The organism is Pseudomonas sp. KH_046_2, from assembly GCF_057838985.1.
Genome location: NZ_JBYQOW010000002.1, coordinates 220406 through 275365, shown reverse-complemented (window position 1 = coordinate 275365; position 54960 = coordinate 220406). Strand labels below are relative to the sequence as shown.

60 protein-coding genes and 1 pseudogene (2 of these 61 only partly in view) are annotated in these 54960 nt (G+C 54.2%); 17 read left to right on the top strand and 44 right to left on the bottom strand.

What is annotated here, in order from left to right:
• Positions 1–515, bottom strand: the start of a protein-coding gene (locus tag AC3IX1_RS30270) for a hypothetical protein (RefSeq protein WP_102599466.1). The gene continues 613 nt to the left of window position 1, outside the view; the window shows 515 of its 1128 coding nt (coding positions 1–515); the start codon lies at positions 513–515; its stop codon lies off the left edge, out of view.
• Positions 512–934, bottom strand: a complete 423-nt coding sequence (locus AC3IX1_RS30265) for a hypothetical protein (protein ID WP_102599467.1) — start codon at positions 932–934, stop codon at positions 512–514. Before AC3IX1_RS30265 ends, AC3IX1_RS30270 begins: the two co-directional genes overlap by 4 nt.
• Before the next feature lie 99 nt (positions 935–1033).
• Here AC3IX1_RS30265 and AC3IX1_RS30260 point away from each other — a divergent pair, with 99 nt between their 5' ends.
• Positions 1034–1552 carry a hypothetical protein gene (locus AC3IX1_RS30260; RefSeq protein WP_146013510.1) on the top strand — a complete coding sequence of 173 codons (519 nt, stop codon included), beginning with the start codon at positions 1034–1036 and terminating at the stop codon, positions 1550–1552.
• Here the strand turns inward: AC3IX1_RS30260 and AC3IX1_RS30255 are convergent.
• Positions 1549–2514, bottom strand: a complete 966-nt coding sequence (locus tag AC3IX1_RS30255; protein ID WP_102599469.1) for a tetratricopeptide repeat protein — start codon at positions 2512–2514, stop codon at positions 1549–1551. The two genes, AC3IX1_RS30260 and AC3IX1_RS30255, sit on opposite strands and share 4 nt — an antisense overlap.
• A 48-nt stretch (positions 2515–2562) precedes the next feature.
• On the opposite strand from AC3IX1_RS30255, the gene AC3IX1_RS30250 reads away from it, so the two are divergent.
• From AC3IX1_RS30250 to AC3IX1_RS30240, 3 genes are all read left to right on the top strand, one after another.
• Positions 2563–2994 (top strand): lytic transglycosylase domain-containing protein, encoded by a 432-nt coding sequence (locus AC3IX1_RS30250; protein ID WP_102599470.1) that lies wholly within the window; start codon positions 2563–2565, stop codon positions 2992–2994.
• A gap of 282 nt (positions 2995–3276) precedes the next feature.
• Positions 3277–4911 (top strand): GspE/PulE family protein, encoded by a 1635-nt coding sequence (locus tag AC3IX1_RS30245; RefSeq protein ID WP_102599472.1) that lies wholly within the window; start codon positions 3277–3279, stop codon positions 4909–4911.
• Positions 4817–5440, top strand: a complete 624-nt coding sequence (locus tag AC3IX1_RS30240; protein ID WP_256580144.1) for a thiol:disulfide interchange protein DsbA/DsbL — start codon at positions 4817–4819, stop codon at positions 5438–5440. Before AC3IX1_RS30245 ends, AC3IX1_RS30240 begins: the two co-directional genes overlap by 95 nt.
• Positions 5441–5511: 71 nt before the next feature.
• On the opposite strand, the gene AC3IX1_RS30235 is transcribed toward AC3IX1_RS30240, so the two are convergent.
• The 13 genes from AC3IX1_RS30235 to AC3IX1_RS30175 all read right to left on the bottom strand — a co-directional run bounded on the left by AC3IX1_RS30235 (position 5512) and on the right by AC3IX1_RS30175 (position 19942).
• The gene (locus AC3IX1_RS30235; protein WP_102599474.1) at positions 5512–9114 is read right to left on the bottom strand and encodes a conjugal transfer protein TraG N-terminal domain-containing protein; all 3603 of its coding nucleotides are present in this window, start codon (positions 9112–9114) and stop codon (positions 5512–5514) included.
• Between the two features lie 15 nt (positions 9115–9129).
• Positions 9130–10587 carry a conjugal transfer protein TraH gene (locus AC3IX1_RS30230; RefSeq protein ID WP_102599475.1) on the bottom strand — a complete coding sequence of 486 codons (1458 nt, stop codon included), beginning with the start codon at positions 10585–10587 and terminating at the stop codon, positions 9130–9132.
• Positions 10577–11533, bottom strand: coding sequence for a conjugal transfer protein TraF (traF, locus tag AC3IX1_RS30225; RefSeq protein ID WP_102599476.1), 957 nt, complete (start codon positions 11531–11533; stop codon positions 10577–10579). The genes AC3IX1_RS30230 and traF overlap by 11 nt, the downstream gene beginning before the upstream one ends.
• A 49-nt stretch (positions 11534–11582) precedes the next feature.
• The gene (locus AC3IX1_RS30220; protein ID WP_102599477.1) at positions 11583–12146 is read right to left on the bottom strand and encodes a S26 family signal peptidase; all 564 of its coding nucleotides are present in this window, start codon (positions 12144–12146) and stop codon (positions 11583–11585) included.
• Between the two features lie 2 nt (positions 12147–12148).
• On the bottom strand, positions 12149–12613 hold the full coding sequence (locus tag AC3IX1_RS30215) for a hypothetical protein (protein WP_102616823.1): 465 nt from the start codon (positions 12611–12613) through the stop codon (positions 12149–12151).
• 169 nt (positions 12614–12782) lie between these two features.
• Complete coding sequence (gene traC, locus AC3IX1_RS30210; RefSeq protein ID WP_102599479.1) at positions 12783–15215, bottom strand: type IV secretion system protein TraC; 2433 nt, start codon at positions 15213–15215, stop codon at positions 12783–12785.
• 112 nt (positions 15216–15327) lie between these two features.
• A complete protein-coding gene (gene traA, locus AC3IX1_RS30205; RefSeq protein WP_102599480.1) occupies positions 15328–15666 on the bottom strand; it encodes a TraA family conjugative transfer protein in 339 nt (112 codons plus the stop codon).
• Positions 15667–15686: 20 nt separating this feature from the next.
• Positions 15687–16292, bottom strand: coding sequence for a type IV conjugative transfer system lipoprotein TraV (gene traV, locus AC3IX1_RS30200; protein WP_102599578.1), 606 nt, complete (start codon positions 16290–16292; stop codon positions 15687–15689).
• A gap of 14 nt (positions 16293–16306) precedes the next feature.
• On the bottom strand, positions 16307–17509 hold the full coding sequence (locus tag AC3IX1_RS30195; RefSeq protein ID WP_102599481.1) for a TraB/VirB10 family protein: 1203 nt from the start codon (positions 17507–17509) through the stop codon (positions 16307–16309).
• 2 nt (positions 17510–17511) lie between these two features.
• A complete protein-coding gene (locus AC3IX1_RS30190) occupies positions 17512–18357 on the bottom strand; it encodes a TraK domain-containing protein (RefSeq protein ID WP_102599482.1) in 846 nt (281 codons plus the stop codon).
• On the bottom strand, positions 18354–18986 hold the full coding sequence (locus AC3IX1_RS30185) for a TraE/TraK family type IV conjugative transfer system protein (RefSeq protein WP_102599483.1): 633 nt from the start codon (positions 18984–18986) through the stop codon (positions 18354–18356). Before AC3IX1_RS30185 ends, AC3IX1_RS30190 begins: the two co-directional genes overlap by 4 nt.
• Before the next feature lie 63 nt (positions 18987–19049).
• Entirely contained in the window at positions 19050–19334 is a 285-nt protein-coding gene (traL, locus tag AC3IX1_RS30180) for a type IV conjugative transfer system protein TraL (RefSeq protein WP_102599484.1), read from the bottom strand.
• Positions 19331–19942: an OmpA family protein gene (locus AC3IX1_RS30175; protein ID WP_102599485.1), complete on the bottom strand. Its 612-nt coding sequence runs from the start codon at positions 19940–19942 to the stop codon at positions 19331–19333. Before AC3IX1_RS30175 ends, traL begins: the two co-directional genes overlap by 4 nt.
• A gap of 224 nt (positions 19943–20166) precedes the next feature.
• On the opposite strand from AC3IX1_RS30175, the gene AC3IX1_RS30170 reads away from it, so the two are divergent.
• From AC3IX1_RS30170 to AC3IX1_RS30155, 4 genes are all read left to right on the top strand, one after another.
• Positions 20167–21075, top strand: coding sequence for a hypothetical protein (locus tag AC3IX1_RS30170; RefSeq protein WP_102599486.1), 909 nt, complete (start codon positions 20167–20169; stop codon positions 21073–21075).
• Positions 21076–21139: 64 nt separating this feature from the next.
• Entirely contained in the window at positions 21140–22903 is a 1764-nt protein-coding gene (locus AC3IX1_RS30165) for a type IV secretory system conjugative DNA transfer family protein (protein ID WP_102599487.1), read from the top strand.
• The gene (locus AC3IX1_RS30160) at positions 22896–24170 is read left to right on the top strand and encodes a type IV secretory system conjugative DNA transfer family protein (protein WP_102599488.1); all 1275 of its coding nucleotides are present in this window, start codon (positions 22896–22898) and stop codon (positions 24168–24170) included. Before AC3IX1_RS30165 ends, AC3IX1_RS30160 begins: the two co-directional genes overlap by 8 nt.
• A gap of 10 nt (positions 24171–24180) precedes the next feature.
• The gene (locus AC3IX1_RS30155) at positions 24181–25086 is read left to right on the top strand and encodes a hypothetical protein (protein ID WP_102599489.1); all 906 of its coding nucleotides are present in this window, start codon (positions 24181–24183) and stop codon (positions 25084–25086) included.
• A 44-nt stretch (positions 25087–25130) separates the two neighbouring features.
• Here AC3IX1_RS30155 and AC3IX1_RS30150 read toward each other — a convergent pair whose 3' ends face one another.
• The 3 genes from AC3IX1_RS30150 to ligA all read right to left on the bottom strand — a co-directional run bounded on the left by AC3IX1_RS30150 (position 25131) and on the right by ligA (position 28953).
• Positions 25131–25586, bottom strand: coding sequence for a YcbK family protein (locus tag AC3IX1_RS30150; RefSeq protein WP_256580145.1), 456 nt, complete (start codon positions 25584–25586; stop codon positions 25131–25133).
• Positions 25587–25813: 227 nt separating this feature from the next.
• Complete coding sequence (locus tag AC3IX1_RS30145; protein WP_102599491.1) at positions 25814–26884, bottom strand: toprim domain-containing protein; 1071 nt, start codon at positions 26882–26884, stop codon at positions 25814–25816.
• Positions 26885–26943: 59 nt separating this feature from the next.
• Positions 26944–28953 (bottom strand): NAD-dependent DNA ligase LigA, encoded by a 2010-nt coding sequence (gene ligA, locus AC3IX1_RS30140; RefSeq protein ID WP_102599492.1) that lies wholly within the window; start codon positions 28951–28953, stop codon positions 26944–26946.
• A 111-nt stretch (positions 28954–29064) separates the two neighbouring features.
• On the opposite strand from ligA, the gene AC3IX1_RS30135 reads away from it, so the two are divergent.
• Complete coding sequence (locus AC3IX1_RS30135; protein ID WP_102599493.1) at positions 29065–29961, top strand: recombination-associated protein RdgC; 897 nt, start codon at positions 29065–29067, stop codon at positions 29959–29961.
• 87 nt (positions 29962–30048) lie between these two features.
• The gene (locus tag AC3IX1_RS30130) at positions 30049–30429 is read left to right on the top strand and encodes a hypothetical protein (RefSeq protein WP_102599494.1); all 381 of its coding nucleotides are present in this window, start codon (positions 30049–30051) and stop codon (positions 30427–30429) included.
• On the opposite strand, the gene AC3IX1_RS30125 is transcribed toward AC3IX1_RS30130, so the two are convergent.
• From AC3IX1_RS30125 to AC3IX1_RS30070, 12 genes are all read right to left on the bottom strand, one after another.
• Positions 30426–30878 (bottom strand): hypothetical protein, encoded by a 453-nt coding sequence (locus tag AC3IX1_RS30125; protein WP_102599495.1) that lies wholly within the window; start codon positions 30876–30878, stop codon positions 30426–30428. The genes AC3IX1_RS30130 and AC3IX1_RS30125 overlap by 4 nt on opposite strands.
• Entirely contained in the window at positions 30871–31320 is a 450-nt protein-coding gene (locus AC3IX1_RS30120) for a hypothetical protein (protein WP_146013509.1), read from the bottom strand. Before AC3IX1_RS30120 ends, AC3IX1_RS30125 begins: the two co-directional genes overlap by 8 nt.
• 101 nt (positions 31321–31421) lie before the next feature.
• Positions 31422–31892: a hypothetical protein gene (locus AC3IX1_RS30115; RefSeq protein ID WP_102599497.1), complete on the bottom strand. Its 471-nt coding sequence runs from the start codon at positions 31890–31892 to the stop codon at positions 31422–31424.
• Positions 31893–31967: 75 nt separating this feature from the next.
• The gene (gene trbC / locus AC3IX1_RS30110; protein ID WP_256580146.1) at positions 31968–32699 is read right to left on the bottom strand and encodes a type-F conjugative transfer system pilin assembly protein TrbC; all 732 of its coding nucleotides are present in this window, start codon (positions 32697–32699) and stop codon (positions 31968–31970) included.
• On the bottom strand, positions 32647–33687 hold the full coding sequence (locus AC3IX1_RS30105) for a TraU family protein (protein WP_102599498.1): 1041 nt from the start codon (positions 33685–33687) through the stop codon (positions 32647–32649). The genes trbC and AC3IX1_RS30105 overlap by 53 nt, the downstream gene beginning before the upstream one ends.
• Entirely contained in the window at positions 33684–34313 is a 630-nt protein-coding gene (traW, locus tag AC3IX1_RS30100) for a type-F conjugative transfer system protein TraW (protein ID WP_102599499.1), read from the bottom strand. The genes AC3IX1_RS30105 and traW overlap by 4 nt, the downstream gene beginning before the upstream one ends.
• A gap of 110 nt (positions 34314–34423) precedes the next feature.
• Positions 34424–35278 carry a DsbC family protein gene (locus AC3IX1_RS30095; protein WP_102599500.1) on the bottom strand — a complete coding sequence of 285 codons (855 nt, stop codon included), beginning with the start codon at positions 35276–35278 and terminating at the stop codon, positions 34424–34426.
• A gap of 251 nt (positions 35279–35529) precedes the next feature.
• Positions 35530–35793 (bottom strand): hypothetical protein, encoded by a 264-nt coding sequence (locus AC3IX1_RS30090; protein ID WP_102599501.1) that lies wholly within the window; start codon positions 35791–35793, stop codon positions 35530–35532.
• 71 nt (positions 35794–35864) lie between these two features.
• A complete protein-coding gene (locus AC3IX1_RS30085; RefSeq protein WP_102599502.1) occupies positions 35865–36095 on the bottom strand; it encodes a hypothetical protein in 231 nt (76 codons plus the stop codon).
• A 149-nt stretch (positions 36096–36244) separates the two neighbouring features.
• Positions 36245–36493: a hypothetical protein gene (locus tag AC3IX1_RS30080; RefSeq protein WP_102599503.1), complete on the bottom strand. Its 249-nt coding sequence runs from the start codon at positions 36491–36493 to the stop codon at positions 36245–36247.
• A 9-nt stretch (positions 36494–36502) separates the two neighbouring features.
• A complete protein-coding gene (locus AC3IX1_RS30075) occupies positions 36503–37063 on the bottom strand; it encodes a hypothetical protein (RefSeq protein WP_102599504.1) in 561 nt (186 codons plus the stop codon).
• Positions 37064–37180: 117 nt separating this feature from the next.
• Positions 37181–37609: a hypothetical protein gene (locus AC3IX1_RS30070; RefSeq protein WP_102599505.1), complete on the bottom strand. Its 429-nt coding sequence runs from the start codon at positions 37607–37609 to the stop codon at positions 37181–37183.
• A gap of 633 nt (positions 37610–38242) precedes the next feature.
• On the opposite strand from AC3IX1_RS30070, the gene AC3IX1_RS30065 reads away from it, so the two are divergent.
• A complete protein-coding gene (locus AC3IX1_RS30065) occupies positions 38243–39115 on the top strand; it encodes a DNA/RNA non-specific endonuclease (RefSeq protein ID WP_102599506.1) in 873 nt (290 codons plus the stop codon).
• Between the two features lie 83 nt (positions 39116–39198).
• Here the strand turns inward: AC3IX1_RS30065 and AC3IX1_RS30060 are convergent, their stop codons facing one another.
• Positions 39199–40110, bottom strand: a complete 912-nt coding sequence (locus AC3IX1_RS30060) for a CAAX protease (RefSeq protein ID WP_102599507.1) — start codon at positions 40108–40110, stop codon at positions 39199–39201.
• Between the two features lie 260 nt (positions 40111–40370).
• A complete protein-coding gene (locus AC3IX1_RS30055) occupies positions 40371–41378 on the bottom strand; it encodes a tyrosine-type recombinase/integrase (protein WP_102599508.1) in 1008 nt (335 codons plus the stop codon).
• A 290-nt stretch (positions 41379–41668) separates the two neighbouring features.
• On the opposite strand from AC3IX1_RS30055, the gene AC3IX1_RS30050 reads away from it, so the two are divergent.
• Complete coding sequence (locus AC3IX1_RS30050; RefSeq protein WP_146013508.1) at positions 41669–42550, top strand: hypothetical protein; 882 nt, start codon at positions 41669–41671, stop codon at positions 42548–42550.
• Between the two features lie 93 nt (positions 42551–42643).
• Here the strand turns inward: AC3IX1_RS30050 and AC3IX1_RS30045 are convergent.
• From AC3IX1_RS30045 to AC3IX1_RS30030, 4 genes and pseudogenes are all read right to left on the bottom strand, one after another.
• A pseudogene (locus AC3IX1_RS30045) lies at positions 42644–42891 on the bottom strand (antirestriction protein ArdR).
• 66 nt (positions 42892–42957) lie between these two features.
• Positions 42958–43428 (bottom strand): hypothetical protein, encoded by a 471-nt coding sequence (locus AC3IX1_RS30040; RefSeq protein WP_173678007.1) that lies wholly within the window; start codon positions 43426–43428, stop codon positions 42958–42960.
• Positions 43429–43615: 187 nt separating this feature from the next.
• Entirely contained in the window at positions 43616–44287 is a 672-nt protein-coding gene (locus tag AC3IX1_RS30035; protein ID WP_102599510.1) for a hypothetical protein, read from the bottom strand.
• 91 nt (positions 44288–44378) lie between these two features.
• Entirely contained in the window at positions 44379–44876 is a 498-nt protein-coding gene (locus AC3IX1_RS30030) for a hypothetical protein (protein ID WP_102599511.1), read from the bottom strand.
• 139 nt (positions 44877–45015) lie between these two features.
• Here AC3IX1_RS30030 and AC3IX1_RS30025 point away from each other — a divergent pair, with 139 nt between their 5' ends.
• Both AC3IX1_RS30025 and AC3IX1_RS30020 read left to right on the top strand, forming a co-directional pair.
• Positions 45016–45591 (top strand): hypothetical protein, encoded by a 576-nt coding sequence (locus AC3IX1_RS30025; RefSeq protein WP_102599512.1) that lies wholly within the window; start codon positions 45016–45018, stop codon positions 45589–45591.
• A gap of 126 nt (positions 45592–45717) precedes the next feature.
• Positions 45718–46362 (top strand): SOS response-associated peptidase, encoded by a 645-nt coding sequence (locus AC3IX1_RS30020; RefSeq protein ID WP_102599513.1) that lies wholly within the window; start codon positions 45718–45720, stop codon positions 46360–46362.
• A 121-nt stretch (positions 46363–46483) separates the two neighbouring features.
• On the opposite strand, the gene AC3IX1_RS30015 is transcribed toward AC3IX1_RS30020, so the two are convergent.
• Positions 46484–46678, bottom strand: coding sequence for a hypothetical protein (locus AC3IX1_RS30015; RefSeq protein WP_102599514.1), 195 nt, complete (start codon positions 46676–46678; stop codon positions 46484–46486).
• A 300-nt stretch (positions 46679–46978) separates the two neighbouring features.
• Between AC3IX1_RS30015 and AC3IX1_RS30010 the strand changes: the two genes are divergently transcribed.
• The gene (locus tag AC3IX1_RS30010) at positions 46979–48313 is read left to right on the top strand and encodes an S-type pyocin domain-containing protein (protein ID WP_102599515.1); all 1335 of its coding nucleotides are present in this window, start codon (positions 46979–46981) and stop codon (positions 48311–48313) included.
• Positions 48310–48561: a bacteriocin immunity protein gene (locus tag AC3IX1_RS30005; RefSeq protein ID WP_102599516.1), complete on the top strand. Its 252-nt coding sequence runs from the start codon at positions 48310–48312 to the stop codon at positions 48559–48561. The genes AC3IX1_RS30010 and AC3IX1_RS30005 overlap by 4 nt, the downstream gene beginning before the upstream one ends.
• Positions 48562–48612: 51 nt before the next feature.
• Here AC3IX1_RS30005 and AC3IX1_RS30000 read toward each other — a convergent pair whose 3' ends face one another.
• From AC3IX1_RS30000 to AC3IX1_RS29975, 6 genes are all read right to left on the bottom strand, one after another.
• Entirely contained in the window at positions 48613–49128 is a 516-nt protein-coding gene (locus AC3IX1_RS30000) for a hypothetical protein (protein WP_102599517.1), read from the bottom strand.
• A gap of 159 nt (positions 49129–49287) precedes the next feature.
• Positions 49288–49779 carry a hypothetical protein gene (locus AC3IX1_RS29995; RefSeq protein WP_207235033.1) on the bottom strand — a complete coding sequence of 164 codons (492 nt, stop codon included), beginning with the start codon at positions 49777–49779 and terminating at the stop codon, positions 49288–49290.
• A gap of 26 nt (positions 49780–49805) precedes the next feature.
• Positions 49806–50465, bottom strand: a complete 660-nt coding sequence (locus tag AC3IX1_RS29990; protein WP_102599518.1) for an N-6 DNA methylase — start codon at positions 50463–50465, stop codon at positions 49806–49808.
• 124 nt (positions 50466–50589) lie between these two features.
• Positions 50590–51246: a hypothetical protein gene (locus AC3IX1_RS29985; RefSeq protein ID WP_102599519.1), complete on the bottom strand. Its 657-nt coding sequence runs from the start codon at positions 51244–51246 to the stop codon at positions 50590–50592.
• A gap of 549 nt (positions 51247–51795) precedes the next feature.
• Positions 51796–52095 carry a hypothetical protein gene (locus AC3IX1_RS29980; protein ID WP_102599521.1) on the bottom strand — a complete coding sequence of 100 codons (300 nt, stop codon included), beginning with the start codon at positions 52093–52095 and terminating at the stop codon, positions 51796–51798.
• Between the two features lie 14 nt (positions 52096–52109).
• Positions 52110–52496 carry a hypothetical protein gene (locus tag AC3IX1_RS29975; RefSeq protein WP_102599522.1) on the bottom strand — a complete coding sequence of 129 codons (387 nt, stop codon included), beginning with the start codon at positions 52494–52496 and terminating at the stop codon, positions 52110–52112.
• A 304-nt stretch (positions 52497–52800) separates the two neighbouring features.
• Here AC3IX1_RS29975 and AC3IX1_RS29970 point away from each other — a divergent pair, with 304 nt between their 5' ends.
• A protein-coding gene (locus AC3IX1_RS29970; RefSeq protein ID WP_102599523.1) for an autotransporter domain-containing protein crosses the window boundary here: on the top strand, positions 52801–54960 show its 5' portion. It continues 96 nt past the right edge of the window; 2160 of the gene's 2256 nt are visible here — the first part of the coding sequence; it begins with the start codon at positions 52801–52803; its stop codon lies beyond the right edge, outside the window.

Below are 54960 nucleotides of genomic sequence, written 5' to 3'. Positions count from 1 at the left end.
CCCATGGTGCAAGCCTTGGCCTCGGACAAGTTGTATTCATTGCAGACTTCGGTCGCATAAATGTCTGGGGTTGTTGTTGTTTTTGTGGTGCACTGCTGTGTGACGTTCCCACCAGTCGCATTGTTAATCGTGTTACCAATGCCCTTGACGATCGGATCATTAGGGCTAACAGGGAATTTAACTTTGTCTTCCGGGTTTTTGGCGAGGAAGTTAACAGCATCACACTCCTGGTTCGCCACTTTGTCGGATCCCGCCACAGCCGTTTTGCATGTGGTGATTCGGGTCGCACCCACGTTAAATAATGACGATGAACCAAAATTCTGTGATTGGGGAGGATTATTCGTGTAGTGCGGCATGCCTTGCGCGTTGTTGTTGTTCACTTTCGACGACAACTTGTTGAGGTTGCTTTTCCCCAGCGCCAGGCCGTCCGAGTGTGGATCAGCAGTGACCTGACCTGATGAAATCGCCATGGCCAGGAATCCTGCGAGCGAAAATATTTTCCTTGTCAGTTTCATTCGCCAGACACCTTGTTGATCTTTACCTCAGGCTGGGGAGATTTCGACCAGTCAACCGATTCCGCTGGAGGAAGTCCATCCGAGCAGAGATTCATCCCCCAGCCGACCTCGAGGGGGCCAGTGCCGCCCTCTTTCTTTGGTACCTTGGCCTGTGTCATCTTCACACCCAGTTTTGCGCAATCTGGCTGTTTAAACCGGCTGAGAACCTTGGCCTCGACCAGAATGGGTTCGTTAGACCCAGTCTTTTTTTTCCACGCTTCAGCCTGTTCGCCGGTTAGCTCGGCGGATGCATGCCCTTGTTTGATAGCGGCGAACAGAATGTCTTTTGCCTGATCAGCTTGAGCCGTACCGCACACAAAAAAGAGGGTTGCTACGAGCCCGGCAGTGGAAAGGCGAGGAAAAAAAATTGGCGAGATCATGATCGCTCCTTGGGTGCTGGAATCAATAACGCGTATGTATATTACACGTGGATCAAAAAGCAATCTATCAGAATCCTATTTCTGTTTTGGGCCTGGCCAATGACTGAATACCTGAATTCAAATTTGCTGTTCGCAAACCCGTATTGCTACCTAGCCCCTTCGGTGTTGCTTGGGGTGTTCATGGCGTTTCAACGGCGAGCCTGGACAGCCATGAAATGCCTGCAATTTACCGGCGTGCTTGTGCATGAAATGCTGCATTTCATAGTGGGACTTGTGACCATGGCTCGACCGAGCTCTATGTCTCTAGTGCCCAGGACTGATCGGGGAAGGTTGGTGCTGGGGTCTGTTGGGTTCGTAGGGCTGAACTGGATGAATGCCTGGATAACCGCCCTTGCACCCTTGCTGGCCTTGCCGATTGTTTACGGGTTGGCCAGCTGGCGTTTGGCCCAAGGACCGCAGCATTTCCAATGGGGGGACATTTTGATTTGGTTGGCGTTTGCCCCCCAATGCCTCAACTGTTGGCCATCGCGAGCAGATTGGAAGCTGGTGCTCATTTCATGGCCGCTGATTGTCCTGCTTGTAGCGTCCATTGCCGTCTGGATCTGGGGGCATGGTTAATCCGACCTGCTTGCCTGAAGAATTGTTGCTTCGTAATTCGGGCGAACCATGTTCTCGTGTGACGAAAGCCAGTTGGTAGCGAAATGGGTCGCCTCATTCTCCTCTTTGGTGGACAGTCCGAACGTCCCTAAGCCACTGGCGTTTAGGCCAACCTTGTTTCGATTAAGGCCTGCATAAATTAACCACCACGAAGCGGCCATCTTGCGGTTTTCGTCCATCCCCTGCCCGTTCTTGTACATCGCAGACAAGATCGCTGGTGAGTTCGGTTCACTTGCCTGGGCGGCTTTGGTCAGCCATCCAAAAGCCTCTGAAAATTCTTTGCGTTCGTAGAGGATGCGGCCCAGCAAGTAATAGGCGGTGACGTTGCCCCGGTTGGCACCTTCATTGGCCCATTTCCATGCAAGGTCCTTGTCCCTCTTTTTGAGGTAATACAAAGACAAGCGCACTGCCGCCAAATCCACGCCAGCAGACTTAACTGCGTCCTCAAACATCAGCATCGCTTTCGCTTCGTTTTTGGGTACCCCTCGGCCTAGTAGGGTCAGAACAGCCAAGTTATACCGGGCAAGGGGAAAGCTTTCGCTGGCGGCTGAAAAATATGCGGCTGCGCCAGCGCTGTCTTGGCGTACGCCTTCACCGCGATCGAGCAAATAGCCCACAATGTTCTGTGCCCTGCTGTTGCCGCCTTTCGCCAGTTCGAATAGCTTCGGCAGGGCCTGTTTGTCACCGCCTTTCCAAGCCGCCCATGTGCGCAACACTTCCCCTCCGCCCCGTGCATTGGACAGCAGGCCTTTCATGGCGCTTGAAATGTCTGTACCGATGTCGGATGCCGGCTGCGCGGAGTCGAATACTTCAGCGGCCGATGTCGAGCTGCCCGTATTGGCCGATTCAGCGGCAACGGCTACCGAGCAAGCAAGGGCCAGGGGGAGCGCCCAGAATACCGCGTGTCGATTCTGAGATAACATGTATTGATACACCTTGTTTATTGGTACGCGTAATGTATTCTTTGCGGCATGAAAAGACTATCCCTCTTATCACTGCTTGTAGCCTTTGTGGTCGGGCCCGGTAGCGCTGATGCGACCTGCTTCGCTGAGGCCGCTGCTCGCTACAAGGTCAGCGAAAGTCTGCTGCGCAGCATCCAGGTTACGGAAAACGTTTCTGGAAAGGCCGACATCATCAACACCTCGAACTCGGATGGCTCAAGGGACATCGGGTTAATGCAGATCAATTCCTGGTGGCTGCCGAAGCTGGCCAGTTATGGAATTGGTGAGAAGGATCTACTGAACGGCTGCGTCAGCGTTAACGTCGCTGCTTGGATAATTGCAAAAAACATCGTGACGTATGGCCACACTTGGAAAGCTGTTGGTGCGTATAACAGCCCATACGTAGAAAGTCAGCGCATATATATTCAAAAAATCATGAACAATTACGGACGCTCTTTATGAAGCAGATGTTAAGCGGTTGTTTTTCCCTGATGTTAGCCGGGTGGATCCTTTACACCATTGCCCCGGAAGCCCCGTGCGAGCGCGTTGAGCGCGGGGCTTTACCTGTGCGGGTCGCCTTTGATGGCGTTAGGTGGGCAGGGAGAAACTACCTTAGTACTGATGCCAGAATCGACCTCCTATCATGGAGTTTAGACGCTGATGCAGCAACTCAAAGTTTCATCTCGCGTTTGTTTTACGGACCAACCTTGAACTGTAAAGCCTAATTAATGGTAGGAGGTTAAAATGATTAAAGAACCCCCGTTATTTATTTACAGTGGGCCTCACGATAAGGTTGGCGCCGACTATCTGAATACGTTGTTTGAAACAGCGGCAAAGTTAAAAGCACCTGACATTCACATGCAATGGTTCAGTGATCGCGTTGTTATACAAATGCGAATCGGTGATTTCATGCAGCACGTCGAAACCATCAGTGCCAGCCTTGGCAGAATGCTCGATGACAAGATCCGCGCTCGCGCCAACATGGACCTCTCACAACGGCATGCAACCATTGATGGTCGCATGTCACTTCAGTATCCGGATCGTGCGATTGATGTCCGTGTGAACGTTCTGCCTGTTCACGGGGGGCAGAAAATCGTGTGCCGGTTGCTGGACCAGTCGAACGCCAGCATGACGTTGAACGATATTCACATGCCGGTGCTGGTGAAGCACCACTTCTTGGAAATGCTGAAAGAACCACAAGGGCTTATTTTAGTCACCGGCCCTACTGGTTCAGGGAAGACCACGACGCTGTACGCTGCACTCAACGAACTGAATGATGGGACGTTGAACATCTGCACCCTTGAGAACCCTGTTGAATATGTAATCCCACAGTTCGTTCAGGTTAACGTAACCCCTTACATCACATTTCCCCTTGGGCTTCGTGCCTTGCTGCGACAAGACCCTGATGTGATTCTGGTGGGTGAAATTCGTGACGCCGAAACTGCCGAAATCGCGATGCAAGCCGCGAATACGGGGCACCTTGTTCTGGCGACATTGCACACCAACAACGCGGCGCAAGCTATTCCTCGGCTTCTCGATTTTGGAGTCGACAAGCAGGCTCTGGCTTCAACACTTCTTGGCGTGATCGCTCAGCGCCTGGTTCAAACCCTCAACAACGACGTACAGCACCAGTGGACTGATGTAACAGACGCTGAAGCGTATTGGTTGAAGTCCAACGGTTTACCGCTGATCCAGGGGCAAGTGCCGCGTGCGACGGCTAAAGAGTCATTCTCTGGCAAACGACCGATCATTGAGATGATCAAGTCCGACAAGCACGTTCGTGCGGCAATTCTCAGCAACGGCGGTGAGATGGGGGTGCTCAATGCCGCTACACGTCAACCTCAATTCGATACCTTGGGGCAGGCCGGGATTCGAATGGTTTCCGCAGGCGCCACGACGATGGAGCTTGTTCAGCGGCTGATCAAGGACGACTCAGTAGCCCCCAGTGTCCGACGGATAGGAGATGTCCTCCTCTCGCAAGGGTTAGTCAGTTTTGCCGAAGTGAATGAGGCTGCTGAATCGCAGCTTGCCCTGTTGGTAGAAGGCAAGATCCGCAAGGTTGGGCAAATCCTGGTTGATCAAGGGTTGGTTACCCAGGAACAAGTGGCCAGGGCAATGGGCTATACCGAAGGCGCTGTTGATTTCTTAAATGAACTGGCGGCACGTAGGCTTTTGCCCTATGGCGAGGTGCAATCGGCGGTTCGGAATTGGCGCACGGAGCGTCATCAGGAATCACTTTTCGATTTGGTCATTGAGCTGAAGCTCATCACACAGGAAAAATTGGATGAAGAAGTTTATCGCTCGGATGGCCGTCGTTACGTCGCTGATGTCGCCCCTGTTCACGATGGCTCAGGAGCCGGGGCCGTCGTTGCCGTATAGAGAAGTCACCGTGCAGAACCAAGATGCCCGCAAGGTCATCGTGTTCTTCTCATTCAGTTGTCCGGTTTGTGCAAGCTACGACCAGATGCTGAGGCGCTGGTCACAAACCATGCCTGATGGGTGGAGTGTTGAGTTCATTCCCGTGGCTGTACCCGACAAGGGAAACTACATGGCTGCGCGGGCATTCTACGCAGTTCAGGATGCCGATCCCGCTCGTTTGGCGGCGTTCATGTCGGCCGCCTACGCTCAAATCCATGAGGGCGGTATGGAAATGGAAAATCCCCAGACCTGGGCAAAGGCAGTAGCCGCGGCGAAGGTACAGGGGTTTGAAAAGGCGTGGGCAAAGGTCACGCAGGCCCGCCTCGAGAGCGCATTCGCGAAGCTGCTGACGTACGGCGTTGATGCGACCCCTTCGTTGGCGATCGGTGGGCGTTACGTGATTAATCCAGATGATACCGCCGGCGGGGATAACGGGATGTTTATCCAGCTTGCCAACGGGATGGTGAGTAAGGTGATTCAAAACCGCTGATGCATTGGGGCGGGAGACGACAGCAATAAAAAAGCCCTGCTTCAGCAGGGCTTTTTTGTGCCTCGTGTTGTTTACCGGGAACCGCGGACACCTGGTCCTGAATCCTTGGTATCACCACCGCGACCGCCTGGTGCCGGCGTGGAACTGCTGGTGCCTTCATCCGGGGTTGGGTTGTGGTTCACGCGAGGTGCTGGTCGTTGACCTTCGTTGGAACCGAACGGGGAGCCCGAGTCCGCACCTGTTGCGCCCATGAGCCCATCACCAAACGTGCTTTCATTCCCACCTCCTACCGCTCGCAAATCGCCTGAATGACCGCCGAGTGGCGCAAGTGGATCGGCCGCCGGCGCCGGCGACATGGGCATCATCAGAGGCTGTTGTGATTGGCCATGATTCGACTCTTGGTGCATCGAATGTAGAACGGAACCAGGATTCAATGGTGCCTCAGCACCTGAATTGGCGCTGGTCTCTGCTCTGTGGGTATCCGCCATATGATCAGCGGTAATCATAAAGGCAGGTTCAACCGATGTTTTAGCCGCGAGTTTGGTGGCGTCCTTCGCTTCTCGGCCCGCGGACGCTAAAGCTTTGCCAGCCGATTTTGCGGTTTCGGAGGCTTCTGCGACGTGCTCAGCGTTAACGATACGGGATGCTTGCCCTTGCGAGCGAAGGACCGCGGGTATTTCATGCCCGGCGGCATTCGCCACCCTACCGGCGTGAGCAACCTCTGCACCTGCTTCAGCCACTCTAAGCGCCTTCTCGGCCTTATACGCAGTTGCTCCAGCCCTGGCGAACATAACCCCCCGTGTAGCCGCTCCACCCCACCCTAGTCCTGGGATCGCAAGGGTTGCAACGTTAGCTGCTACTGCCGTCTTGGGATTTTCCGCTTCCCATTGTTGCTCTTTATTGCCTACGGCGGTCACGGTATTGGCGATCGGCTTCGACGACATTACGCCAGTCATGGTTTCAGCCGAGATCGATGTGTCTCCATTGGCAACCTGACGTTTAGCGCCCCGGACCATATCCTTGGCGTTCTCAACACCAGCCGGCATTTGGGAACTTACATACGTCTCGCGATCTTCATAACGCTTCCATTCATCCAAGCCACTTGAGAGCTTATCGAGTGTCTGCTTCTGTGGGGCGCCGGTTGGCCCAACCTGATCGGCGTTTACGCCCGGAACGTTAGTCGACGGTGTGCCGACACTTGCATTTGCGACATTGCCGCCAGGATTGTCGGATACCTGCTGTGCGCGTTGGCCGACGCCTTGGGCTCGTGCGGCATTTCCGTCGGTTGGACCGCTGATAGATCCGCTTTGCATGGCCGATACGACGTTCGCAAACGCTGTATTGTCGACAGAATTTAGCGCCCACAGCTGGGCCGCTTCGCGTTTGCCCTGCATTCCGATGGAGCGTTGCCCATAACGGGTTTCAAGTTCTGGGAATTTTTTGTTGAATGCTTCGCGTTGAGTGCTGTCGAGGTTCGAAATGGCGCTGTTGAGAGCTTGCATTGCTTCTGGCGAGCGGATCAGGTTACCACCCGTTGTATCTTCACTAATTTGTACGCCCGAACTGACACTTGCTTCAGCAGAGGTCGCCTTTTGGAAGCGCTGGAAGGAAGACTGTGTATCTGCTGTTGTGGAACTGAGACGACGGCTCAGGCCATTTTCGCTCGCAGCTTCCCTGCCAGTGCTATGAGCAAACGCCGAGGATGCCGCCGCTTTCCAGCCTTTCATATCACTTTCGTTTTTTGCAATCTCAGTACCAAACTCAGAGCTAATTTTCGTCGCTTGGTCTTTCGACATTTCCTTACCTGTGGAGGATGCAACGCCGGCACTTACGCCACCAAAAATGCCTCGGAAGCCAACCTCAGCATTAAAGTTTTGCTTAAAAGAATCACGTTGGTTGCCTGTCATGCCAAGCGAATCGGCAATTTTATCGCCCATTTTCATAGCCTGCTGGGTCATGCTGGTGTGGGATTGCTCCAACGATTGCATTTGTGAGTTCGACCAGGAATCCCCTGATTTATAGGACATGACCTGGCGCATACTCGCTTCAACTGCGGATGCGGATTCTGAGCGTTTTGTATGGTCCTCACCCATTGCGCTCTGAGTCGACGTTCCGAGAGTTTGTTTGAGTTCGGCCTTATTCCACGCAGCGTCAGCCTGGGCGAGACCAGATTTTGCGGAGCCCTTATTTTCAGCGCTGTATTGATTTCGCGAGGCAACATCGACATGCGCACCGTTCTTCAGAATGTCAGGTGACTGGAGCTTTTCATCGTTGTGATCTCGACCAGACCAGCGGCTGGCCAAGGACACCATCCCGTAACCCGTCACGCCGAGCATGGCGGCAGAAATTAATGGGGTTGCAGCCAGCATGTCCGACGCAATGCCTAGTCGAGTAGCCAGCACATCGTAATAGACTGCCTGTAAATTGCTGGGTACGAGCCCCTTCTCTGTGAATTGCGCCAGTTTGTCGGCGACGTCATTCTGGATGTACATCTGAATAACGGCGGAGAACGGTAACCATGAGGAGGTCCAAACACCGAACCCTAGGTATTTGACATACGCCATGAGCGCGCCGGCCCCTTTGAACAGGCCGTAGATGATCACAATTGGCGCGAAACCAAAGAACAACAGTTGCAAGAAAATCATGGTCGGCATCATGATCTTGGCAAAGAAGCTACCAGACGCCGCCGCATCAGAGCGGAACTGTTCATCTTGTTGAGTCAGTGAAACCATGCACAAGTTAAAACTGTTCTGATCCTGGACGCTATCGAGGCAGTTGTAAGTACCCCAGACCGAGTTGAAAAACAACGCGTTCGTCATGAATTGATCAGAGCTTTGCGCCGCCGACCAAAGGGTTGGGACCAAATTGGTGATTGCGTCGTCCACGTTGGTAGTAGTGTAGGCGCCACCCATGGGGTTTTTGTCTTTCATGCCAGCGTTAATCAGCTTCTTCAAGTTGGCGCTGGCCGGGAATGCAGAGACGACGGTGTTGATCTTGGCGCTAGCATCTTGGCAAGCCATGGATGTTCCTGCCGCATTGAGGTTATCCCAATAGGTGGTAAGTCCATTTGGCCTTGAATATGACAAGACATAATTGACCATGTCCGGGCTGGCTTGGAAGTTGTTCATATTGAACGTCGTTGACCCTGGAACACAATCAATGATGAATTGCTTCAAGCTGGAGACCAGATAAGGGTCCACATTTTCCACGCCTTTGCGCAACGTCATTAAAAGCTTCAACGGAGTGATAAAGCCATTTTGGCTAACGCCCATGTAACTACCGCTGGTACTTTGGAAGGCTGTATTGACTTTGTCGAATATGCTGTACGACGCAGTTGTGAACAAGCTTGCCGGTGCAGCGATAATCAGTGGAACATGGTCAACCTTTGCGATATTCCCGGTGTAAATATCCTCAATGGTTACCGAAGCCTGTATGGAGCAACATGCGACCACCATACCAAACCCAAATAGTCCACCAATCGGACCGTTAGCAGGGATGAACTGTTCACCACCGCCCTTCTGAATCATGAACATGATTCCGGACATCAGGGCGACAAAACCGCCGACCAGATAAACACCATTCATGAAGCCGCCTGATCTGAAGATCATGGCGAGGCCATTAATCGTTGAGTAAAAAGAGCTTACATCACCGAGTACGTAAATCGTAAAATCCATATCTCGTCACCTTAATTAGATACGACCGGGCTTTACAAACACAGCCGGGTTGCTTGAAAGGATAATTTTGACGAGCTCTTTGGCAGCCACAATCTTGGGTTGCAACTTTTCATGCTCGGCTCGGATTTCGGCCAGTTCAACAGTCAATTTACGAATGTTCGGCTCCACGAAGTCAGGTTTCATGCCGCGCACCCCGTTAAAAGACTGGTTGGCAGCATAAATAGCAGCTTCACCGTATTTAACGGCGAGTTCGTTGGCAATCAGCGGTGCAAGTTGTTCGGCAATGGACTGAATCGCACCTGGAGACTGCTGGACTTGCTTGATAAGAGCCAGTACAGGGGTTTGGATAGCGTTAATAAAGCCAATTTGGGCCGCGGTGAAACCGCAGGAACCTGCCTGGCAGTATGTGAGCTTGCCAACAATCGAGTCCGAGGTAGTGCCAGTTGTCGCGCCCTGGGTATAGCCAAAAAGCATTTTGTTGGTGTAGCCGAGCGTGCCATCGAAGCTCAATGCATTATTTGGGTCGATCGAAGAGCACTGATTACGGCCGTACCCATTGTTACAGTGCAAAACCTTGAGTGGTGTGCTGTTGCCGGCGGAGCCATTTTTGAAGTTCATCAAGGTCAACGTTGGACTGAAAATTTGCCCTACTTTCACCTTTGGAGAGCCGTCAGGGTTGTTTCCGGCGGCAGTATCGGGGCTTGTCATGATGACGGCGCCGATCATGCTCATGACAACTTCGTTGGCACGATTCGCATTGGCTTCACCCGTGTCAGGGTTGCCCAGGTATTGACCGGCGCTTGTGTCCGTCAGGGCCTTCCAAACTGGGTTACCGCACTCCTCGCAACTGCCATCATTGGTTGATTTGTCGTTGTTAGTGTTGGGAGAGCTGAACAGATCGGTGAATCCCGAGAACAAGTCCGAGAATGCGCCTTTCGCGGTCTGGGCCGCGGTGGAAGCTGTGTCGGCCATTTCTTTACGAGCTGATGGGTCCGTAAATGACTTGACGATGGAGTTTGCGACTGCGCAAGTGTTCTTCATCATCTGGTTGAGGGCTTGCAGTTTGTTTTGGAAATCCTGCATTAATTTGCCGAGCGCCGGGTTAATTGCATCAATCGCGGCTTTGAATGCGACCCCGACGGCGTTAGCAGCGATCTGGCGAAACAAAGCTACCAACTGGTCAGCATTGATAAATGAGAACGAACCACCAAATAAATCGATACCGCCGCAGCCGGCAGATAACCGGGGTGGGTCGAACGCCACCAGATTGATGTTCCGTACCGGGCTGCGCAATGCGGCGCCACCGGCTACGAAGCCACCGCGACTTTGACTGGCAAAGCCGCCCGGGGCAGTGCTGTTTGACAGGAACATGCCGTCAAGAGCATCTTGTAAGCCCGCGGAGGCAGGCAGCGACGCGGTAATCATGACCGTAGTCACAACTAACGCTATAAAGCGCTTAAATTTACTGTGCATGGTTGCTATCTCCTTCGTAACGCCCTTCCAGTTTGTTTTTCAGATACTGAACCCACTTTTTCGGATCGTTACTCGCACCCTGTTTCGTATCTTCGTTCGTTAATACACCGCGGTCATAAGTGTGAATCTTCAGAGCAATGTCTTTTGGCAGAAGATCGTTGCTGTCGGCTGCGGCGATAATTCGCTCGGCAAGTTGGTCTTGCGCCATCATGCCTTGAGACACGATGAAGTAATTATTGGGAGGAACTACCAGAACAGTTGTAGGCGTTATGCGAAGGTTCAAAATGCTGGCTTGACCACTGTTGGCAACAAACTCAGGTACGTTCGGGAGTGTTTTACCGTCCATGGAAATGAACTTAGTAACGAACCCGTACTGCTTTGCAATCTCTTGCACGGTATTAACCTGGGGCTGGCAGAAGCTACATTTCGAATCGAAAAAGACCCATAGGCCGCCCACTTTTGCCACATGCTTCAGGGCGTCCGATATACCTGCTTGAGCGTTCCTCAGGAAAAACGGTTTGGTGTACGTCGCGATTGGAACTCGGTTGTTTTCGTCGAGGAACGGATCTGCTGCGACCACGCGAGTCGTCATTTCCGCATAGCGCTGGGATTTATCCATCGCCACGCGCTGGGCGTACATGTAGGCCTCAACGTTTTCTTTCGTTGGGTCGTCGATTGCTGCGTCGAGCAGTTTTGGCATGTTTTCACGTAGCCATGAAACCGAAAACGGCTCCTGCTGGTCCTTCTCCGGGGCTTTTTTTGCTGTCTCTACCGGTTTGGGAGGGAGAATAATCGGCGGCGGTGGAGGAGGCAGCTCTTTCGGATCTTTGTAGAAGAACCAGCCTTCAGATTTCCTTTCAATGAAGCGGGTGGGTTCTTCGCTGGCGTGAGCGTTGACGGCCCCGAGGGCCGTTGCACCTAGCAGCATGGCTAATACTAGCTTCATTGTTTTAATCCTATACGCGTACGCATACACGGTTCATAGAGCTTAATCATCAGATTATTGGCCCTACCCTGCCGATAATTAGCTTTTGATCCAGGAAGCCCCAATACCGCCCGTCATAGCTGCGTGGTTCAGTGCCGACCACCAATACCTTTCCGGGTGGCACAACCTCAACCCGATCAAAGTCGCCCGGTTTCTTTCCGAGTTTATCTGTCAGGTCCAGCTCACCGATCAGGCGCCCACCGATGTACGCGATGTTGCCTTTGACTACGAGCTTGTCACCCGGGAGACCTGCGATCATTTTGCCGACTGTTTTGCCCTCAAAATGGGTCCCCATCAGCCCGCCTACTGGCACAAACGCGACGTAATCACCAATCTTCAGGTCTTGCGGTAGGCCGTAAGTGATGAAGTACAGCCGCCACGGCAGGCACCGAACGGAAGCGAGATCTACGCCGATGCGGTAATCCTGGCGAAAGGCAGTGACACTCGCGATAGCGACGATGAATGTGACGGTGATGCCGATCAGTGAATTGCGCAGAAACAGTAGGCGTGGCTTGTCATTGCGCAGCAGCACAAAGGGCGCCGTCAGACGTGCTCTGAAAGTTTTTCCTTTCATGATCACTCCAGGGTCAGGCCCAGTCGTTGAGCTACCTGTTTCGTGATGTTGAGACCATCAGGAATATTCATCACCACCGACGAATTGACGACCAGTACTCCAGCTTCGCTGTATGGCTTCAGGGCGTCTTGCAGCTCATTTACGAACGCGAGGCCATCAGCTTGTGCTTGCTCGGGAGTCATGCCTGGCTTGTCCAGCGTTTGCTTCATCTGGGCGTTGGCGAGCTTGGAGCCATCCACCAGAACAATTTGCGCGGAAGCCGGCTGGTTCACAGTGGCGTAGTGGTAGGACAGAAAGCTGCTGAAAGCGGAAAAGGCCATGGCGATGACGGCTGCGGTCAGGAACGAAACACCGCCCTGCCCTATGCTTGCATTCTTCGCGGGCTCAGGCTTGCTGCGAATATCCTCAGGCTCCACGTTGACGTGCTCACTCGAATTGTCTGGGGTTGGGTGTTTTGCATCTGTCATTTGGGCGGCCTCTGGTCGCTGCTATGTAATTTGGATGTATTGCTGCAAGATATTAAAGCATAACACGTGACAATAATCCTGTGAGAATCTGAGACGAATTTGCGGGCAAAAAAAGGCCCGGTTATTCCCGGGCCAAATCGAGCGTGTGAAGGGGGAATGGCAGCAACGTTTACGCGTACGCCGCCTCACGCTCAATGAAGTTGTTCACGGCATCAACGGCATCAACGCCTTGGTCAAGCTGGTCGAGAATTTCGTTTCGAGCAGGCCCTTTGGTGGAGAACATCACGTTGTGGAATTGGTCCACCACGAGTCGGACAATCCCCCAGTCGGTATCACTGCGTTTCACCATGATCTCACTGTACTTACCGGGCATCGTGTGGACGGACTTCAGCATGTGCTGGCCATACGCTTCGATCTTGAATTGCTTGCTGTCGATTGCCGAATCGATGGATTCCGATTTCTGCTGGAGGATGAACTGCCATGCCGAGTTCGCCGCAATGGCTTCGCAGTTTTTCGATGCGTAAACGTCACCGATCGATTGAGTAACAACGAGCACCGCGCCATCTTCTTTTCGGGCTTTCCGGTATGCCGCGATCATAGCTTTCGCCATCATGGGGTCATCGAGCAGCTCCCACGCCTCGTCGACGATCAGGATTTTCTTGCGGCCCCGCTCCCCCATCTGCGACTTGTACATATCGTGGTTGATCCGGGAGATCAGTTGCAGCAAGACCACCTGCTGAAGCGCTGGCCGACCCTTCAGGTCGCTCAGCTCCATGCAGATGAATGCGTTGCTCATGTCGAGGTTGTTTTCACCTTCAAACCACCGTGTGAACTGACCGCCAGCGAACGGGAACAGCTGGCGGCCAAGGCGCAGGCATTCGGGGTCGTCGGACTGCGAGATGAACCATTCGGCGACAGCCCGAATATTGGCGCTGTTACCAAACTTGGTGTAAACGCTGTGGATCGCCTGCTCGATGCGGGACAGTTGGTAATCGTCCAGGATGTCTTCAGGCGCTGCCATCTTGGCGATGGTTGCCTTCAGGATGTCCATTTCCTCTTCGAGATCTTCGATGTGAGTAAATGGGTTGAGACAAACATCCGATTCAGGACGAAACTCGATGAACTCGCCCCCGACACTCTTGCACAGTTTGAGGTAACTGCGGCCCGCGTCGATTACCCAAACCTTCGCACCTGACGCGAGGTAGTCGGCCACAATTTTTTGGGTAAGGAAGGACTTGCCGGCACCGGCCTCAGCAAAGACGATTCCGCTGAAGTTCGTTGTGGAATCGTACAGGTCAATCAGGGCTGGCTGGCCACGACGAGTGAGTAGGAGCATGGCGCCACTCATTCCGCTACCGGTCCATTCACCAAGGATTGGCAGAAACTGCACAGCATGACGAACACCCATTGTGTGGAAGCGGAATAGGTTCTTCGTGCCTTCACGCGTGGTGTTCAGCGGCAGCAGGTTGTTCCACAGGGCCTCGAGGATCCGTCGGTCTTCCCGGAGCTCAAATGCGAGGGATGTGTAGTAGGCCTGAAGCCCTGATGACAGTTTGTTCAGGCGCTCGAGACTGCGCGAGAACAAGAAAATGGTGAAGTTTACCTCTACGACGATGGCTCCTTTGCCTTCGATCTCATGGACAAGCGTATCCACGCCCTTCTTCTTGTAGCCCAGGACTGGAATGAGGTGCGCGGTCGGACCGAATACCTGGTGGTTGATGATCGAAGACGTGTTTTTGACTTCGTCGACCTTTACCACTTGGTCTGGATAGTGAAGGGTCAGAACCATGTAATACGGATCGGTGATCTGGTTGGAGAGGCCACCAGGGTCGCCGATCATATGGTTCATGATCGCCAGGCTCGTACGCTGGGGGAAAAATTTCACGCTCAACGCTTTAGCGTAATGCTCGCCTTCGTTGAATTTTATGGTGGAAGGGTCGTCATAGTTGATCGAGTCACCCGGGTAGTAGATTTGGTCCTTGAGCAACTTGGCTTCGTCGTAGTGGGACCGCGGTGCATCCCATAGCTTGGTGATGATGCGCATGATCACCAAGTAGGCGACGGCATCCAACTGAAACAAATTCAGCGATGCAGCCTTGAGTGCTTCTGTGATTCGGTCGGCGGTTTCTTTCGTGTTGGCGATATCAACGTCTTCAGGCCGCTCGTTACGGCATGGGAATTTGACGGTGACAATTACGCGTTGACGATTGAGCATGACACCACTGCGTTGGACCAACGGGGTATCGACCCCACTGCTGATCAAGTTCGCGTGTTGCTTAGTCAGGGCTCTCAGGATCGGTGTGGAGTTAGGCTTGTTGTTGACGTAGGCGTCGATGTACTCGCCGACATCCGGGCTTGCCAGCATGCCGATCTGGATGAATGTGCCTGGCGGAAAACTCATACTCAACGCGGATTGCAGTTTGTCCACGGTCGACGCACTTGCACCGGTCAAAGCGTCGGAGACAAAACACGCCCCGAGATAGTGTTCAGTTCCATCAGAGCAGAAAAATACTTTGGTGTCGGTGTCGACCGCCCGAACTGTGAGTTTCGCGTGAGGGACGGTAGTCCGATTACCTTTAATCGTTGCTTTGGAGGCTGCCATAGCACTGTTCGCCTTGGAGTGTGGTTGAGTAGGCTTTGGAAGGCCTGGAGGGCAACCCGCAGGCAGAGCCAGTTAAAAAGGCGCACTGGAGGCCAGTGCGCCTTTGATGGACTTACAGAGTGGCGGTGAAGATGTTGGTCAGAACACCCGGGCCCACACTTGCGGACAGGGCAACGGCAACGCCGGTTACTACCGACATTACTGACTGCTTCACGACGCCGATCGCCAGACCGGTACCCAGTGCGCCCAGAGCAAAAACTTTACCCAGAGAGCCGGTCATCCAGTCGTCCAGATTGGTCACGATCGTGGTGAAGGTCGAGTCGGAACCAGCGGTGACGTCTACAGCGGCGGCCAGGCCGATTACGGCCACTACCAGCAAGGATTTTTTGTCGATTTTGGCGAAAGGTGCTGCCAGTTTGCTTTCGACTTGAGTGGTGGTTTGTACGTTCATAGTGAAGCTCCCAGTTGTGTTCAGTTCAGGTTGATGTCGGTGGTTGCAGGGATTGCGGCCGTTGTTTCCGGACCATAATCCTGGGGTTGTTTTTCCTCGGGTTGACGTGCCGGGACTGTGGCGTTGACAGCCGGTACGGCGGCGAGCTCGCGGTGAGGCACAACCATCCCCTGGCCTGCGAATTCGGCTTTGCCGAATGTCCAGGTGCGCGGTTGTACCTCGGTAAACAGGTACGACGGAAAGTGGAGATCGTCTTTGCTATCGATCCACGGAGCGATCCAAATGCGCATGACCTGTGCAGGCACGCGTACAGGGCGAGCAAGATCGGCAACTTTTGGCCCTGGCATACCGTTTGAAGCTTTCAGGCTATGCTCAGAGCTCGCAGTCTTTCCCACATCGTTACCGTATTTGACGTTTGGTACTTTCTGACCAATCGGCATGTCACTGTCGGTCAGGGCCGGCATTTGATTGGTGGATTTATAAACTGCCATCGGCGATTTGCAGATGATTCCTTGGGGCATGCCCGGGCATGAAAATTCATCGTCGCCGGCGGTGTTCAACCACGATGAACATCCACTGAGCAATGCGATAGGTAACAATGCCCCGATAATTGCAATACGTTTCATATAATTCCCCTTATTCATTTCAGCTCGAATCCTTTAACCAACATAATGGTTACCTTGCGACCAGCATCGACTTCTACGACAGGAGTCATTTCACGGGCCATTTCCATGTAGAACTTGGCAACTTCGTTTGCAGATGTTGTGAAGCCTTTTGCTACACCGGTTTGCAGAATGCTGGAAGTATCGGCTGTTTGAGTTGAAACTGTTCCGCCGGGATTAAGGTTAAGTTGTGGAACGTTTTGAGGCGTCATAGCTTGAGCAAAACCGGACAATCCACCAGCAACTAAGGTTTTGGCGATCATTTGCCCCTGTTTGGAAACGAGGCGGCCTCGCATACCAGCACGGCCATCTTCACCGACGATATAACCTTCGACTTTCGACTCAATGATTTTGCCGTCTTTACGAACGCACGAAATAGACTCGGTTCGCAGAATCGCCCGCTCGCTAGAAAGAGAGCCATAACCCGAAGCAAGTACGAAACATTCTTTGATATCAACCCGGTACTTGTTGGGTAGCATTGCCTCAGTTTTGATACGCAATGTTGTTGGAACTGGATTTTTCTGTGTGGTGGCGCTGGTTGGAGCGTCCATACCGTTCAGCAAAATAGCTTCAAAAAAGGAGCCAGCAGACAAAGCAGGCACAGGCTTTTCGTCACGCTTTGGTGCTTCTCGTTTGTTCTGGAGGTTATCACCTGTAACGCGTAACTTCGGGCCTTCCGGTTTCACTTCTGGAGCGGGGACGCCGGTGCCTGCCGAAGCTTCATAACCTGGAAGCGGGGAATTCAGCGCTGGAGCGGAACCGCTTGGTGGCCCACGTTTTTCGAGATCGTCAAGCCGTTGAGTCACCCGCTTCAGTTCAACCAAAGCATCTTGGGTAACGGAATCATTTTTATTCCGTTGTTGCTCTTCCAGTTCGCGAAGCTTATCAGCGTTACGGGCGTCCTTTTCCTGTTGTAATTGAGCAGCCAGAGCTTTTGTCTCTTTTTCTTGTGCTTCAATTTTAGCGTACAGCTGTTCTGGCGTGTTGTTGTTCCCTTTAGGCAACATCAAATTCGTTTCATTGAGTGGTTCGAGTTTCTTGCGAACGGAGGGCTTGCTTCCGCCTACCAGAACTGAGCCGACCAACATTAACGCTATTAACAGGCCGCCGATGGCTATTACTTGACGCCAACGCGGGTTCAGGTCCTGCCACCAAGTATTGAGATTGTCTTTAAGTGCCATTGTTAATCCCCAGTTGCCGATTTATCAGAGACGATGAAAACTTCGGTGGTTTTCCCGTTTCTTAAAGTGGCAGTTGGGAAGAACGAAACTGCTCGTACTCCCTCGCTATAAAAAGTTCCTTCATCCAGATCAACGTCATTTGGGGTAGTGCCCAGGATCGTATAACGATAGATATCGTACGTCGGGCCGGAATAACGGACTTTCGGGTACGCAATCACGTTGCCGATATTTGCTGCGGCGGATGGCAGCAGGCCTTCACTGAAACCTTCAGGCGTTTTGCCGAGTGCAGCTTCACGCAAGATGTATCGGATGTTGTCGGTGTAAACGTTGCTGTCCGGAGCATGGTCTGCCTCGGACTTGCCGCCAGTGTCAGCCTGGGCCTTGTCCAATTGCAGAACGATCGTTTGCGGCGGCATTTCTTTCGGGACGAGCGTCAGCGAAATCACCGGGTCATTCGGATTCGAGCCTGTGATGTAGAGCGCAACCGACTTACCGGTTGGCTTCATGGTTACATACAGCGATTGACCAACCGGCGAGATGTCGACGTCATCTTTCTGCTGGTCGACCGAACGGGGTTCTGCGAATGGCGTAGAAATACGGTTCGGCAGGACGCTCGAAACATAGACAATTTCATTTCGATCGGAGCCGACGCGAACTACGTTTGTACGGAGTTCTTCCTTGCTGCCAGGCATAAGGCCAAGGCCCGGCAAAGGTTGGGCTTCGACAGGTTTGCTTCGTTTCTCGGCCGTCGGTACCGGCGGCAGTTTGAGGTTGGACATCCCATCAGCAACAGCAACCGTCGCTTGAAGGGAGACCAGCGCAATGAGAGCAATGGCTGAGCGTTTCACTGAATCGTCTCCTTGATTGGTTCTGCGGGCTTGGGTGGGTGTGCTTGGATCCACTTGAGGGTTTTAGGGTTGGAGCCGGGGTAGGTATCGAACGCCTCAATAACCGGGCGGCCGTCTCTAATTTTCATGACGTACTCAACTACGGCGACTTCCGGTTTGACTTGACCGGTTGCGCTGCGGGACTCCATCGTTCCGACGATGAAAACCTTCGAAGTCTCTTTTTCGTAGCTGGTCTTCGACGCTGACCAGGTGACCGAACCAGCGTTGGTGTTGAACACCGGGTCGTTGGCAAGAACGAACATTTTCTTGCGCACTTCCGGGTAGATTTGAGGATCGACGAAGGCGCTGACCGAATCGGCAACGAAGTTCACGTTTTTAGGCGTGACGTTACCCATCAAAACTGAGGCATACAGGCCGAAGGACTTCAGATACTCCTCGTCCGCATTGCTCCAGCCGATTTTTACTTCTTTGTCCAGGGTAGGCGGGATCAGGCGCGTGGTTTCATGCTGACCCAGCTGATTGATTGCCAGAACGCACACCGCCACGGCTAAAAAAGTGTTTGCAGAGGCATTCAATTTGGCGAATGACGACAGCCCTTCCATCGTGCCGATAAGGCTTTTAAGCTTCATTTTTAAACCCTTGGGTCCTAGACGGATTCATAACACGTACGCATATTCATCAAACAAATCTTCTTAGAGAAAGAAGTCTCGTTTAGAGGAGTCCTGGTAGTGCTTATTAAGCGGCATGACCCCGGCCCAGTAGCACAGGTGCTGCAAAATGCCGTCGAGTGCGCCATTTTTGAACCGCTTGAAGCGCTTGACTGCGTACCACCCGCACATCAGAGAAGCGATTGTTGCCCAGCCACCGATTGCGATACCTGCACCTAAGCAGCCAATGAAAATTACAGCTTCGTCGATTTCCCAGAAAAGTAGTTGCGTCTGACTATCGACGTAGCGCGGGATGTCGATCTCTTTCAAAGTGTTTTCCCCGCAGCTTTAACAACATCCACTTCCACGCGACGGTTCATCGAACTGTCAACGATGGAAACCGGGTCCCGTTTACCCCGGCCGGCGACTTTGATGTTCTTTTTGCTAACGCCGCGCTTGATCAAATAGCGGGCGACGGAGATTGCTCGATTTTCCGACAGCCGCTGGTTGTAGGCATCGCTGCCGACATCATCCGCATGTCCGACCAGCTTCACGATACTGCCTGTACGCAGGGCATCACCGATCGCGCTCTCGAGAGCTGCCCATTCACCTGGGCTGCTCTTGTTGAAGCCAAACAAGAGCGTGGTCCTCACGTGTCGCGCTTCTTCGGCTGCCTCCGCGTCGATTGCATCCAGTCGAGCTTCTTCTTCTGGCATCAGAGCGCGAGTACGCGATGGCTCGGTAACGATCCAGATGGTGGGCGTGCGCTTGACCTGGCTATCACGGATAGCTTCACCAAGGACATGTGCCTGATGTGCAGGTTCTACCGCTACGCCCACTGAATCCGGAATCACTACTTCGCGCACGTCAACGGCGCCGGCAGTGCTGGCAGCAAGGGCGAGCGAAGCAACCATAAAGGCTCGGATTTTGGTGGTCATAGGGATACTCGTTGGTTGTTATTGCGACGTAACACGTAGCGATAATACAGCCAGTCGCCTTTTTGTTGCAATAGGTACTCTTGATACCTAAAATATAGTGACGTGTTAAGTATTGCAAATCTTGCTTGGCGAGCTCCCTAGAGCCTGCCCCTACCTTATTAGCTGCTGTGCGTCATACCCCTGCATTAGGTATTCACTCTTTGCAGCGTCGTAGGAGTTTAAAAATGCAATCCACATCAGAAGCAGTATCCACCGCGGGTCCGGCAAGCAACGAATGCAAGCCATCGGAGCCTGGTGCTCCCGCGGCTACGATCGGTCTGGAAGTGTGGAACCAGGTACAAGAAACGCATCCGGACTTAACAAAGTCTTTCAACAAAGGTGGCTTTCAGGGCACCGCCGTATCACCGACCTATCAAGCCATGAGGGCTACCCAGATTTTTGGGCCACATGGGCTTGGATGGGGAACTGAACTCATCAGTGAAAGTTACGTTGAGGGTGGCCCGTTGGGCTTTGATAAAGACGGCCGCATGCTCGGTCGCGAAATCATTCACAAGGTCTACCTTGAGCTCTGGTACATCTACGGAGGCAAACGCGGTTCGATCAAGCAGTTCGGCGCAACTACCTTCCTCTCCCGGGATGCCTACGGGACCATCTCGAGTGACGAAGACCACGCAAAGAAAAGCATTACTGACGCTACGTCAAAATGCCTTTCGTTGTTGGGGTTCAGTGCCGATGTCTACATGGGCAAATTCGACGACCATAAATACGTCGCTGGCCTAAAGGCAAAAATGGAAGCCGCGGGCAACCCGGCTACCGGTATGACATCGACGGAAAACCCTACGTCTAGTGCCCCTCAGCCGCAGCAGAACGAATCAGGCCCGTCTCCAACTGGATCGGATTATTCCCAGCGTTATCTGAGTTACAAGGCCCGTTTTAAAGAGCTTCAAGATAACAACCAACAGGTAAAGGACATTCCGGGTGTGCGTGCACAGATCCAACAGGATCCCGCACTTACCAAGATGGAGATCCAAACGCTGTTGCAATCGCCATTGCTGCGGATTGCTGACGCATCGCAGGAACCAGCTCAGGCTGGGGCCGGTGAGAACGCAGCATCTAAGAGCATTTTTTTATAACCCCCACAACCCGGTCACCTTTTGGTGGTCGGGTTTTTTTATGCGCAGCTAAAGGTTGTCCTCGATGAGCATGGAAAAGATTTTACGATCGAAAATCGGAGGGTCATTAGACACCCTGGCCCTGAGTGCAATGGGTGCAGGTGGGATATTGACCTCTCCGTATTTTGGATCGGTCCCCTCCAGCATGCCGCTCGCGTTGGGGGCGGCAGGCGGTGCCTACATCGGCAACAGGTTGTTCCAGTTTTGGAAGGACCAGCTACTACTCGATTCCAAAATCAACATCAGGTCAGCGACTGATCTGGTGCGACCGGATGGAATGCTGGTGGGTTACACGACCGACACGGGCAGTCCGGTACACATCCCAGATGAAGACCTGATGCGTCACGGTTTTATCCTGGGCCAGTCCGGTGTGGGGAAGACCGTGCTGGGCAAATTGTTGATGTTCCAGCAGATCCAGCGTGGCGGGGGCCTGACGTTTATCGACGGCAAAATGAATGCCGAAGACATTCAGACCATCTATCAGTACTGCTGCTGGGCTGGGCGTGAACAAGACCTGCTCATTCTCAATCCGGGTAACCCCGATATGAGCAACTCATACAACCCCATTCTCAGGGGCGATCCCGATGAAGTCGCTGCACGGATTTTGTCGATCATCCCATCGACGGAAAACAACCCGGGTGCAGACCACTATAAGCAGTCGGCGAACCAAGGCATCGCGACGTTAGTTGCTGCATTTCAAGCTGCGGGTCTTGCCTACAACTTTATCGATTTCACGATCCTGCTGATGAACCACAAAGCGATCGAGGAGCTCGAGACCCGCCTGAAGAAATCTCAGCCTCACAACCCGGCCACCAAAAATCTTTCACTGTTCCTCGAACAATACAAGGTTGGCGGCATGAACAAGCCGGGCCTCGAAAACATGGTCGACATTAAACGGATGAAGGAAACATTCGGTGGTCTTGCCGGCCGGATGTACATGTTCGGCACCGGCAAATTCGGTGAGGTATTGAACACCTATACCCCCGACATCGACCTATTCGAAGCCATCCGAGCGAAGAAGATCATCTACGTCGCTCTACCCACCATGGGTAAGAACGAAGCAGCGTCCAACTTCGGCAAGATGTTTCTCGGGGACTTCCGAACAGCGATTTCCTGGGTGCAGGCATTGCCGGAAGAGGAGCGTCCGAATCCCCCGCACTTGAACTTCATGGATGAGCTCGGCAGTTACGCCGTTCATTCGTTGGCACGGCCTTTTGAGCAAGGTCGATCCGCGCAAATGGCCTTGCTTCCCGCTGCCCAGACGCTGGCCAACCTTGATGTTGTGTCACCTGACTTCAAGGAGATGATCATCGGTAACACGTGGACCAAGATTTTTTTCAAGATCGGGACCCAGGCCACCGCCGTAGAGTGCGCCGACCTGATCGGTATGAAAATTGGGATTACCAAATCGCTCAGTGGCACGCAGAACGAGAGCAGCAGCACTCCACTTCTGAATGTGACACCGGAGGGCGGCACAGGCGCCGCCGCCGGCATCTCCGAAGGCGAGCGCGAGCAGGAAGAATACAAGGTCAGCCCCGACGACCTGAAGGCTCTCGGCAAAGGCGAATGCATCATCCAGTACGGCGGCGACCAGATCTTCAACGTCCGGGTACCGATGATCACCATCGATAAAAAGCTACAAAAAGAGATTGGCCGTATCCGCATCAACCATTTCCGGAAAGCGCCTGTTGAAGGCGCGGACTACTTCAAAAACAGCGACAAATACCTCGGTGGTAGCGGAAAGCCTACTGGCGGTCGCAAAGCCGTAAAGGAGCTAGCAGATGAATAACGAAAACCCGATGGCAGACGTGGCCACCGGCGGGCATGTGCTCGTCCTTGATGAGCGAAGCACCGGTCAGGAACAGCTGATCGCCGGTATGCTGGGCAAACAGATCTCAGCAGGTGGCGCGGTGATTGTTTTGGGCTCCTCGATTGAAGAGCCAATGCTCGCGACTTTGCTCAACGCATGCAATGAGGTCGGTCGCGAGGCCGATCTGTTGGTGGTCAACCCTGCCAAACCTGCAACCAGCCACACCTACAACCCTGTGCTTTACAGCTCTCCCGCGAATATCGCCAGCCAGGTGATGAACTTCATCGCTAACCAGGACGACTTAGCCGACACGAACGACGCCGGCACGGCCTGGCTGCTGGAGGCGATTATTGCGTGTCTTCAGCTCGGCAATATCCCCTACTCGTTCCTTGATCTCGGGATGTTCGTCATGAAGCCCGACGCCATAGCCGCCCTAGGAGGCTTCATTGGCGAGGCGCACCCCGGTTCCGAGGAGTTGCGAGCGCTGGAAGCAGCGCTACTGAGCTTCCGTGATGCTGAGGGCAATATTTGCCCATCCCTGCTGAAAGCGCAGTACTCAGGGCTTGCCGGGAGCATGTGCATGCTCGGCACCGGCCGGATGGGGGAAATATTCAATAGCTACAAGCCTGATCTGGTTCTTCATGAGGCGATCGCATCCGGAAAGGTCATCTACCTTGCCGCTCCCTACATCGGCCGGGGGGCCGCGGCCTCAAATCTCCGTCGAATCGTGATCGCGAACTTGGCTGACGCAGTTGGCCGGCTTGCTGATCGTGAGCCGGCTCCAAAAGTGCCCGCTCTTGCGGTGTTCACCGATGCGGGTGGCTGTAACGACCCATGCGTTGAGCGCTTGTTGGCGGCTGAAAGCGAACGGTTTCTGAGGGTTTGGATCTCGTCGCCCTCGTTGGACGACCTTGGCCGGGAGTCGATTGACCTTCGCGAAGTCTGCCTTAGCCGGGCTCGGAGCCTTGTTTTTTTCAGACCTAACACCGAGGCCACTGCACAGTTGTACCTGAAGTTTTTGAATCAGGACGGCGGCGCCGGAACGGGGGCAATGGCCGAGCGGATGTTGGCGTTCAGTGCCACGCAATACGTCGCTGTGACAGATGGCAGCCATGTGCAATGGGGCGATGCACGTGCAGCACAATCGGAGACCAAGTGGTCAGCGGCCGAGCTGCCCCGCCCTCAGCGCTTCTTCCACGACCCCCTGACTGGGGCGGACCAATTTACCCAGACTGTGCCAGTTTGAGGGCTCTCGAATGAATGATCTAACTATGCAGCACAACGGGGTTGAGGAAGCGGACTATGAGTACGGACCTGAAGTTCATACTGGCGATGGTAGCGATATTTCTGATCCTGGGGATGTTCGTAACTGGCTTGAGAGCTTTGATAGCGCCAATATTTTCGAAGGTCTTGACGCCTTCGATTTTGGCGACAGCCTCAACGATGCTCAAGTGGATTTTCTGGGTGGTGACGAAGCTGTGGTCGAGCCACGTCCTTTTGCTCAAGAACTTGCTCTCACCGCACTCAATAATCTACCGAACCTTGGATCGCAAAGACGAACAGTAAAAGAAGAGACCCTGCGTCGCCTGGACGAAGAGGACTTCGAAGCTGGTGTTCCGCGGCTGGCGTTCCGTATCGTCAAAGCAAACGTAGAGGCGCTCTTTGCCAAAAAAATGAAGCCTGACGACTACGCGAAGGCGGCTCAATGGGTCTTTGGCCCAACCCTGGGTGAGTGGTCATTCGACCGATGCTGCGAAGTCCTGGGGGCGCGAAAAGACGTTATCAGGTTGCGTATTCACTATGAGTTCTGGCGCCGCTGGTACGTCTTCCCTGTGGAGTTCCCGTTCTTGATTGATCCGGTTCCAGAAGCGGTTGCTGATGAGATCTACATCATGAGCGGTGATGAAGGCTACGATCTGGCCCGGGCGGCGTGGAATCAGCCGGGAATTCGATCGAAGGATTTGATGGTACAAGCCTCGAAGGGACAGAGCACGGAAAAATACCGCGTTGCACTGGAGCGTCTTGCTGATCGCTACATGCTGTCTCAGCAAAATGACTGTTGGTACCTCACCGGCCGTAACCCTGCCCTGCGAGCGGTCGACATGGCGATAATTCCTAATCGACCTTCGACCAACCAGGTGTCATGGTCGAATATGTTTTGACGTTGTGATTGCCAGGCCTCCTCGAGGGGGTCTGGCCCGCGTTTTTAACCCCTACCCTTCTTCGCTGTTCCCCGCCAGGTCCGCAGTTTTCCGTCGTCGACATGGATGAAGCCTGCATCCGGATAGACGCCGACGCCGCCACCCTGAAGATACAGTGCCAGTTGCTTCAGATACTCCACCGGTACGCCCTGAACATACAGATCACAAGCCCCGCCACGCAGGTGAGCGGAGTCGCGAACGCCACCGGCATCCTCGTTGGTTTTTTCGCTGCGATAACCGGATGTAACGATGATCGGGAGGTGAATCCCGTGCATTGCGAACCAGCCCTGGATCCCGCAGAGGATGTCCAACAGCGTATGACTCATCTGCACCGCGGTACCGGTATGAACGTCACGCAGAATGCGGCATACACGCTCGTAACCGGACCACTGTAGGTGGCCGTTTTGGTGGTAGATCTCGTTTACCTCTTCCCACACCCCTCGGCGCACTTCGCGCTTCAACCATAGGCGCCTTGGCTGATCCCAGAACGTGCTGGTGCTCGCGGAGGCGGGTTGTATGCCGGTGGATAAAAGGCCGAGGGAGTAGAGAAGTAGCTGTCTTCGGTTCACGTGGGTCGAGCCTAGCGCGGTGATGGGATCATGATACCAGCGGTGTAATGGTATGTGTACGTGTTATGAATTAAACTGTTGGCACAAAAAAGCCCGGGGGTTAGCCGGGCTGTAGGGGGTTATTTGGAGAGTCCTCGCATTGCTTTGAGTTGATCGTTTAAGTCCCCTACCCTGTTGGGTGGGTTGAAGATTCCTGTCTTGGCTTCAAAAGCTGCCAAAACGGGCATCAGTTTTTCCAGTGCGGCATAGCCTGGCTTGTCAGGGTCAAGTGCCATGAGCACGTTTCTATCGGCCATCATTTGAAACCAGTTTGCTTCCCAGTTTTCGCATCCTGGGAGGGCGAAGATAGTTCTTTTTGATCCCATCTCAACAGCGGAAAGCATGTCGATCGGGCCTTCAACAATCATGAACTCGTCAGGTGTTTGCCCTTCCCAGATCCATGGAGACTTGCCACCGTAACGCATGGCTTTCTTCTCCCCTTCTTTGGGTTCACGCATCAGTCTGAATTCCGCTGCGCAGTGAGACTGCGAACGAAACCACAGTGGCCTGAATGCACAGGCTGGCGCCTTTTTATCTGGTTTCCAGAGTCCCGCTCTTTCCATCAGTTCCTGTCCCGCCACTTCAGTCAAAAATGCTTTTGCTTGAAATGGGTCGTTGGGGATGGTGATTAGAATGCCTCGCTCGCAAGCCTCACGTGCAACACGTTCCGATATGCCTCGGCCACCCAGATACTCCAAAGCTGGCTTTGAAGGATACGGTGCAGCTTCAGCAACTTTTTGTAGAACAAGCGCCAAGGCGCTGTCGTCGCGTTGAATCGCAGTTTCGGGTTTAGGCGGCATGTAATGCTTCAGCATGTCGATATCGGCCCTCATCAGCTCAAGGCCAGCTTCCCGGTGGGTTTTACCCCAGTAGAAGGCAGCAGCTTCCACGACATCACCATGCTCCCCACAACTGAAGCACTTCCAGCTGTCGTCTTTTACGCAAACTTTGACCGAGTGAACGGACGAAGCCTGGCAGCTTGGGTTTGGACAAACACCGTACCGGATGGCACCGCTCATTGGTTTGGGTTTTCCATCGAGCATGTGCTCGAAGAACCAGTTGAGAGGCACGTGAGTACGGACATAATTGAAGTCGACTTCGTAAACGTTGCCATTGGCATCGCGTTTGAAGTGGTCTTGATTACCTGCCATTACTGGTTCTCCAGATGAAATCTTGATGCTAGGGAATGCTTTACGTCGGCCTGTAATCTTCAGCTCGCAAGGGCAGCTAGCAGCATCGTTTCGTCCCAGACCGGGATGCCGAGATTCTGTGCTGCTTCAAGTTTTGATCCGGCGGACTCGCCGGCAACGACGACACTGGTTTTGCTGGATACTGAGCCGGATACCTTGCCGCCGGCATCTTCGACCAGCGCCTTGGCCTGCTCGCGGTTCAAGGTGGGAAATGTACCGGTCAGAACGAAGACTTTGCCCGACAGGGAACTCCCGGTGGTTTTCAGCGAATCCTGCGGAGAAGTGATCGCGGCGAGGCGATCGGCTTCGAGACCCAGGGAGTCATCGGCAAAGAACCGCTGAATGTTTGCAGTGGTGTCGGGGCCGACGTCGGGGGTTTGAATTAGTTCGTCATAGGTGGCAACCCTAAACCGCGACCAGGCGCCAAATTGTTTGGCCAAGGCTTTGCTCGTCGCCTCCCCCACACCTTCGATACCCAGCGAGTAGATGAACCGCGCCAAATCCGGCTGCATTGAGGCGACGATGCTCTTCGTCAACTTTGCCGCGGAAACACGCCCAAAGCCTGGCAGGGAGACCACATCAGTAGCCTGAAGAGTAAACAGGTCAGATGGCATGCTTATCAGCTGAGCCTCGATCAGGGCAGTGATCGACTTATCTCCCAGACCATCGATATTCATGCCCAGCTTGGAAGCGAAGTGGCATAGCTTGCCCAGCTTCTGTGCGGGACACTTCAGGCCGCCGGGGCAGTATGAGCCCACCATGCCGGGCTGGCGCTCGAGGCGGGAGTCGCAGGATGGGCAGTTGAGGGGCATGACAAAGCATTGCAGGGATTCGTCAGCAGAAGATGGCACGACTCGGACCACCTCTGGCACCACATCGCCCGCCCGGCGGACAATGACAGTGCTTCCGAACTTCACACCTTTTGCGTTGACCTGGTCCGCATTGTGAAGTGATGCGCTTGAGACCATTACGCCCCCAACCCGGACCGGGTCAATTTTGGCCACGGGGGTCGCGGCGCCGGTCCGGCCAATCTGTACGACAATATCCCGAACGGTGGAAATGGCCTCTTCTGCTGGGTATTTGTAGGCGATCGCGAACCGAGGCGTGCGGTTAGTCCAGCCAAGCTCTTGTTGGCCATGTAAAGCGTTGACCTTGAACACCACTCCATCGATGTCAAAAGGGAGCGCTGCCCTGCCCTCGCCGACGCGCTCAAAAAAGCTTTCCACTCCAGCCCGACCCCGCACTACTGCGGTCTCTGGGGCAATTGCAAACCCCAAATTCAGCAGGCCTTGAATCAGCTCCCATTGAGTGGTGGCGTTGAACGGTGTTTCTCCGTTCAGTTCCGAAGCGCCATAGGCATAAAAGCTCAGGCGGCGAGAGGCTGTGATTTTCGGGTCCAGTTGCCGCATGCTGCCGGCCGCCCCGTTACGCGTGTTGGCCAAAGGCTTCTCTCCGCGGCCCAACAACTGTTCGTTGACCAGCTCGAAGTCACTTTTCCGCATTACCACTTCACCACGGACTTCCAGGTCTATCGGAATTGGCAGTCGAAGAGGCAGGTTCCGGATGGTCCGCGCCTGAGATGTCACGTTTTCACCGGTAAAGCCGTCACCCCGGGTGGCGGCACGGAAAAGGACGCCGCCGATGTACCTGGCAGCGAGCGCAAGCCCGTCGTACTTCAATTCGCCGGTGAGTTCCAGAGCCTCTGGCTCGACGCCAAGGCCTGCTGCCGCCGCGGTGACGAATGCCATGGCTTCGGTATCGTCCATTGCATCTTTGAGCGAAAGCATGGGCTGGTCATGGGGAGCCGGCTCGAATCCATCAAGGATCGCACCCCCTACTCTCTGGGTCGGGGAGTCAAGCGTGACCAGGTGCGGATGTTGAGCCTCAAGGTCTTGTAGCTCACGAAAAAGAAGGTCGTACGCCCCATCGGTGATCTGGGGCGCATCGTTCGTATGGTACTGGTCCGCGTGGGCGGTTACAGCCGTGCGCAGCTGCTGGATTCGTTGTTCAACAGGAAGAAGAGCAGACATGGTTTTCTCGCTGACAGGACGGATGTACTCATCATAATAAATCAAACAGTATTATGCGCACGTGTTGTGATTTATTATCTTGCTACAGCCAGTCCTCCTCAGGTCGCCGCCATGTTTTCAAACCTACACCTTTATCGGATCACCGAGCCATGGACCCTCTCGCCGACGGAGCTGGCCAAGAAGCTTGAGAAGAAGGCGTTCAAGCCTTGCACTGAAAAAATGATTCGCTCAAGTGGCTGGATTGCCCCCCGGGCTGGCGGTGGACTGGTATACGAGGTGCAGAAGCAGTATTTGATCGCGGTGTGCTTCGAAGAAAAAAAGGTTCCTGAGCCTGTTTTGCAACGGCTGACGATCAAAAAGGCCGCAAAGATCGAGGCCGACAAGGGCTACAAGCCCAGCCGCAAACAGATGAAGGAACTCAAGGAAGAAGCACTCATTGAACTGCTACCCAGGGCATTCGAGCACCAGGTAACTATTCAGATATGGGTGAATGCTGCTGCCGGGCTGATTGCGATCGACACTGGAACCCCCGCTAAAGCCGACGATGTGATGACATTGCTTCAGGAGGTCATCGCAATTCCGGCGTCGTTAATCCGCACCAGCATGGACCCCGGATCTGCAATGGCCACCTGGTTGATGAACAACGAGGCGCCTGATGAGTTCACCGTCGACAGAGAGGTGTATCTGCAAGGACTCGACATCGAAAAATCCAAGGTCCATTACGCACAGCTCAGCCTCGAGCGCGATGAAGTGCGGCAACACATTCTTGAGGGGCGCCGCCCCACAAAACTCGCGATGACCTGGGATGAACGGGTAGCGTTTTTTCTGACCGACAAATCGCAGGTCAAGAAAATTACTTTCCTGGATAGCGTCAAGGGCGAGATACCCGACGAGGAAGATGAGGAAGCGGCATTTTCCGCAATGTTCTTGGTCTACACCGCACAGCTGACAAAACTGGTGCCGTCGTTGCTTGAGGCGTTGGGCGGAGAGGAGGCAAGCGAAGGTTAACGAAGGCGTGTTGATTGTAAGAGCGTGATGCGCATTACCGGTTACTAGGCATACGCAAGGCTTAGCACACACTCCGGGAGAATGACCATGAAACTGACTTTTGACACTGCCGTATTCCAACGTAAAGCCCAGTCCCTCAGCCTGAAGCTGAACCTGAAATCCCAGGCTGTAATGAAGCAGGCCAAGCTGATTGGCGAACTTGTTTTTCTGTTGGGGAAAGCCTGCTATTTGAAAATGTTCCACGCTCAGATCGTGACTACGACCACCGTCGATGTTGATGGGTTTATGAACGTGTACGAGCTGGAAGGTGTTCCGAGTGTGACCGCTGGTTTGGTCCGCTTGAATTACCGCCAGACCGTTAATGGGTACGTCAAAGCTCGTAGCAGTGTGCTTGTAACCGATGCTCAATGGGATCGTCTGAGCCGGCGAGCTGCGTTTGGCGCTGGTAGACTGGCTCAGATTGTTTAACGATGTACAAAACCCGGACACAGTGTCCGGGTTTTTTTTTCGCCTTTCGATTGACCTACCAGTAAAGGCCCTGCGCCTTCACAGCTATGAGGGGGTGTAAGCACCGCGGGATCCACGAAGTAGACGGTGGCAAGGTGTACCGTAAGCGCCACAGCGCAGAGTAGGAATTGTCTCAACGATTGCACAAAAAACAGGAGTTCAAGAGTTACCACAAACAGAACCGTTCCCCCGCCTACGGAGATTTTGTCCAGCACCCAGGCGGTGTTTGTTAGAACTGAGTGAGACACGTCGCTGGCCACGGTGCTGGATGGTGCATAGGTGATTTGGAAATAGATCAGCACTATGTCAATGCAGACGATGGCCAACACGGGCAACAGGAGTATCACAGCTAATGCCCAATGCCGGTTTACAGGCGGGGTTGGATGCTCGGCGACCAGGGGCTCATTCATCACAGTACTCCTCGTCCTCTTCTCCCTCTCCGTAGAGGTCGCGATAAGCCTCAGCTACAGCTTCGCTGGATGCCCTACTGAGTTCACTTAAGTCCTGTTTGTCGAAGCCTGACGCGATAAGCAAGATGTCCGCATCAAAACTCGACAATGTTGCGCAGATCGCGTGAATTTTGCAGGCGAAGCCGTAGTTCCATGCTTCAAATACCTGGGCGTTCCAGGTGATTGATTTGGAAACCTCTTCAGCAACGTCGCCGGCGTTAACCCATGCACCGTCCCGGTAGATGCAACCGTCGCGAGCAATGCTCATCAGCTCGCCAGATGTAGCACCTTTTTTGAATTTTGCGCAGGTGAGTTCACGCCAGGTGCTCAGGTTGAGACCCAGCCCGTGGAGCCACTCGTGGTCCTCTTTGGTTAGCAGATTTTGCATTTTGTTGTCGTCCAAAAAAATGCCTCACAAGGAGGCATTAAAGTCAGGATTGATTAGTTCTATCGAGTGCGAACAATCAAACAACTGTTCAGCCTACAAAGTTACTCAGTTGCTATTTAGGCAGCTGCCGCTGACTCACATTCAACCCCGCACAACGTCAAGTCGCCTTTTGCTGGAACCTTGAGCAGGCTTCGGATCAACCGTTCCTTGCGAGCGTTGAATTTGTTTTCGTAGTTCAGGTGCGTAAATCCGAATCCAGCCGAAGCAAATACTACTAACACTGCTGCACCTAAAGCCCCAATTACCCACCCGATATAAAGCTGGGCCGGGTTTGTGGTGATAGCAGTGGTGAACCCTTCTGGATCAGAGCAAGCAAAGCCAAATGCCCATGTCATCAGCGCCAATGGCGTGATGTGGATTGCTTGGGTCATTGCGCTCCAGATGATGTAGATGAGGTTTACAAACTGCGCGAGGTACAGTCGTCTGTCCTGTTGAACAGCTTTGTCGATCTGGCTGAGTTCATTTTCACTTAGGGAACCGACAGTTACGCCATTAATGATGACTTCCCATTTGTACTTATCGGACATAGCACTGTTCCTTTCGGTATGAGTTTCACGAACGGTATTTCGGAATGCCCTACTGCGTAGGGCATAAGGCCAAAGTTACTGAACCGATCCTGGTGCGTTTCGCTGGCGAATCTGTGCCAGCTTGTTCTCTGCCATTTTTGCGATCGTTGGTTGGCCACGAAGGCGTATCGTGTCCAATGCCAACTGGGCAGAGATGTTGCCGGTCACCGAGGTGTACGTCGCATCGGGTGAACAACCAGTGTCGAGGACTGACTCGGCCTCGGCGCTTGCAACAACGAACGTTGGAACCGCCTCAACCTTGAACGCCTTGAACAGCTCAGGGTTGACCTCCCAAGGAACGCCCGCTTTGTTCACGTCCAATGCGGCTTGTTTGGTCTGCATCATGGAGCCGTTGACGAAGCCGCGGACCACCAGCACAGCACCCGTTTCTTTAGCCTGGCGGGTGAGATCCATGAGGATGTCCTTCGGCATCGAGAACGAGACGAAGATGATGAAGTCACTCTGGCCGGGCTTAGCTTTCGATTCGTTTTTCGCGTTGTTATAACGCGCAACAACGTCGTCCAGCGTCTCCGTCTTGGTCGGCGGCGGAGCGTTGATCACCGGCACGGTAGTTTTGAAGGTCCCTGCTTTCACGGGATCGATCTTGCCACCCAGGGTGGCGGCCCTTGCCGCTGACTGCTCGCCCATCAGCTTTTGCAGCTCTGCATCGGACGGCATTGCCAGCGATTGGGCGCCGACGCCCAGGCTCATAACGCTAGTTGCCAAGAGTAACGCCGCCGCAGCAGTCGCGTTTACGGAAAATGCCATAGCCAAAGTCCTTGTAACCGGGAATTGGAAACTCTGTATTCGATTCGGTCAGAATGGTGGAGCGCCCAATGGGGCCACAGCATTTGCCATCGATCTTTGCTGTTTCGGGTTTTGGGTACAGACGTGTGAACTTGTACTGGCGCTTGTCCATGATGATCTGTGGGTAATAGCCACACATGGCACCGCTGCCCATTGCTGCCCACTGCGTTCCCGCCGCGTGCAATTTGGCGAGGATTCGGGTCGTCTGTAACCGGGCGGTCTGCTCCATGCTCAAATGCGCTTCGTTATGACCGGTCAGGGGGTACATGTGGCCGTACGAGCCGGCAGCCCAGAAGATGGTCGAGAGCGGGAACCCTGCCGCCGCTGCCACCGCGTCGGCGGACATTGCCCCGATCGCTACCATGCTGCCGAACGGGAAGGCATACGGTGTGAGGATCCCGGCGAGCTCGTCATCGTTATGCGTGGGGTCGGCAAACGAGACCCAAGGGACGTCCATGCCGCGCTGGTCCATGCAGGTGTCATCCAGAATCGCCCCCATCACATACATGGCAGGGTTGAGGTAAAAGTTGACCTGCATGAACGAGTCGCGAGTGCTGGAGATGCCGCCACCCTGATCATCGGAAATTTGCCCGAATGCGTCCGAGTTCACACCGACGTTTACCCGGACACCGCCGAGCAGCGGAAAGCAACCAGGTACCGTGGTGACGTCCGTCATCATGTCGAATTCCCAGAATGACGTTGGGATCCCCACCTTGGGCGGGTTGCCGCAAAAGCAGAACGGACTTGAGCCGCCGCCGCTGTCAAAGTCTTCCTGGCCATCCGAAACCAGGTTGGTCGAGCCGAAAAGCTTGATCGGAAACATGCAGGACCAGCAGACGTCAGTGATGAGATTTGGAAACTTGCCGGTACAGATCTCGTCGGCGTTGACGCTGAGAGAGCTGAGAAGCCCGGTGATCAAGAAGCCAAAAGCCATAAAAGTCTTTTTCATAGCTTGAGCTCCTCGATCTGGAGTTGCCGGCCCTGCTGGGTGATCACGGCTGGCACACGCTCAATGCCGAACTTCTTGGTCAGGATGCCCCGCTGGTCGAAGTAGACCGGGCGCCCCCACTCGCGATTCAGCTTCAGAAAGGACCCCGCCACGAGTATTACCTTGTCCCGTGGGTGCTCATCGGTGCGCTTCTTGGCGTAGGCGAGTTGTTTGGGGTCGCGGCCGTCAATAAAGATGATTGCTTTGCTCAGTGAGATGTAATCGAGCGGGTTGATCTTGGTACCGGCCGGGACCAGCACGTTACCGAGATGGTCTTTAACGGTCTCGGCATAGGTGTAGGTCGGGTCGTACATGCGAATTTGCGGTTCGACCACCTCTTCGATTCCGGCGAGGGGTTTGGGGTTTTCTAGCCCGGACAGCTGCTGGTCCCGGTAGTTGTTCCAGTATTTCGACAGGTCCCCTTTCTTCTCCATGTCACCCAACCGACCTTTGATCATGTCGATTGCATCCTGCTCTTGGACATCCCAGGTGTTGCCATATTGGCCCAGCTGTTCAGCATGCAGGTTGAATGAGGTGAGATAGAGAGCGGGAACGAAGGCAATGGCACAAAGGCGGCGTAGCTTCATCGCAACTCCAGATAGGTTCGCCCGTGGGCGTCCCAAGGTGAGATCTGAGGTGTCCAAAAACAACGTGGCCATCGAGATGGCCACGAGAGGATCAAGTGCTGGGTTCCGGCTTATGCGCCACCCTTCAGCCACGACTCCAGGCGTTCAAGCGTGCCCAATCCCGGCATCTTTCGACCGTCTTCGCTGAACATGGTTGGGGTGCCGTTGACGCCGAGGCTTTCTGCCAGGCCGATGTTGCGTTCGATGGGGTTGGCGCATTTGGACGGTGCCGGCATGACGCCTTTCATCATAGTGTCCCAGGCGGCGGCGCGGTCTGCTTCAGGCAAGCACCAGATGGATTCGGCTTTCGCCTTGGCCTGAGGGTGCAGCGACTCGATCGGGAACATGAAGGTGTAGATCGTCACGTTGTCGAGCTGGGTGAAGACCTTGTTCTCGAGGTCGTGGCAGTAAGGGCAGTCGGGGTCGGTAAACAGGTAGATTTTGCGGGAGCCATCGCCCTTAACGCGGGTAAATGCGTCGGCGAGCGGGAACTTGGTCACATCAACCTTTTCCGCCGCTGCTCGTTTTGGGGCGGTCAGGTCCTGCCGGGTTTGCATGTCGTACAGGCTTCCGAACATCAGGTAGCGGCCTTCGGCGTCCGTGTAGGCGATGTTTTTGCCCATGGTGATTTCGAAAATACCGGCCAGAGGTGCTTTGACGACGCTGGTAAAGTTGGTTGCGGGATACTTCTGACGCAGACCGTTGAGAACGGCCAGGGTTTCGAGGTCGGCCGGTGCTGGCGCCGCCGCGGCAACCGGAGCTGCTGGGGTTGCTGGAGCGGCGACTTGTGGTGCAGCGGTCGGGGCAACCTGGGCAACGGTGGTCGTAGCGACGGCGGCGGCTGGCGCTTGGGTTGGGGCGGCTTCGTCAGCGAAAACAGCCAGCGAACAGCTGGCGAGGGCGATTGCGAGTGCAAGCTTCTTCATCGAGTACCTCAGATTTGAATTGGTCTGTTACAGGATTATGCGTACGTGTGATGCCATACTAACAATACGAATAACACAAGACAATACGCAGCCAGTATTATTTACAATTCTGATCTGGGTTCGAGGAGCCTAAACACACACTACTTAGGGTGAGCACCTATGGCTGAACCCAGATCAGCAGTTGCCCAATCGGTTTCACCGCGCAAAGAAAAACCCCCGCACCAGAATTGGTGACGGGGGTGTGAATAGCGTTAAACCGTCGACGGGCGAATGTTCGTGAGATTCTGAGGGTCGATTGGAATGCCGTAGTTCGAGGCGTCAGTGAAGACACCGCTTTTGGAATCGATGAAGCTCAGGTCATCGACCACCCAGCGCTGGTTAGGTCCATCCAGCAGACAGCAGCGAGTGCCGGCTGGAACATGAACCTCATGCTTGGTACGGCCGACGCAGAAGGAAACGGTAACGGCATTGATGGTGTTGCCCAGTTGGGTGTACGGGGTCCGGTTGGATTTCATGTCAAATTTTTTCCTGAAAGTTGGTGCCAAACCACTCTTGCGAAAGTGATTGGTGACGTGGTGCGTCGGCATTAGTAAGTGAACAGGTTTCCGCTTGAGCCATGCCCGTTGTTGAACTGGGTGCCGCGGGGTACCTCGAACCAGCTGTATCCATTCCAAACTTCAAGGTTGTCGCCGGACACGCGGGCTTTGAAGTAGCGTTCGCCAAGGGCGGTTGGGTGAGTGGCATAAATGCCCGCGCCCTTCTCCAGGTGCTTAAGTATTTTGTTGCGCATTTCTGCTGCGCTGTGTTGGGTCGACATGTGGATTGTCCAATTGAAAGGCTGGTTGATGCGTCGTCAGGTCCGGCCTGAAGTACGCGTTGACTTGCCAACGGATATGAAAATCAAGCGGCTGTAATTTCTGGGCGAAAAAAAGCCCGGGCTGTGCCGGGCGTGTGGATCGGTTTGTGTCAGGCTTGCTGCTGGTAGCAGCCAGTCACTTTTGCGCGGCTGCGTTCCTGGTAGTAGTTGATGCGATCGTTGAAGGGGTGGTGTTTGAGTTCCGTAGAGCTGAAACCTGAACAGGTCCGAACGAGCTCAAGTGTGTCACCGGTGGAAAGCTCCCACAGAAAGATCGTCGTCGCATTTGCATGAATGGCGGCCTTCCTTGTGATCTGAGCGTTGTTCATCAGTCTGGACGCGGCGATGATTGGGTGCATTCACACACCTCACTCGCCAAACACGTTGCTTGTTGCCGCATGGGTCGCGTCCAGAAACGACGGGGTGCCACCGAAACAGGTAAGGCCGACAGAGTCCTTCGGAGCGATCTGCCAGTGCCCTGTGTTAGAGGGGTCCAGTTTGAGCGAGAACTCGATCTGAAAATTCATCTCGCCGAGGTGATTTTTGTAAATGGCTTCAGGTGTTATATCGGCAGACAGATCCGTCCAGTATTCGCCGTTGTGCACGCGGGTCGAGCGCCAGCCCTGGTTGTTCATCTGGTCGACCAATCGTGTGAATGCCGCCTTGTGAGGCGATGTCCAGTCGATGAAGTCCTGTACCTGGTCAAGCTCAGTACCGAAGTTGACGGTCTCGCAGAGATCGCCAATTTCATCAGCGGACAGGGGCAGAACAGCTCCGCTGTCAGTTGCGATCTCGATAAACTCGGTTAAGCCAGGTCGGTTGCTGAGCAGCGCTTGCTGATAGTGACGTAGTGCGGCGAGGATGGTTGCTTGCTCACGGTTTTCGACCAGCAAAACAGTTTGAGCTTGAACAGTTTTCGGGTTGGTCATGGTGCGTCTCCTGAGGGTTAGCAGGTCTTGCGTGGACCTGGTATTCGGAGATGTCGCGCACCAAACGATAAGGATGAGCCATGGCACGTGTCCTACTGACACGTGCACCCTTCAGCGCTATGAAAAAAGGTTTCCAAGGAAGCCTTTCCATACGAACTGTCCAACCAATTTCACACAGATTAGGCCGATGATTATTTCGGCACCGAGAGCGGCCACAATTTCGATGGTCCCCATTGGGTCCGCGGGCGTGAAAGGAACCACAACCCCGGTAATGCTTTTGGCGTAGTAGAGAAATGCGGCCGCAACCGCCAGCAACAGTAAGGCTCTCAGCCTCCCGATTTTGATCCCGTACCTGCTTGACGTTGGCAAAATTCCGATAAAGGTACCGACCCACCAATCGCCACAAATTTCGTGACCGGCGGGCCCGCCAACCAAAAGGCCAATAACCGTGGTAAGAACGTAATAGAGAACCACGAAGGCAAGCATTGCCAAATAGGGTGAGCCCCCTTGAGGCTCAGAAAATTTGTCGGAATAGAAAAGCTTCATGTGATGATCCTCATGTAGAAAAGGCGACGGGTTGGGAATACCGGTACGTGTTATTTCGGATTCTGCCTTTTCTTTTTCTTTTTGAATACTGAGAGAATCTATTTGACGCTTCCTAGGATTGGTGTGAGCGGTTTTGTGGTGGGTGCCGTGGGGGGAATCCAGGCTTAAACCCCGTATAGCCTGTATAAATGGCGCAGGGACTGGATGCGCGAGTGAGAAAATATTTTATAGATGCGTGTTGCATCAGCCATAAATTCTGTGTTTAATAGGCCCCAAGCAGGCGGAAACGCCTCAAACGACCCAATCTCCTGAAAGGCTGGGAAATCAACCGAAAGGTTGAACTTGCGACCACAAGGCCCGCTACATGTAGTGGGCCTTGTGGTTTCTGGCGTTTGAGAAAAACAGTTGGCCCGGACTGAATTTGGTATGCGTACCTGTTATGCTTCAAATTCAGCACAGCCGGCAATCGACCATGCTTTTACCTGCTTACCTTCCCTCGGCTGTGCCGGTAGCCACTACCCTGCCCGGTCTACCCCATACGGTTTCTACAAATCAGTTGCTGCCGGTACAGGGCGCTGCTGTTCACCGGTGCTGCGGTCAGTATTCCGCTTATCAATCTCGAAGAACTCACGCATGAAGCTAAGCAAACTTGCTGTCGGGCTTTCGGCCCTTGTAATGCTGTCGGCTGGCGCAGCCGAAGCTCGCGGTTTGATGGATTTCATCAAGCTGCCCAATGCCCAGGAAGAAAAGGGCAGCTACCGTTCGGGGACTATCGGCCAGAGCGAGGCGCTCGCGCTCTACTCCAGTCAGCAGAAACAGGCCTCATTCGACGGTTGTGCCGATCTGTTCCCGGCCGCCAGGCCGATCAACGTGGCCAGCGTGCCCGCGGCCATGAAGCCAATGGCACTGTGCTCCGATAGCTTCGCCGTTGTTTACTCGCAAACGAGTAAGACGCCACTGGTTGTGGTCGAGCGGCTTGATGCTGCGCAGCTACGAGATGCCAAGGGTGAAGAACGGACTAACCAATTCTACCCTGACCCTCGTATCCCCAAGAATGGCCGGGCGGAGCTGAGCGATTACCGCGGCACAGGGCTGGATCGAGGGCATCAAAGCCCAGCTGGAGACGCACCAGATCACCGCTCAATGGCTCAGTCTTTTGCGCTGTCGAATATGGTCGCGCAGAACTCCAGCAATAACAGAACGGCCTGGTCGAAATTAGAATCCGACGTGCGCAAGTTCGCCCAGCGTGCTGGTGGTAGTGTCTATGTGTTCACAGGCCCGCTCTTCGACCCTGGGTACACGACTATCGGCGATAACAAGGTCTGGGTCCCGACGCGCTTGTTCAAGCTGGTTTACGACGCTTCGTCTAAACGTGCCTGGGCGTACGTGCTCCCGAATGCTGAAACTCGGGTTGAACGGCCGATGGACTACGCCACCTTCGTAAAAACCACCGGGCTCAACTTGCTGGGGGATCTGCCGGTCACCGGTTCGGCCGGGAGATCGTGATCTTCGGGGATGGGCTGGCTTGAGGGAGTGGCCGTTTGGGGGCGCCGATCGCCCCCTTCACCCGAATTGCGTAGCCAAACCGCCTAGCTGATCGTGAACACCCGCTTGGATTTTCCGTAAATGCAGATTTTTTCCATCGTACTGTTGAGATGCGCCAGCTCGACGACGTGTGCCAGCTTGCTCATACTGGCCACTTTATGAATAACGCCCGCGTGCTGGTGTCTTCTTATCTCCGCAGACGTGCAGGCACTGTATGCGCGTTGCAGAATGCCGTTTTTGCGCAAAAGCTCGGTTTTCTCAGGTGAAATGAGGGTAATTAATTCCTCAATTTTTCTGATTTTTTCAACCAGGTGGGCAAGAGCGTTGGCTTCGTTGAGTACCCCGAAGCGTTTCCATGCCGGTTCATGATGGAACAACCTGTTCCGGAACTCCCTGACGGTTGTCACCAGGTCTTTCAGGTACGTGAGTGTCGTCGACGCTTGTTGCGACGGCCAAGGCCCAGTGAAAACCTTACCGAGATTCTTTGGCCAGATAAGATTGTTCCCCATGAACTCGGCATCAAGGATGAACTCCCAGGTGGAGAATTCTGTTTTTGAAACGACTTCGTGGTGCAGCGGCGTATGACGGTTTCGGTTGTGTCGGACTCTTGCTTCCCTGATCACCGCCCCGGCAGCAGTATCAAAATTCCCGTAGAGAAAATTAACCGGATAGGGAGCATTGGTGTTGGGAACAAATGATTTGTAGTGGAGTTTCGTCTTTTTCCACCAAAATCGGCCCAAATCTCCCGTAAGCGCCGCGTCGATCGCATTGCGAAGCGTCACTTCCGCGGAGCTAACGAGTGGATACAATGCCGCACACACGCTCAAGTTCCACAGGTAGACGCCCATCAACTCAAGGTCGTTCCGGGTATTAAAGACCCGTGCATAGCTGCCGATGCGGTGGTTGGTTATCAGGCCGTCGATAAGGACTGGACGATAGATCAAGCTTTTGGGCATTCTGGTCCCTTAGGAATTTCCTATACCTGCTGTGGGTTGACACGTGCGTCAACCATGAATATCCTGATGCCTAAGGTTGGTGTGGGGCTCCAATGGGCTTGCCTACGACCCTTCACAAAGACCTACGAAACATCCGCACCGGCCTAGAGCCGGTGTTTTCGTTTCTGCGCCATCATAACTTCCCTTCGCGACACTGGCACCCTTCTATAGCACTCGGTTTGGGGCTGCTGCATTACTGCTTTTCCTCTGTATTGTGCTCTTCAGCTGTTGCGCCACATCTGCCAGGATGCGAACAACCGTTCAGCTGAGACGATTTGAACAAAGCCCATTAGATGGGCGACATGCGCCGGCGACTCTCCCTGTTCAAACATTTCCGCCGCGTACGAGTTACGCAACGTTTGCGGGCTGGCGCGATGCTCATCTCCTCGTAACGCTTTGACCCCCGACTCTTCGATCACCGACTCTGTGATGCGCACGATTGTGGACGGGTGAATGCTGGTGACGGGCTTGCCATTTTTGATGATGGTTTTGATGTCCGAGGGAAACAGCAAATTCCCTTCAGTGGCCATCCTCTCCCGATGATGCAACCAGGTGGTGAGTGCCTGAACGGCATAGTCGAACGGCCGAGTCTTGTGGGAAAACTGCGATCGTTTGTCGCGCAGGGTAATCCAATGGTCTCCACGCAAGTCGATGCAATTAACAGTCAGAGCCACGATTTCAGCGACCTTGAGCCCAGCCCCCACGCACGAACCAACGATCGCCCGATCCCGCGCTTCACGCCATTGATCACGCTCTTTCTCCGCGGTGATCGGCGAAATCAGGTGATTGGCCAGCAAAGCTCGCTCAGCCTGATTGAGAAAGCTCGTAGGCAGGTTTCCATCCGCTTCCTTCCATTTTGCTCCTTCTTCACGCATTGCCTGTGCGGCCGGGTTCAGGAAGCCCACTTCGGCGGTGTTCTTGATCAAGTCGGCCAGCACCCGCTGGATCAACTTGCGGTACCGGTCACGCTGCGGCCGATTGTTGTCCAAGCTTTCCAGGAACGCGCTGATGGCGACTGAATCCACTTCGCTCAATTTAATGCCCTTTTGCTCAATCCAGGCGACAAAGCGACCCCATTGAGCTCGATAGACCTCGGCGGATGAGATTCTGATGTGAGCGCGTGAGGTGCCGCGGCCTGGCTGCTGGCTCATCCACTGCTCAAACGTGGCCTTGGGATCGGTATCCCAGGCAGTTGGGTCGGTTTTGAACAGGTCGTCGTGCGCACTCATGGTTCACTCCGCAGGTCCAGGCCTCGGTCAGGAAGATGAAGCTCTGACTGTTAATTGCATGTGGCTGAAATGGGATTCTAGCGGAGGTTTTGGCACCCTGCATGCCTGTTTTAACACTGGAAAAGGTGAGCAATGCTGCTGTGTTAGGCGCTGGCCAGCGACGTGGCCAAGTCGCAACTGGTGCCAAAGCAAAAGCCAAGGCACCGAACAGAAAGGAGGCACCTCCCCCGCTACACGCCCCTGTGATGCATCCCTGAGGTGCACGTTCAACTTTCTTTCAGGGGCTACACATGACTCACTCGAATAAGCGCAACAGCTTCATCCGCATCGCCGCCGCGGCTTGTCACGTACGTCTGACATTGAAATCGGGGCACACTGAGTGCTGCTCAGTGCAGCTGGATGCCCCGGAACCTCTGGTTGATGACCTGGTGCTGCAATTGATCTGGGGTAACCAAGGACGCTGTCATACCATCATCACGGAAAAAGGCATCGCCGACGGCAATTGGGTTGGCGACTCGTTTCACTGCAACAACAGCTGGGGCGAATCGGTGATACTCCAGTTCATCCAGATGAAAGTCCTCACGCCGGAAGACGCACCGTCGGCGGTGATCGAATCGGCCCTTCAGCAGGTGTTCGCACTGGCTGCTGGCAACCCGGATCTGATCGAGGAAAAAGCGGTGGTTGCCAGCCTCTCGGCAGTCGTCGCGCAAGGTCCAAAAGCGTTAATGCACTTCTTGTTTCCGGCGCAGTACAACGCTCTGCGAACGCTGCATAAATTGAATCAGCAGTCCGACGAAGATGAAGGCTATGACTGGGAAACCTTGACGCCGGCACTCAACGCCGTCAGCGAGGGTTTGAACGCTGGCTACGGAGCACAACTGTCGATCGGCGACGATGCAGCAGATGAAGATCTCGGTTTGATTCCGTGGACTGGGGAGATCCTGGATTTCCTCAAGGACTACGTTAACCGCACCGACAACCTGGAAAACGAAGCTGAGCTGGCCTTCAGGCTGCTGATGATTTCCATCAAGCTGCATACCCGCACTCAACTCGACGCCTACCTGGACACCTTGCGTGCCCGGTTGCTCGATGACAACGATGATCTAAAAACCCTGTCGAGCATGCCGCTCGAGGACATTCTGGAACAGATCACTAAACCTGTGGCGGCATAAGCTGCACAGATTCCTTTAAACGCTCCACCAGCCCTGACTTCGGTCGGGGCTTTTTTGTGATCGCCGAGAACGACCAGGTGATCGTTCCCGGGTTCAGATGGCCAGGTCGACCACAACCCAACATTTGGCACCGTTTCGGTCATCGCCACCCTCTGCAATGAATACGTGACCGGCCTCATCCACTGCGTAGGCCCCGGGACGTTCGTGGACCGCGTCCCGTAGTTTATTCTTCATCCATACACCTCACCCTGCCAAACCAGCACCACACCACCATGGCGATCCGGATTGCGGATTCGCCACTGTTCGACAGTGGTGAGTAACGTTCCGAGAAGCTGACTCATTTGTCGAGGTCCTGTGTTTCCATGAATGGCTGCGGTGAACTCAAAGGTAAACAGGGTGCTCAATGATCACTGCTTTGTGGCCGATACGGTATAAATATACGTAACCCCGTTCTCGATGGATTTGTATTCCTGCTTTCCACCGTTAGGAATGGTATCCGTGTGAGCAAACCTAACGCCTTCCGTTTTCGGTTGGTCGATGTACGTACCCCCGAGGTTGGCTGTGGGCATCTCATCCAGGCGAACGTAGTTCATGTCGAACACCACCTGAATACTTCCGTCGCTGGTGACAACCGGCGTGATGGATGCCGTGGTGCCAACCTCCAACTGCGCCATTACTACCTTGCCTTTTACGATGCCGTCTCTGTACTTGATGACCTCGACATTGCGGTGTGGCTGTGTGAAGCCGCCAGTGGTGAGACCGGCAAAATTATCGACAGTCACACCGTTACGCGTCAGCTCAGTGTTGATGTAGATGGAATCAGCCGCCAAGGCGTGACTAGACAGGGTTGCTACTACTGCGAAAAGCATTGCTCTCATGAGGCTTCCATTGTTCATGCGTACGGAATTTTGGTGTGCTCGACGTCAGCCCGAATGCCCTTGACCGGTTCGCGCTGAGTTGCGGCATTAATCCATAGTGGCAATCAATAGCCTTGGACACAATCCTCGCCGACCACCCCGCTCTGCCAAAAAAAAACCGCCAGCCAAAAGGCCAGCGGTCGTGGGGTTATTGTGCATGCGACGCCTGGAGGACGTAGCGTTTTTCAGGAACCATGATCGTTTCTTCAACCACGTCCATTTCCAGCATGTCCAGAAAGGCCACACGAATGTCATCACAGGCGCTGTCAAACGCCTCAACGACATTGACGCGAGCCTTCAACTGCTCCATCGACCAGTCTTCGAAATCCAGATCGTCGTCGATGCCGGCAGAAGAGACACTGAGTTGGCGGGGCGGTGTTGCGTAGTTCACTCGTCCTTGGTCACCGGTTGCGCGACATGCGCCACAGGTATTGTCACCGTCGGTGTTGCCGCAGGCTTGATAGTTGCGCTGGTAACAGGTACGGCAATAGGACTTGTAGCCCGTCGATTTCCATTCGCTACTGTAAAGCACCAGGTACCCACTTGAACGGCCATTGGTTCCGATCGTGTAAGCCCCGTGCATCTGGGTGACGAAGTCCTGGATCTGAACATCGAGTTCATCCCAGATATCGGTGCGGATTACGTCGTATGCCTTGTCCAGTTGCTCGGCCGTAAGCCCCAGGTTATGCAGCTTGATGCAGTGCGCATAACTGGTCGAACCGTTCCAACTGTTCATGGTGTTGTAGCGAAAATGGTCTTTGAGAAACTGAACCATCGACTCTTTACTGCGTCGATCGATTTTCTTCTGGAAGTGGGACATTTGGGATCTCCTGTTAGCTGTGTAGCTGGAGATGGGCAACATGGGTTTGGAAAATGAAAAAGCCCGGCATAAGAGCCGGGCTTAGGGTGGGTTATGCGGTCTGCTTGAACTGCGGCGGCGCCAACAGCGTTTCTACGTACTGACGATCACTCGCCACCATCCTGCCGGCGATTTCTTGGGTGAGCTTGGCAAAGTCATTGCTGACTCGATTCTGGCTCCCGGCATTACCGTTAGCTTGCTCCTGCCAGCACCGCTCATACGCAGCGACAAGGGCACGCGCATCAGCGAGGCGAATGCGCAAAACGATTGCCATCAATACCGCGCCAACCTGATAGGTCGGTTGGGTTTGGGGTTCGGTGCGCACCTGGTTAATGGTGATCGTTTCAGCGCAACTCGCCTCCTCTGGGGAAGCCGAGCCGGCATCGTTGATCAATGCACTCAGTTTGGCGACGGACATGTTGTAGATGTCGTTGTAATCATCACCTTCTGGGGGACGCTCAGCCTCATCGAGTTCATCGTTGTGCGCAATGAGAGCCGACAGCAGGTCTTGAAGGTGGGTTACTGAGACATAGCCTTTGGGAGTTTTCATTCTGGGGGAGCTTCCTGATTGATTGAACTTGCAATCAGGTATGACGAACAGGCGATTACACGTCGCCCGGGGCCACTCAGGTTTGTACGCGCATGTGTTGCATCTCGATGGGTAACGCAAACCTTTCAGGAGATGAACCATGAAGTTTCAGAACGCCTTTGATCGCATGACCGCCATCGTTGAATCCGAGCAGTGCATCCTCACCGGCTACCGCCAGGACTTCTATCAGTTCGATCGCGATCACCTGGCCAACACTGGCACGGTGGGTGGTCGCTACGTCTGGGTCCTCCGCGAGAACGGTACGCATCTCGCCTCGATCGGTCTGCATCCGCGGACTACCGAGTTTGTTGAATGCGCACTCAACTCGTTCGAGAAGGTGCAAACCTATGAAATCACTTTGCTGCCTGACGGCGATGCGGATATCAAACCCATCACCGCGGCGAAGGCCCGAGAGCTGATAAAGACATGTGCCTTCGAATTCCAAGGCCGGCACATCAAGCAGAAAGGAAAGCTGTTGGCCACCGTCGACATCCAGCCGCAGTACAACCAAGGCAAGTACGGTGGCAAAGTCTGTTTTACCTTCGACGATACCCCCTCATCTGATACCGAGGTACGCTTTAAACAGATCGCTCTGCACCTGTTTCAGGAACGCGTGGGCACCCTCTTTGCTTGCATGGATGAGGTAACGTTCCATACACACAGCGCTCGTAGCTGAATAACGTTGTACCCACCGCTGGCCTTTCGGTCAGCGGTTTTTTTGTGCCAAATACAAAGGAACAATCAAACAATTCTGCGCAGGATGCGGTCTATGCTGTGAACGACACAAGAAAGGATCCCCTATATGTGCTCCCACTACGAGGCACCAGAGAACGAGCGCTTGCTGGCCGGCTTCGGCGTGGCCCCCGATTCACAATTGCCAATAGACTTGTGGCCAACCTACATGGGGCCCTTCATCCGCCTGCGTCCTGAGGAGGCGCGCGAGGACGATCTGCCCGAGCTTGAAGCCCTCACTGGCCAGTTCGGCTTGCTACCGTTTTGGGCGAAGGATCGCAAACTAGGACGTCAGACCTACAACTGCCGTTCAGAAACGGCAAGTACCAAACCATCGTTCAAGTCAGCCTGGAAAAAGGGACAAAAGTGCATCATCCCCATTTCCGCCTTTTTTGAGCCGGACTGGCGAAGCGGTAAAGCAGTTCCTACCAGGATCACCCGTACCGATGGCGGTGTTATGGCGGTCGCGGGTCTCTGGGAGAGGTGGAAAGACCAAGATGGGCAAGTCGTCCACTCCTACACAATGCTGACGATAAACGCTGACGCACACCCCTTCATGAACGCGTTTCACAAACCGAATGATGAAAAGCGTTCCATCGTTATTTTGCCCAATGGGCTGATCACGGACTGGCTCAATTCAAGCGTCGAGCAAACCATGAGTTTCATGCAGCCCTACCCGGCTGACCGGTTGATGGTTGATAACCGCCCTGGGTGAGCTGTCGGCCTACGGCAAATCCCGCGCAGAAAAAAACCCACTCAAGAAGTGGGTTTCGGTAATGCGTTCAGATCCTTCGAACATTGGTGTTCGATTTCCAGTGTGATGCGCCTGGACACATTTATGATTCTTCCTTATCGACCACCACAGCGTCTACAGTGATGGGCTCGTCTTGTAGATCCCATTCAGCGTCGCCGGTGATTTTGGATTCGACCAACGCTGCTGCTATGGCGCTTTCCTCATTTTCAGCTTCGACCTCTATATCCATCGTCCGCAGTTTCGTCTCAGTCAATCGAATCTTAAATGTCGTTGTCATGGGTCTCTCCTGAAAGGTTTGAACTTGCTCGAGGAGATGACTCACATCGGTGTATAGCTTTCTGCGCCGGCAATTAGGGCATCGGTTGGCTGTGAGATTCCAGATCTCTCGGGCAAGCGGCCAATCGCCACCATTCAGTACTTAGCAATAGAGCGGTTATCCTGCCCCCAGCTATGACATGGAAAGGAAAGCGGAGCATGACATTATGGATTTGTCCTACAGCTTGCGCTAATGCTTCCAAGTAACGTCATTCTGCCCCAGCTATAGGCTGGATTCCCCAAGGATGAAAAGGAAGCTCAAATGAGCGGATACGTACCCAACCCGCCGAAGGGCTACCGCAATAGCGGCGTTGAACCTGTTGATATCCACGCCCAACGTTGGGCGGAATACAAAGACCTCCCACCGACGGATGACGCAAAGCCCAAAACCGTGGGCTGTGTGTTCGCAAAGAGCTGTGACCTCTCTGATGGTGTAATCGATTACAAGAAACCCGCCGGGTTTATCCCTGTTGAGAAAGTGGCCAACTACGGCGAGTTCGCCATTCTTGGAGGTCGTGAAACAGACGCAGACGGGAATATTCCCCTCAAAAAGATCGGTGGTAGCGCCGTACCGACTGCCCTGGGAACACTTCTATTAGGCGGAACTGCTACTGCTGCTAGTTTGACCTGTGGTGGCCTCTGCCCCGCCGGAACAACTGTTGCCGCTGGGACGGGGGCGAGCGCTGCGGGCGGTGCTGGGGTTGTTACTGCTGGTGTTGCTGCTGGAGCTCTAGGGGGACTGGCTATGTTGCTGTGGTCTTCGAGCTTGGGCGATAGCAGCCTATACACGGAAGAACAGCTCCAGTCACTCAAGCAAGCCCGAACGCGTGTCCGCCTGCACATTGAACAGCAGGCCGATGGAACCTTGAAAGGCTACGGGTATAACACCCAGAAGCGCAGCGAATGGGAAATGATTCCTGTAGTGCAGTTCGTTGCTCAAGGCTCTAAGCAAGTGGCCGACTTTGGCAACGGCGTGACGCTTATATGGACGCCGGCCGTTGACCCGTCCAGCATCTCGGGGATTCCACCGTTAGAGGGTGCACCTCAAGCACCTCAGATTTGGATTTATCCACCCACCGAACAGGCTGACAACATCATTGTCAGCCCGATTTACCCGGACGCCTATAACGACTATATCCTGGTGTTCCCAGCCGGCTCTGGCGTGCAGCCGTTGTACATTGTTGTCAGCGCCCGTCATGAATCCGGCGAGGTCACGGGGCAGGGTCAAGACGTTTCCGGCATCTGGCTTGGTGGCGCTGGCACAGGACTTGGCGCACCAATACCAACGAGAATTGCCGATCAGTTGCGGGGGCAAAAATTTAAGAGCTTTGACGACTTCCGGGCTGCACTCTGGACTGCCGTAGGCAACGATCCTGAACTACTCAGCCAGTTCAAACCCACCAACCAAGACTGGCTTGCAAAAGGCAATTCTCCGTTCGCACCGAAAGCAGAACGCAACGGCGGAAATGGTCGTTACGAGATCCACCACATAGAGCACATACAACATGGCGGCGCCGTTTACGATGTTGATAACCTCTCCGTAGCCACTCCAAAACGTCACGCTGAAATTCACAAGGAAGACCGGCAAAAATTATGAAAAATACATTCAGTGAATACACAGAAAGCGAATTCGTCGCCCTGCTACAGCGCATCAAAAGCCACGATGGCACGGAGCCAGAAGTGGATAAGCTGGTGTTCCACTTTGAAGAGGTGAGCGAGCACCCTGATGGTTCTGACCTGATCTTCTACCCGGAAGATGAGGCGGATGATTCAGCCGAAGGTATCACCCAAACAGTCAAGGAATGGCGTGCGGCTCAGGGTTTGCCGGGGTTTAAAGTCGAGTAACCGCGCCGATAAAAAAAAGCCCACTCAATGAGTGGGCTCGGGTGAAACGTTTTAAGGACGAAGCAGATAGTCGCCCTGAATGGCAGCGTTGGAAGACACCGCGTTGTTGGTTGTGGCTTGGGGTAAACGGCGAGTACCGTCGTCAACGAGATCCTCGAGGACTTCGGCCAACTTGCGAACATTGACTTTTTCGACGGTAACGCGAGCAATCGACGTACCTTCATCCTGCAAAAGCAGTTTGAAACCACGATCGTCAGCATCGTATCCGAGCACCACAAATCCGCGGTGTTTGCAGGTATTGACCCGAACCTGAATCGCCGGACGGCGGCCATTTTGAACATCATCGTCACAGTCGCGCATGAGGATGTAGTCCGGGTTAGCCCCTGCGTCCAGCAGCAGCTGCCACATGGTCCGTTGGTTATCAGGTGTTCTGAGGACCTCGACCAGTTCAATCATGCGCAGTAGCCGGCGAGAGCGAATGGAATCGCGATCGATCGGAAGCTTTGACTGATCGAAGCCGTCCAGCACTTCTTGATGGCTTACCAATGTTTTGATTGCGTTTTGCATCGTGACTCTCCTGAAAGTTGGGCCAGACGTTGCGAAGGCCTGGTACAGCAGGGATGCGTCACATGGGCGTGTAGAGGGTGGGAATGCATGACACGAGCGCATAGATGGAGTTTTTGATCAAAAAAAACCCCACCATTAATTGGTAGGGTCGGTGAAGCGTTATCTATGTTTGCCACATACGCTTTTCAGAGCTCTGTCGACCAGGTCCCCGTCATAGCTGATGATGACTTCAACGTTTTTACAATCGGTCCTCAAGCCACCCAGGATACGGGCTGAAATGAGGTAACCGTTCGAGTCTGTCTGACTCGCTTCTCCAAACAGGATCGAGTTGCTGACCACCGCGGCGAGAACAGCCCGGCCACCATCTTCTTCGGTCCAACTGGGGGAAACAGTGTTGCGCGGGATTACCTGGTTGTCACACACACGAAAGTGCTCGTAGCGATCTGACGCATGTTGAATTGCGACAGAGTCACAGACATCAACCTGGCCCACGTAAATCACAGGAACGTTTTGCCCGTTGACACGTACAACCGTCGACATCCGGGTAGCGGCTACTTCCATCACTGCATCGGTGGCTTCAGAAGCCTGACCAATCAGCGGTAAAAAACCACAAAGCCCCATCAGCACTACCAATACATTGCGGATTTTCATGAGGTTCTCTCGATTCAGAGTTGGAATTATGAAGCCAAAGCCAGACGCCGGGGGGAACTGGCGTGCAGGATCACCTGTTTGTTTTCGGAGCTTGCGAGGGTGTTGCCTTGAACGATCAGGATTTCTCCTATTTCAACTCTGTGCACTGCACAGTTGGCGGCGAGCTGTATGGCTGTCATCCGTGCGCAAATCGCGTCCAGATCGCAGCCGTAAAACTTCCACCGGAACAACTCTTCTGGTCCATGGTTTTCGAGAATTTGATTAGCCCTGGCCAGCAGCATTACGCCACTGCCACACGCAGGATCGGAGAGTACCTTTCGGCCTTGAGCCATTGATACCGGCTCGGGATCAAAGTTGGCCATCATCACTGCAATGTTCCAGGGCGTGAAGAACTGCCCCAAAAGCTGTTTGCCACCTTTGCTGCTGAGCTCGGCGTAAACCGCCCCAAGGATGTCTTTGAAAGGCTCCTCCTTGGCCACCACGTCGTCATAGCAACCAATTGCGATGATCACCCGTTCTCTAGCCTCTACGGGAGTTGGGTACCAGGGCTGGAATCCCCAAACCTCCATCACCGCGCTGAGAAAATAGCGAAACATTTCTGCTGGCGAGTACCGGTATCCATCACCGAGCGCATCGACCAGCGGTTTCGCATAAGACGGAACATTTTGAGAAAGCTTGTTAGCCATGAAGCGCACTCCAGAGTGATTGAACGTATGGCCTGTGATGTTTCACATGAGCCAGCAATCGACCTTGGAGCGTTTGCAAGTAGGCAGAAAAAAGCCGCCCTCACGAATGAGGACGGCTGGGGGGTTAAACGCCTTCTTCGGCGTCATCTGGTGGCGCCGGCAAATTTCGGAACGGCACCCATATTCTGGCCTGGACGAACGCCCCGCCCTCACACAGAGACACGGAAGCCTGCTCATCAAACTCCAGATCATCATTTGCCAGGTTCTCTTGCGCCCACACGCGGTACCGATTCTTCAAAGCCTCGGGGGACTCAAGTTTGAGCTCTTCAGGGCAAAACGGGTTTTCGCACGCGTTTTGGTGGCCAGCTTCATTGGACGACGGGACAGCTGCGAGCTCGCAGTGGGCGAGATCGTTGCCTTCGGCATCGCTAACTGAGATCACGCACTCGCGCCAATCCTGTGGATCTGCGATGTAGATCCCATCCTGCGTGAGGTACAAGACGCGACCTTCGGTATGAGGACGCATCAGCGCCATGCACCCACCGCCGGTGTGATATTCAACGAACCCGTAAGCCGAGACAGGGTTTACCAGGGTGCGACCATCTGGCGAAACGTAAGGATTTCGGATTTCCGTTCCTTCGTGAATGAAGGCCAGCAATGCCGGATCGTAAGGTGCAGGCACATGTTCACCCGCTGCATCCGTCAGAACCATTGGAGTAGCATTCAGCTCCTTGGCGGCTTCAGAAGTGTTTTGGGACAAGGTTTGATCATTGTTTTGCATTGTGAAGCTCCAGTTCGTTGTCATTTCAAAATGGAGATGGACAACACGGCCCCACAAGAAAAGAAGCCGTCCTCTGCGAAAGAGAACGGCTGTGTGCATCATTTATCAGTTGCAGATTTAGACTGAGTTGAGCGCAACCATCCCACGGGGGCGGCTCCATCTCACTAAGCGCTGCACGCCACGAATTTTGGTGACGTGATCCACGCCATCATCGCCGAAGTCGAGTCATCGCAATCCCAACAGCCGCGGGAGGTATCAAACGCGCTGACGTCAAAGTCAAACGCGCTCCCGTTCTCTACTTGGCCAGATTTGTCGAGGTATACGCCAACAAGATGCCCATCTTGAAGCCTGCAAGCCATGTCCTGGCCAATCAGTAAAGCTTGCCCGGGTTTACCAGCCAGAAGAGCCTGATAGGCAGCCAGAGTGTCTGTGTACGTCATGTCGTCGATCTCCTAGAAGGTTTTCATTGCCTACGGTGATGGTGCACAGGCGCGAGCAAACTGGAGGCGAAAAAAAACCGCTCCGAAGGAGCGGCTGATACTGCATTGTTCACACGTAAGCCGATACTTGCAGGCCCTTTCCATCTTCTTCTTGAGAGACGCCACCCTCGTTCGAGATTGTCACATCGACCAATCCGGTTTCACGGAACATCTGGGCCACTTTCTCAGCCACCTGCCGCTGATCGAAAGGCACTACCGTGAACCACGCCTTAGAGGCCGCACACCAGCGACATCCATAGCCACCAAACCAGCCATTAGCCTGGTTGCCGACGGCGGGTGGTTCGTAGCCGATGATCTTGCTGATGCGTTGCGCAAAAGCCTCTGGAAACTGCACCAGGTTCTCCGACATGTCGAACTCCTTGATCAGGCAGCCTGATGGTTGGATTCACGGATGCCCAGACTGGACATCTGCTTCAGCTTTGCCATGAAGCGTTCACTGGCAGTGGTGCTGGCCAGGTCGGGCACGCCGATGTAGTGGTTCATCCCCCCGCAGTAGTCTTTTCGGCCTTTGCAGGTTCGGTACATCACCCGCAACTCACCAGTCGCGACGTGAACCATCAAGTACAGGTCATCCGAATGAAGTGTCACCTCGCCCATCACCCCATTTCCGCCTTTGTTAGAGCGAACGTCATAGGACTCCGGCGACAGCTGGAGAGCCCCCGCGATTTCCAACAACAGACGCTTACCAGAACGATGCAGCGTTTCTTTTTTGACACGAGTTTCCAGCAGAGCTTTTGGGACGTTCAGCATGTTTGTTCTCCTCAGGGGGTAGCGGTCACTTGCGGTGGCCTTGAGCCTGGTGATGCCGAACAGGGTTGCATATTCGATACTGACAGAATCTTAAGTCCTTCGAAAACCGAGGAGTAATAAAGCGAAAACCTGCTATCGCCCCACGTTTAAACCGTTTCATTTACCTGATTTTATTGGGCTTTTTGGTTGTGGCTGGCCGAATTTAAAAATACCATTGATTTGATATCAAATCTGCCAGTATTATAAATCCATGTTATCGAGTTTTTTTTCGGAACGCCCCCAAAATCCCAGGACGAATTACTCCATGCACGACAAGAACAATCGCTTCAACCCACGCCTCTCCCTGCTGGTTGCCGCTATCGGTTTGGGCCTGAGCACCCCTTCCGCCCAAGCCGCTAACTATGGCATTGATGTCTTCGCCCCTACCCTGGGTACCTCGATCAATGGTTACAACAGCCGCTTGGGTGGATCGGGCGACGGTGAGATGCTTGTAGGTGGCCAGACCAACAGCTCTACCGGCATCACCAGTGCTTTCCAATGGACGCTGCTGGGCGGCAAGCAATACCTGGCAAGCCTCGGCAACGAAGCGACAGCCAATGCGGCGTCGAATGATGGCAGTGTCATCGTGGGCAGCTCGCTGGATAGCGTGAGCGGTAAAGTAATTGCTGTTAGTTGGAACAGCACCGGCATTCATGCGATGGAACTGCTCAACAACGGCTTCACCTCTGAGGCCCTCGGGGTTTCGGCAGACGGCAGCGTGATTGCCGGTTATGCAAATGATGGTCTGACGGGTAACTTCACCGCGGTAACCTGGAACTCCGCCGGCAATCTCACCAACCTGGGCTATCTGAGCGACGGCACCTACAGCTTTGCCTTGGGTGTCTCCGCCGACGGTCATGTGGTCGTCGGTTATGCAGAAAACGGCAACATGGGCGGCGACATGGCAACCCGCTGGATCAATGGTGCCAGTGCCGAAAGTTTGGGCACTCTGGTCGGCGGTATCAGCTCCCGCGCCAAAGCAGCAAGCGCAGACGGCACCTATATCGTCGGCTTTGGCGATTCGTCGGATTCTGCTACCGAAGCTTTCATCTGGTCTCAAGCTTCCGGCATAAAGGGGCTGGGGATGCTCTCCAACGGCACCCTCTCTGCCGCCAACGGCATTTCTTCAAATGGAGCAGTGGTAGTTGGCGTTGCAGACACCACCGGCAGCGTATTTACCGGTTTCCGCTGGACAGCAGAAACTGGCATGCAGTCGCTGGTGCAATGGCTGCAAGACAATGACCCGTCCTATGCCCTGCTGCCCGGTAACTCCCTTGACACTGCCACCGCAGTTTCGGCTGACGGCAATACCGTGTTCGGCATGGGCACCCTGAACGGCCGCGACCAACCTTTCGTTGCGCGCTCTTACGGTCCAATTTCAGTACCGGCTCCGGTCGTGACTCCGCCTGTTGTTACCCCACCAGTCGTTACTCCCCCGCCATCTGGTTCCGGCGGTACCACTCCACCGACATCTGGTTCGGGCAACTCCACCCCACCGACTTCGGGCGCCGGCGGTGGCACCACTGGTGGTTCTGGCACCCCGACAGCCGGCGGTAGCGACACCGACACTGCTTACCCAGTACCACCGACTGGCGTCATCGGCCTGTATGACCTCGGCGACTCGCTGAACAATGCCAGCCTGTACGCCGAAGCCATGCAAAACCAATTGCAGGGCTTCGTTCAAGATCAACTGAACTGCACGACTTTCGACACCAAAGGCATCTGCGTCAATGTCAGCGCCCAAATGACCCACCACAATGGCACCGTACAGGGTGACAACACTTACGGCGGCCTCACTATCGCCTACCGCATTACGCCGGATCTCGTGGCGGGCATCGGCTACCAAGGCCCGAGTTCGTCGTTGAAAATCCACGATGACCGCGTAGAAGGTGACACCAATACCGTCGGTGCCTTCGTTGAATACGGCAACCGTCTGAAGCAAGGTGTCTTCGCTCGAGGCGCCGTCGCAATCTCCGAGGGCGACGCAACTATCAAACGCTCCTACCTGACCGGTGCCGGCACCTCGGCATCCAAGGGCAAATCCGACATCAGCCAACGCGCCGTATCGGGTCAGGCCGGCTATGTGTTCATCGTTAAAGACAACACCGCGGTAATGCCGTATGTCGGTCTCGATTACCTGGACACCAAGCTGGACGGGTATACCGAAACCAGTGGCCCATACCCGGTCCAATTCGACAGCCGTACTCAAAACAACGTCTACGGCACTGCTGGCGTAACCGGTAGCCTGAACCTGGGCAACAAGGCAATCCTGTCGGCCAACCTCAAACACGTCGAGCGCCTGAACAACTCGAACGATGATCTGAGCGGTGAAGTGCTGGGCGTTTCGACCTTCGACCTGAAGCAAGACACGACTGAGCGCTGGGACGAAGTTGGGCTGGGCGTGCAGTTGGCGGGCCCGGTGAAA

Coding starts and splice junctions, on each gene's coding strand:
- AC3IX1_RS30265 (WP_102599467.1), bottom strand. CDS start 934: ATGATCTCGCCAATTTTTTTTCCTCGCCTTTCCACTGCCGGGCTCGTA.
- AC3IX1_RS30260 (WP_146013510.1), top strand. CDS start 1,034: ATGACTGAATACCTGAATTCAAATTTGCTGTTCGCAAACCCGTATTGC.
- AC3IX1_RS30255 (WP_102599469.1), bottom strand. CDS start 2,514: ATGTTATCTCAGAATCGACACGCGGTATTCTGGGCGCTCCCCCTGGCC.
- AC3IX1_RS30250 (WP_102599470.1), top strand. CDS start 2,563: ATGAAAAGACTATCCCTCTTATCACTGCTTGTAGCCTTTGTGGTCGGG.
- AC3IX1_RS30245 (WP_102599472.1), top strand. CDS start 3,277: ATGATTAAAGAACCCCCGTTATTTATTTACAGTGGGCCTCACGATAAG.
- AC3IX1_RS30240 (WP_256580144.1), top strand. CDS start 4,817: ATGAAGAAGTTTATCGCTCGGATGGCCGTCGTTACGTCGCTGATGTCG.
- AC3IX1_RS30235 (WP_102599474.1), bottom strand. CDS start 9,114: ATGGATTTTACGATTTACGTACTCGGTGATGTAAGCTCTTTTTACTCA.
- AC3IX1_RS30230 (WP_102599475.1), bottom strand. CDS start 10,587: ATGCACAGTAAATTTAAGCGCTTTATAGCGTTAGTTGTGACTACGGTC.
- traF (WP_102599476.1), bottom strand. CDS start 11,533: ATGAAGCTAGTATTAGCCATGCTGCTAGGTGCAACGGCCCTCGGGGCC.
- AC3IX1_RS30220 (WP_102599477.1), bottom strand. CDS start 12,146: ATGAAAGGAAAAACTTTCAGAGCACGTCTGACGGCGCCCTTTGTGCTG.
- AC3IX1_RS30215 (WP_102616823.1), bottom strand. CDS start 12,613: ATGACAGATGCAAAACACCCAACCCCAGACAATTCGAGTGAGCACGTC.
- traC (WP_102599479.1), bottom strand. CDS start 15,215: ATGGCAGCCTCCAAAGCAACGATTAAAGGTAATCGGACTACCGTCCCT.
- traA (WP_102599480.1), bottom strand. CDS start 15,666: ATGAACGTACAAACCACCACTCAAGTCGAAAGCAAACTGGCAGCACCT.
- traV (WP_102599578.1), bottom strand. CDS start 16,292: ATGAAACGTATTGCAATTATCGGGGCATTGTTACCTATCGCATTGCTC.
- AC3IX1_RS30195 (WP_102599481.1), bottom strand. CDS start 17,509: ATGGCACTTAAAGACAATCTCAATACTTGGTGGCAGGACCTGAACCCG.
- AC3IX1_RS30185 (WP_102599483.1), bottom strand. CDS start 18,986: ATGAAGCTTAAAAGCCTTATCGGCACGATGGAAGGGCTGTCGTCATTC.
- AC3IX1_RS30175 (WP_102599485.1), bottom strand. CDS start 19,942: ATGACCACCAAAATCCGAGCCTTTATGGTTGCTTCGCTCGCCCTTGCT.
- AC3IX1_RS30170 (WP_102599486.1), top strand. CDS start 20,167: ATGCAATCCACATCAGAAGCAGTATCCACCGCGGGTCCGGCAAGCAAC.
- AC3IX1_RS30165 (WP_102599487.1), top strand. CDS start 21,140: ATGAGCATGGAAAAGATTTTACGATCGAAAATCGGAGGGTCATTAGAC.
- AC3IX1_RS30160 (WP_102599488.1), top strand. CDS start 22,896: ATGAATAACGAAAACCCGATGGCAGACGTGGCCACCGGCGGGCATGTG.
- AC3IX1_RS30155 (WP_102599489.1), top strand. CDS start 24,181: ATGAATGATCTAACTATGCAGCACAACGGGGTTGAGGAAGCGGACTAT.
- AC3IX1_RS30145 (WP_102599491.1), bottom strand. CDS start 26,884: ATGGCAGGTAATCAAGACCACTTCAAACGCGATGCCAATGGCAACGTT.
- ligA (WP_102599492.1), bottom strand. CDS start 28,953: ATGTCTGCTCTTCTTCCTGTTGAACAACGAATCCAGCAGCTGCGCACG.
- AC3IX1_RS30135 (WP_102599493.1), top strand. CDS start 29,065: ATGTTTTCAAACCTACACCTTTATCGGATCACCGAGCCATGGACCCTC.
- AC3IX1_RS30130 (WP_102599494.1), top strand. CDS start 30,049: ATGAAACTGACTTTTGACACTGCCGTATTCCAACGTAAAGCCCAGTCC.
- AC3IX1_RS30125 (WP_102599495.1), bottom strand. CDS start 30,878: ATGAATGAGCCCCTGGTCGCCGAGCATCCAACCCCGCCTGTAAACCGG.
- AC3IX1_RS30115 (WP_102599497.1), bottom strand. CDS start 31,892: ATGTCCGATAAGTACAAATGGGAAGTCATCATTAATGGCGTAACTGTC.
- trbC (WP_256580146.1), bottom strand. CDS start 32,699: ATGGCATTTTCCGTAAACGCGACTGCTGCGGCGGCGTTACTCTTGGCA.
- AC3IX1_RS30105 (WP_102599498.1), bottom strand. CDS start 33,687: ATGAAAAAGACTTTTATGGCTTTTGGCTTCTTGATCACCGGGCTTCTC.
- traW (WP_102599499.1), bottom strand. CDS start 34,313: ATGAAGCTACGCCGCCTTTGTGCCATTGCCTTCGTTCCCGCTCTCTAT.
- AC3IX1_RS30095 (WP_102599500.1), bottom strand. CDS start 35,278: ATGAAGAAGCTTGCACTCGCAATCGCCCTCGCCAGCTGTTCGCTGGCT.
- AC3IX1_RS30090 (WP_102599501.1), bottom strand. CDS start 35,793: ATGAAATCCAACCGGACCCCGTACACCCAACTGGGCAACACCATCAAT.
- AC3IX1_RS30085 (WP_102599502.1), bottom strand. CDS start 36,095: ATGTCGACCCAACACAGCGCAGCAGAAATGCGCAACAAAATACTTAAG.
- AC3IX1_RS30080 (WP_102599503.1), bottom strand. CDS start 36,493: ATGCACCCAATCATCGCCGCGTCCAGACTGATGAACAACGCTCAGATC.
- AC3IX1_RS30075 (WP_102599504.1), bottom strand. CDS start 37,063: ATGACCAACCCGAAAACTGTTCAAGCTCAAACTGTTTTGCTGGTCGAA.
- AC3IX1_RS30070 (WP_102599505.1), bottom strand. CDS start 37,609: ATGAAGCTTTTCTATTCCGACAAATTTTCTGAGCCTCAAGGGGGCTCA.
- AC3IX1_RS30065 (WP_102599506.1), top strand. CDS start 38,243: ATGAAGCTAAGCAAACTTGCTGTCGGGCTTTCGGCCCTTGTAATGCTG.
- AC3IX1_RS30060 (WP_102599507.1), bottom strand. CDS start 40,110: ATGCCCAAAAGCTTGATCTATCGTCCAGTCCTTATCGACGGCCTGATA.
- AC3IX1_RS30055 (WP_102599508.1), bottom strand. CDS start 41,378: ATGAGTGCGCACGACGACCTGTTCAAAACCGACCCAACTGCCTGGGAT.
- AC3IX1_RS30050 (WP_146013508.1), top strand. CDS start 41,669: ATGACTCACTCGAATAAGCGCAACAGCTTCATCCGCATCGCCGCCGCG.
- AC3IX1_RS30040 (WP_173678007.1), bottom strand. CDS start 43,428: ATGAGAGCAATGCTTTTCGCAGTAGTAGCAACCCTGTCTAGTCACGCC.
- AC3IX1_RS30035 (WP_102599510.1), bottom strand. CDS start 44,287: ATGTCCCACTTCCAGAAGAAAATCGATCGACGCAGTAAAGAGTCGATG.
- AC3IX1_RS30030 (WP_102599511.1), bottom strand. CDS start 44,876: ATGAAAACTCCCAAAGGCTATGTCTCAGTAACCCACCTTCAAGACCTG.
- AC3IX1_RS30025 (WP_102599512.1), top strand. CDS start 45,016: ATGAAGTTTCAGAACGCCTTTGATCGCATGACCGCCATCGTTGAATCC.
- AC3IX1_RS30020 (WP_102599513.1), top strand. CDS start 45,718: ATGTGCTCCCACTACGAGGCACCAGAGAACGAGCGCTTGCTGGCCGGC.
- AC3IX1_RS30015 (WP_102599514.1), bottom strand. CDS start 46,678: ATGACAACGACATTTAAGATTCGATTGACTGAGACGAAACTGCGGACG.
- AC3IX1_RS30010 (WP_102599515.1), top strand. CDS start 46,979: ATGAGCGGATACGTACCCAACCCGCCGAAGGGCTACCGCAATAGCGGC.
- AC3IX1_RS30005 (WP_102599516.1), top strand. CDS start 48,310: ATGAAAAATACATTCAGTGAATACACAGAAAGCGAATTCGTCGCCCTG.
- AC3IX1_RS30000 (WP_102599517.1), bottom strand. CDS start 49,128: ATGCAAAACGCAATCAAAACATTGGTAAGCCATCAAGAAGTGCTGGAC.
- AC3IX1_RS29995 (WP_207235033.1), bottom strand. CDS start 49,779: ATGAAAATCCGCAATGTATTGGTAGTGCTGATGGGGCTTTGTGGTTTT.
- AC3IX1_RS29990 (WP_102599518.1), bottom strand. CDS start 50,465: ATGGCTAACAAGCTTTCTCAAAATGTTCCGTCTTATGCGAAACCGCTG.
- AC3IX1_RS29985 (WP_102599519.1), bottom strand. CDS start 51,246: ATGCAAAACAATGATCAAACCTTGTCCCAAAACACTTCTGAAGCCGCC.
- AC3IX1_RS29980 (WP_102599521.1), bottom strand. CDS start 52,095: ATGTCGGAGAACCTGGTGCAGTTTCCAGAGGCTTTTGCGCAACGCATC.
- AC3IX1_RS29975 (WP_102599522.1), bottom strand. CDS start 52,496: ATGCTGAACGTCCCAAAAGCTCTGCTGGAAACTCGTGTCAAAAAAGAA.